The 57,671-nt window shown below is 71.7% G+C and carries 49 protein-coding genes, 1 tRNA gene and 2 pseudogenes (1 of these 52 running past the window's edge); 36 read left to right on the top strand and 16 right to left on the bottom strand.

Annotated features, from left to right (window positions below):
- Window positions 1–754: the 3' portion of an MBL fold metallo-hydrolase gene (locus A949_RS34805; protein ID WP_051019666.1), read on the top strand. The gene continues 281 nt to the left of window position 1, outside the view; the window shows 754 of its 1,035 coding nt (coding positions 282–1,035); its start codon lies off the left edge, out of view; the stop codon is at window positions 752–754.
- A gap of 51 nt (window positions 755–805) precedes the next feature.
- On the opposite strand, the gene A949_RS0127710 is transcribed toward A949_RS34805, so the two are convergent.
- Window positions 806–1,471 (bottom strand): DedA family protein, encoded by a 666-nt coding sequence (locus A949_RS0127710; RefSeq protein WP_019359314.1) that lies wholly within the window; start codon window positions 1,469–1,471, stop codon window positions 806–808.
- A complete protein-coding gene (locus tag A949_RS0127715) occupies window positions 1,468–2,244 on the bottom strand; it encodes an MBL fold metallo-hydrolase (protein ID WP_019359315.1) in 777 nt (258 codons plus the stop codon). The genes A949_RS0127710 and A949_RS0127715 overlap by 4 nt, the downstream gene beginning before the upstream one ends.
- Window positions 2,245–2,603: 359 nt before the next feature.
- Here A949_RS0127715 and A949_RS34810 point away from each other — a divergent pair, with 359 nt between their 5' ends.
- Window positions 2,604–4,769: a phage holin family protein gene (locus A949_RS34810; RefSeq protein ID WP_019359316.1), complete on the top strand. Its 2,166-nt coding sequence runs from the start codon at window positions 2,604–2,606 to the stop codon at window positions 4,767–4,769.
- Between the two features lie 4 nt (window positions 4,770–4,773).
- Here A949_RS34810 and A949_RS0127725 read toward each other — a convergent pair whose 3' ends face one another.
- Window positions 4,774–5,925 (bottom strand): fatty acid desaturase family protein, encoded by a 1,152-nt coding sequence (locus A949_RS0127725; protein WP_019359317.1) that lies wholly within the window; start codon window positions 5,923–5,925, stop codon window positions 4,774–4,776.
- Between the two features lie 398 nt (window positions 5,926–6,323).
- On the opposite strand from A949_RS0127725, the gene A949_RS0127730 reads away from it, so the two are divergent.
- A complete protein-coding gene (locus A949_RS0127730; protein WP_026005092.1) occupies window positions 6,324–6,692 on the top strand; it encodes a VOC family protein in 369 nt (122 codons plus the stop codon).
- Between the two features lie 158 nt (window positions 6,693–6,850).
- On the opposite strand, the gene A949_RS0127740 is transcribed toward A949_RS0127730, so the two are convergent.
- Window positions 6,851–7,159 carry a YrhK family protein gene (locus tag A949_RS0127740; protein ID WP_019359320.1) on the bottom strand — a complete coding sequence of 103 codons (309 nt, stop codon included), beginning with the start codon at window positions 7,157–7,159 and terminating at the stop codon, window positions 6,851–6,853.
- 21 nt (window positions 7,160–7,180) lie between these two features.
- A complete protein-coding gene (locus A949_RS0127745) occupies window positions 7,181–8,008 on the bottom strand; it encodes a helix-turn-helix domain-containing protein (RefSeq protein ID WP_019359321.1) in 828 nt (275 codons plus the stop codon).
- Between A949_RS0127745 and A949_RS0127750 the strand changes: the two genes are divergently transcribed.
- On the top strand, window positions 8,007–8,402 hold the full coding sequence (locus tag A949_RS0127750) for a 4a-hydroxytetrahydrobiopterin dehydratase (RefSeq protein ID WP_019359322.1): 396 nt from the start codon (window positions 8,007–8,009) through the stop codon (window positions 8,400–8,402). The two genes, A949_RS0127745 and A949_RS0127750, sit on opposite strands and share 2 nt — an antisense overlap.
- A gap of 33 nt (window positions 8,403–8,435) precedes the next feature.
- Here A949_RS0127750 and A949_RS0127755 read toward each other — a convergent pair whose 3' ends face one another.
- Both A949_RS0127755 and A949_RS0127760 read right to left on the bottom strand, forming a co-directional pair.
- Window positions 8,436–9,275 (bottom strand): aldo/keto reductase, encoded by an 840-nt coding sequence (locus tag A949_RS0127755; RefSeq protein WP_019359323.1) that lies wholly within the window; start codon window positions 9,273–9,275, stop codon window positions 8,436–8,438.
- Between the two features lie 136 nt (window positions 9,276–9,411).
- Entirely contained in the window at window positions 9,412–11,238 is a 1,827-nt protein-coding gene (locus tag A949_RS0127760; protein ID WP_019359324.1) for an AMP-dependent synthetase/ligase, read from the bottom strand.
- Window positions 11,239–11,606: 368 nt separating this feature from the next.
- Here A949_RS0127760 and A949_RS0127765 point away from each other — a divergent pair, with 368 nt between their 5' ends.
- A complete protein-coding gene (locus A949_RS0127765; RefSeq protein WP_026005094.1) occupies window positions 11,607–12,632 on the top strand; it encodes a bile acid:sodium symporter family protein in 1,026 nt (341 codons plus the stop codon).
- A 72-nt stretch (window positions 12,633–12,704) separates the two neighbouring features.
- Here A949_RS0127765 and fdhD read toward each other — a convergent pair whose 3' ends face one another.
- Window positions 12,705–13,592, bottom strand: coding sequence for a formate dehydrogenase accessory sulfurtransferase FdhD (gene fdhD, locus A949_RS0127770; RefSeq protein WP_019359326.1), 888 nt, complete (start codon window positions 13,590–13,592; stop codon window positions 12,705–12,707).
- Window positions 13,593–13,792: 200 nt separating this feature from the next.
- On the opposite strand from fdhD, the gene A949_RS0127775 reads away from it, so the two are divergent.
- The 23 genes and pseudogenes from A949_RS0127775 to A949_RS36855 all read left to right on the top strand — a co-directional run bounded on the left by A949_RS0127775 (window position 13,793) and on the right by A949_RS36855 (window position 42,186).
- Window positions 13,793–14,974, top strand: coding sequence for an ROK family transcriptional regulator (locus A949_RS0127775; protein ID WP_019359327.1), 1,182 nt, complete (start codon window positions 13,793–13,795; stop codon window positions 14,972–14,974).
- Window positions 14,975–15,139: 165 nt separating this feature from the next.
- A complete protein-coding gene (locus tag A949_RS0127780) occupies window positions 15,140–16,642 on the top strand; it encodes a sugar ABC transporter ATP-binding protein (protein WP_037707906.1) in 1,503 nt (500 codons plus the stop codon).
- A gap of 127 nt (window positions 16,643–16,769) precedes the next feature.
- Complete coding sequence (locus A949_RS0127785) at window positions 16,770–17,780, top strand: ABC transporter permease (RefSeq protein WP_026005095.1); 1,011 nt, start codon at window positions 16,770–16,772, stop codon at window positions 17,778–17,780.
- Window positions 17,777–18,862, top strand: coding sequence for a substrate-binding domain-containing protein (locus A949_RS0127790; RefSeq protein ID WP_051019661.1), 1,086 nt, complete (start codon window positions 17,777–17,779; stop codon window positions 18,860–18,862). The genes A949_RS0127785 and A949_RS0127790 overlap by 4 nt, the downstream gene beginning before the upstream one ends.
- A 124-nt stretch (window positions 18,863–18,986) precedes the next feature.
- Window positions 18,987–20,201: a Gfo/Idh/MocA family protein gene (locus A949_RS0127795; protein ID WP_019359331.1), complete on the top strand. Its 1,215-nt coding sequence runs from the start codon at window positions 18,987–18,989 to the stop codon at window positions 20,199–20,201.
- A gap of 9 nt (window positions 20,202–20,210) precedes the next feature.
- Entirely contained in the window at window positions 20,211–21,209 is a 999-nt protein-coding gene (locus A949_RS0127800) for a sugar phosphate isomerase/epimerase family protein (protein WP_019359332.1), read from the top strand.
- 285 nt (window positions 21,210–21,494) lie between these two features.
- Entirely contained in the window at window positions 21,495–23,957 is a 2,463-nt protein-coding gene (locus tag A949_RS0127805; protein ID WP_019359333.1) for a PQQ-dependent sugar dehydrogenase, read from the top strand.
- A 13-nt stretch (window positions 23,958–23,970) separates the two neighbouring features.
- Window positions 23,971–25,338, top strand: a complete 1,368-nt coding sequence (locus tag A949_RS0127810; RefSeq protein ID WP_019359334.1) for a ThuA domain-containing protein — start codon at window positions 23,971–23,973, stop codon at window positions 25,336–25,338.
- Window positions 25,339–25,527: 189 nt separating this feature from the next.
- Window positions 25,528–26,775: an inositol-3-phosphate synthase gene (locus A949_RS0127815; RefSeq protein WP_019359335.1), complete on the top strand. Its 1,248-nt coding sequence runs from the start codon at window positions 25,528–25,530 to the stop codon at window positions 26,773–26,775.
- Window positions 26,772–27,704, top strand: a complete 933-nt coding sequence (locus A949_RS0127820) for an SCO3242 family prenyltransferase (protein WP_019359336.1) — start codon at window positions 26,772–26,774, stop codon at window positions 27,702–27,704. The genes A949_RS0127815 and A949_RS0127820 overlap by 4 nt, the downstream gene beginning before the upstream one ends.
- Window positions 27,701–28,621, top strand: coding sequence for a sugar phosphate isomerase/epimerase family protein (locus tag A949_RS34815; protein ID WP_019359337.1), 921 nt, complete (start codon window positions 27,701–27,703; stop codon window positions 28,619–28,621). The genes A949_RS0127820 and A949_RS34815 overlap by 4 nt, the downstream gene beginning before the upstream one ends.
- Window positions 28,615–29,436 carry an EboA domain-containing protein gene (locus tag A949_RS34820; protein WP_019359338.1) on the top strand — a complete coding sequence of 274 codons (822 nt, stop codon included), beginning with the start codon at window positions 28,615–28,617 and terminating at the stop codon, window positions 29,434–29,436. Before A949_RS34815 ends, A949_RS34820 begins: the two co-directional genes overlap by 7 nt.
- Before the next feature lie 46 nt (window positions 29,437–29,482).
- Window positions 29,483–30,358, top strand: a complete 876-nt coding sequence (locus A949_RS0127835) for a TatD family hydrolase (RefSeq protein ID WP_019359339.1) — start codon at window positions 29,483–29,485, stop codon at window positions 30,356–30,358.
- Window positions 30,359–30,371: 13 nt separating this feature from the next.
- Complete coding sequence (gene eboE / locus A949_RS0127840) at window positions 30,372–31,553, top strand: metabolite traffic protein EboE (RefSeq protein WP_019359340.1); 1,182 nt, start codon at window positions 30,372–30,374, stop codon at window positions 31,551–31,553.
- The gene (locus A949_RS0127845) at window positions 31,550–32,953 is read left to right on the top strand and encodes a nucleotide pyrophosphatase/phosphodiesterase family protein (RefSeq protein WP_019359341.1); all 1,404 of its coding nucleotides are present in this window, start codon (window positions 31,550–31,552) and stop codon (window positions 32,951–32,953) included. Before eboE ends, A949_RS0127845 begins: the two co-directional genes overlap by 4 nt.
- Window positions 32,950–34,011 carry a sugar phosphate isomerase/epimerase family protein gene (locus A949_RS0127850; RefSeq protein WP_019359342.1) on the top strand — a complete coding sequence of 354 codons (1,062 nt, stop codon included), beginning with the start codon at window positions 32,950–32,952 and terminating at the stop codon, window positions 34,009–34,011. Before A949_RS0127845 ends, A949_RS0127850 begins: the two co-directional genes overlap by 4 nt.
- 147 nt (window positions 34,012–34,158) lie before the next feature.
- Window positions 34,159–34,243: transfer RNA gene (locus A949_RS0127855), tRNA-Leu, on the top strand.
- A gap of 1,015 nt (window positions 34,244–35,258) precedes the next feature.
- A complete protein-coding gene (locus tag A949_RS36850; RefSeq protein WP_019359344.1) occupies window positions 35,259–35,546 on the top strand; it encodes a hypothetical protein in 288 nt (95 codons plus the stop codon).
- A 32-nt stretch (window positions 35,547–35,578) separates the two neighbouring features.
- Window positions 35,579–36,247 (top strand): hypothetical protein, encoded by a 669-nt coding sequence (locus tag A949_RS35780; RefSeq protein ID WP_158687644.1) that lies wholly within the window; start codon window positions 35,579–35,581, stop codon window positions 36,245–36,247.
- Between the two features lie 69 nt (window positions 36,248–36,316).
- On the top strand, window positions 36,317–36,715 hold the full coding sequence (locus A949_RS0127875; RefSeq protein WP_019359346.1) for a hypothetical protein: 399 nt from the start codon (window positions 36,317–36,319) through the stop codon (window positions 36,713–36,715).
- Window positions 36,716–36,739: 24 nt separating this feature from the next.
- Entirely contained in the window at window positions 36,740–40,939 is a 4,200-nt protein-coding gene (locus A949_RS0127880; protein WP_019359347.1) for a DUF6531 domain-containing protein, read from the top strand.
- A 143-nt stretch (window positions 40,940–41,082) separates the two neighbouring features.
- Entirely contained in the window at window positions 41,083–41,304 is a 222-nt protein-coding gene (locus tag A949_RS38305) for a hypothetical protein (RefSeq protein ID WP_158687645.1), read from the top strand.
- Window positions 41,305–41,422: 118 nt separating this feature from the next.
- Window positions 41,423–42,186, top strand: a pseudogene (locus tag A949_RS36855) (transposase family protein).
- Window positions 42,187–42,803: 617 nt separating this feature from the next.
- On the opposite strand, the gene A949_RS0127895 reads toward A949_RS36855, so the two are convergent.
- Window positions 42,804–44,093 carry a PAS domain S-box protein gene (locus A949_RS0127895; protein WP_026005097.1) on the bottom strand — a complete coding sequence of 430 codons (1,290 nt, stop codon included), beginning with the start codon at window positions 44,091–44,093 and terminating at the stop codon, window positions 42,804–42,806.
- 479 nt (window positions 44,094–44,572) lie between these two features.
- Between A949_RS0127895 and A949_RS34835 the strand changes: the two genes are divergently transcribed.
- The 3 genes from A949_RS34835 to A949_RS34840 are packed head-to-tail and all read left to right on the top strand — an operon-like array spanning window position 44,573 to window position 49,406.
- Window positions 44,573–45,925: an ATP-grasp domain-containing protein gene (locus A949_RS34835; RefSeq protein WP_019359350.1), complete on the top strand. Its 1,353-nt coding sequence runs from the start codon at window positions 44,573–44,575 to the stop codon at window positions 45,923–45,925.
- Window positions 45,922–47,943 (top strand): PEP/pyruvate-binding domain-containing protein, encoded by a 2,022-nt coding sequence (locus A949_RS0127905; protein WP_019359351.1) that lies wholly within the window; start codon window positions 45,922–45,924, stop codon window positions 47,941–47,943. The genes A949_RS34835 and A949_RS0127905 overlap by 4 nt, the downstream gene beginning before the upstream one ends.
- Complete coding sequence (locus A949_RS34840; RefSeq protein ID WP_019359352.1) at window positions 47,940–49,406, top strand: MFS transporter; 1,467 nt, start codon at window positions 47,940–47,942, stop codon at window positions 49,404–49,406. The genes A949_RS0127905 and A949_RS34840 overlap by 4 nt, the downstream gene beginning before the upstream one ends.
- Window positions 49,407–49,492: 86 nt before the next feature.
- Here the strand turns inward: A949_RS34840 and A949_RS0127915 are convergent, their stop codons facing one another.
- Entirely contained in the window at window positions 49,493–50,125 is a 633-nt protein-coding gene (locus tag A949_RS0127915) for a hypothetical protein (RefSeq protein WP_019359353.1), read from the bottom strand.
- 163 nt (window positions 50,126–50,288) lie between these two features.
- On the opposite strand from A949_RS0127915, the pseudogene A949_RS39800 reads away from it, so the two are divergent.
- A pseudogene (locus tag A949_RS39800) lies at window positions 50,289–50,566 on the top strand (IS630 family transposase); the annotation flags it as partial.
- Between the two features lie 246 nt (window positions 50,567–50,812).
- On the opposite strand, the gene A949_RS0127925 reads toward A949_RS39800, so the two are convergent.
- The 3 genes from A949_RS0127925 to A949_RS0127935 all read right to left on the bottom strand — a co-directional run bounded on the left by A949_RS0127925 (window position 50,813) and on the right by A949_RS0127935 (window position 52,862).
- Window positions 50,813–51,229 carry a nuclear transport factor 2 family protein gene (locus A949_RS0127925; protein WP_026005098.1) on the bottom strand — a complete coding sequence of 139 codons (417 nt, stop codon included), beginning with the start codon at window positions 51,227–51,229 and terminating at the stop codon, window positions 50,813–50,815.
- A 219-nt stretch (window positions 51,230–51,448) separates the two neighbouring features.
- Window positions 51,449–51,880, bottom strand: coding sequence for an Rrf2 family transcriptional regulator (locus A949_RS0127930; RefSeq protein WP_019359356.1), 432 nt, complete (start codon window positions 51,878–51,880; stop codon window positions 51,449–51,451).
- A gap of 298 nt (window positions 51,881–52,178) precedes the next feature.
- Window positions 52,179–52,862, bottom strand: a complete 684-nt coding sequence (locus A949_RS0127935; protein WP_037707908.1) for a DUF5701 family protein — start codon at window positions 52,860–52,862, stop codon at window positions 52,179–52,181.
- A gap of 327 nt (window positions 52,863–53,189) precedes the next feature.
- Between A949_RS0127935 and A949_RS0127940 the strand changes: the two genes are divergently transcribed.
- On the top strand, window positions 53,190–53,843 hold the full coding sequence (locus A949_RS0127940; protein ID WP_019359358.1) for a TetR/AcrR family transcriptional regulator: 654 nt from the start codon (window positions 53,190–53,192) through the stop codon (window positions 53,841–53,843).
- 65 nt (window positions 53,844–53,908) lie between these two features.
- On the opposite strand, the gene A949_RS0127945 is transcribed toward A949_RS0127940, so the two are convergent.
- Window positions 53,909–54,847 (bottom strand): LysR family transcriptional regulator, encoded by a 939-nt coding sequence (locus tag A949_RS0127945; protein WP_051019663.1) that lies wholly within the window; start codon window positions 54,845–54,847, stop codon window positions 53,909–53,911.
- A gap of 110 nt (window positions 54,848–54,957) precedes the next feature.
- Between A949_RS0127945 and A949_RS38310 the strand changes: the two genes are divergently transcribed.
- Window positions 54,958–55,350 (top strand): hypothetical protein, encoded by a 393-nt coding sequence (locus A949_RS38310; protein WP_026005099.1) that lies wholly within the window; start codon window positions 54,958–54,960, stop codon window positions 55,348–55,350.
- Window positions 55,351–55,668: 318 nt separating this feature from the next.
- Here A949_RS38310 and A949_RS0127955 read toward each other — a convergent pair whose 3' ends face one another.
- Complete coding sequence (locus A949_RS0127955; RefSeq protein ID WP_019359361.1) at window positions 55,669–55,908, bottom strand: hypothetical protein; 240 nt, start codon at window positions 55,906–55,908, stop codon at window positions 55,669–55,671.
- The gene (locus A949_RS0127960) at window positions 55,909–56,151 is read right to left on the bottom strand and encodes a hypothetical protein (RefSeq protein ID WP_019359362.1); all 243 of its coding nucleotides are present in this window, start codon (window positions 56,149–56,151) and stop codon (window positions 55,909–55,911) included.
- 41 nt (window positions 56,152–56,192) lie between these two features.
- On the opposite strand from A949_RS0127960, the gene A949_RS0127965 reads away from it, so the two are divergent.
- Complete coding sequence (locus A949_RS0127965; protein ID WP_019359363.1) at window positions 56,193–56,618, top strand: MerR family transcriptional regulator; 426 nt, start codon at window positions 56,193–56,195, stop codon at window positions 56,616–56,618.
- Window positions 56,615–57,031 (top strand): carboxymuconolactone decarboxylase family protein, encoded by a 417-nt coding sequence (locus tag A949_RS0127970; protein WP_019359364.1) that lies wholly within the window; start codon window positions 56,615–56,617, stop codon window positions 57,029–57,031. Before A949_RS0127965 ends, A949_RS0127970 begins: the two co-directional genes overlap by 4 nt.
- Window positions 57,032–57,671: the final 640 nt, after the last annotated feature.

Here is a 57,671-nt window from a genome sequence, read left to right on the forward strand (position 1 = left end):
GGTGCTGACCGACCCGGTCTGGTCGCGGAAGATCCTCGGCACTCCCGCCCGCATCACCCCCGTCGGGGTGGCCTGGCAGGATCTGCCGACGATCGACGCCGTCGTCATCTCGCACAACCACTACGACCACCTCGACGCTCCCACCCTGCGCAGACTGCCGCGTTCCACTCCGCTGTTCGTCCCGGCCGGGCTCGGCGCCTGGTGCCGCAAGCGCGGTTTCACCACCGTCACCGAACTGGACTGGTGGGAGGGGGCCGAGCTGCCCGCACGGCGGGACGGTCCGGCGGCGGAGGGCAGCGGCAGGGCGCGGGTGCGCTTCGACTTCGTGCCCGCCCACCACTGGTCCAAGCGCACCCTCACCGACACCTGCCGCTCCCTGTGGGGCGGCTGGGTGCTGACCGATCCGCGGGGGCAGCGCGTGTACTTCGCGGGTGACACCGGATACGGGCACTGGTTCGCCGAGATCGGCCGCCGGTTCGCCGGCGTCGACCTGGCGCTGCTGCCCATCGGCGCCTACGACCCGCGCTGGATGCTGCGCCCCGTGCACACCGATCCGGAGGAGGCCGTGCGCGCCTGCCAGGACGTGGGCGCGCGCAGGATGGCCCCCATGCACTGGTCCACCTTCCTGCTCTCCGGAGAGCCCCCGCTGGAGCCGCTCACCCGGGTACGGAACGCCTGGACCGAGGCGGGGCGCCCGCGCGAGGACCTGTGGGACCTCCCGGTGGGGGCCTCCAGGGTCCTGGAGGCCGCGTAGCGTCCGCCGGGGAGCACACCGCCCCCGGCCGCCGGACGGTCCCGCGGCGTGCTACTCGGAGGTACGCGCCCCGCGGAACCGGCGCCACACCGCCGGAGCGGCACTCAGGAGCAGGGTCAGCGCGACAGCCGCGACGATCCCCTCCCAGGGCTGGGGGAAGAGGGAGCCGCCCGCGACGCCGACGAGCTGGTAGGCGGCTGCCCACGCCAGACAGGCCAGGACGTCCCCGCGGGCGAACTCCCGCATCCGCATCCGGGCCAGCAGACAGGCGAGCATCACCGGGATCCGTCCCGCGGGGATCAGCCGGGAGACGACGAGCACCGTCACCCCGTGCGTACGCAGCCGGGCGTCGGCCTGCGCCAGCCGTTCGGGGGCGGCCCGCTCGCGCAGCGCCGACAGCCAGCGGGAGCCGTTCCTGGAGCCGACCCCTCGGCTGCCCAGCCAGTACAGTCCCAGGTCGCCGAGGAAGGCGGCGAGCGAGGCGACGCCGAAGACGGCGAGCAGCGCGAGGACCGGCATGCTCTGGTGGAGCGCCACCACGGCGGCCCCGCTGACCAGCGCCCCCGTCGGGACGACCGGCACCAGCGAGCCGAGCACCACCAGCAGGAACAGCGAGGGGTAGCCCAGCGCCTGCTGGGTGGACTCGGGCGGGCGCACCACGGCCTCGGAGACGGTGTGGGCGACTGCGCCGAGGCCGTCCGGGAGCGCACCGGTCATCTGTCCGCCTCCAGTCGCACGCTCTCCCCGTGCCCCAGCAGGTGCACCGCGACCTCCGGTGCGGGCCGCGCCGCCAGCCGCTTGAACTCGGCGCCGGGGGAGTGGAACTCGTGCGGCCGGACCGCGTCCATGCCCACCGGCCAGTACGTGCCGAAGTGCACCGGCACCGCGCTGCGCGGGCGCAGCCGGGCCAGCGCCTCGGTGGCGCGGCCCGCGTCCAGATGGCCCTCGCCCAGGAAGGGTCCCCAGCCGCCGACCGGCAGCAGGGCCGTGTCCACGGCCCCGACCTCGTCCGCCATCCCGTCGAACAGTCCGGTGTCCCCCGCGAAGTAGGTGCGCTCCTCGCCCGTCACCACGAACCCCAGCGCGGGGGCCGTGTGCCGTCCCAGGGGCAGTCGCCGCCCGTCGTGTGCGGCGGGGACGGCCCGGACGGTCAGCGGGCCCGCCGCGACCTCGTCGCCCGGGCCGACCTCGACGAGCTCCAGCGCCGGCGCCAGCCGCCGCAGGCCCGGCACGGCCCGCGGCGCACCGCGTGGCACCAGCACCCGGGTGCCCGGCGCGAGCATGGCGAGGGAGCCGAGGTGCAGATGGTCGGCGTGCAGATGGGAGACGAGCACCAGGTCGGCCCGTGCCGCCTGGGGCGGCGGCAGCGCCCCGCGCCGACGGCGCAGGTGGGCGACCCGGCGTACCAGCAACGGGTCCGTCAGCACCGTGATCCCCGAATCCCGCACGGTGGCGGTGGCATGTCCCCACCAGGTGACCTCGACCGGCACGTGCGACTCCTCCCCGGGTCCTCGTCGGCTGCTGCGGCCCCTACGAGCCTAAGCGCGCACCGGGGCGACCGGACCGCCGCCTCCGCCCGCGTCCCGCCCCGGCCCGACGGTCCGCGGCCCGGTCCGACGGTCCGCGGACCGGCCGTCTCCCGTCCGGCCGCGTTCCCCGCGCCGCCCACTCCGGCCCTCCGCCGGGCCCGCGCGGCACTGTCACCTCCCCGCGCGGTCCGTCCGCCGCCCCGCGGACCCTGCGCTCTCAGTGAGCCTCGCGCACGCCTCGAGCGCCCTCCTGCCGCCGGACGAGACTGTGCAAAAGTGGAGGTTGTTCCGTCAACCGTGAGGGAGGTGACCTGACGGGCGTGCGCGTTCCCCGCATACCGTGGCGCAGGCTGGGCGCGGCCTCGCTCCGCGTCGGAGCCGTCTGGCTGGCCGGCACCCTCACGATGCTGGTGCTCGCCGGGGTGCTGCCGGATTTCCGGCTGCAGTCCGCAGGCGGCGACAGCGCCACCGTCATCGGCATCACGGCCGCAGTCGGCGCCGGAGTCTTCGGACTGCTGAGCGCCCTGGTGTGGCCGCTGCTGGTGCGCGCCTTCCTGCTGGTGCCGGCGCTGGTCCTCGGACTGCTCGTCTTCTTCCTCAACGGGTCGCTGCTGTGGCTCGCGCTGTCCCTGATCCCCTACGGCAGGGGCAGCGCGGATCCGTCCATGGCCGTCGTCGTCGCCGCCGCGATGTCCGCGGCCTCCTCCGCGACCAACGCGCTCCTCGCGGTCCGCGACGACCGGGGCTACCGGCACCGGCTGGCCCGGATCGCGGGCCGCAGAAGGCGGCGCGAGGGCCAGGGCGCGCCGCCCCGCACTCCCGGCACGGTCTTCCTGCAGCTCGACGGGCTCGGGCACGCGGTGCTCAGGGAGGCGCTGGAGGCGCCGGCCGGCGGCGAGCCGCTGATGCCCGCGGTCGCCGCGCTGTACGGGCGCACCCACCGGCTCACCCGCTGGCGCACCGACTGGTCCAGCCAGACCGGCGCCAGCCAGCTCGGCATCCTGCACGGCAGCAACGCCGACGTGCCCGCGTTCCGCTGGTACGAGAAGGAGACCGGCGAGGTCGTGGTCAGCAACCGGCCCACCAGCGCGGCCGAGCTCCAGCGCCGCGCCGTCGGGCGCACCGGTGACCCCGGGCTGCTCGCGCACGACGGTGCCAGCCGCGGCAACCTGTTCACCGGCGGCGCCCGGCAGGTCGCGCTGGTGCTGTCGGTCTCGGCCCGCCGCGGCAAGGAGACCCGCTCCCGCGCCGGGTACTTCGCCTACTTCTCCGACCCCGCCAACGCGACCCGCACCGCCGTGTCGTTCGTCGCCGAGGTGCTCCGCGAGATGGTCCAGTCCACCCACGCGCTGCTGCGCCGGGAGCGGCCGCGGGTGGGCCGCGGCGGGCTGTACCCGTTCGTCCGCGCCTTCGCCACGGTCGTCGAGCGGGACGTGGTGGTGGCCGCCGTGCTCGGGGACATGCTCCGCTGCCGGACGGCGGTCTACGCCGACCTGGTCGGCTACGACGAGGTGGCGCACCACTCGGGACCGCGCGGCAGGGACACCCGGCAGGTGCTGCGGCGGCTGGACCGTTCGGTGCGGCTGATCGCCAAGGTCGCCGAGCATGCGCCGCGCCCCTACCGGCTGGTGCTGCTCTCCGACCACGGGCAGAGCTTCGGAGAGACGTTCGAGCACGCCTACGGGCTGACCCTGGAGGACCTGGTACGGGCGGGCAGCGGGCTCCAGGTGCCGCGCCGCGCCGGGCGGACCGCCAGCGGCTCGGAGGCGCGGGCCGCGGCGCGCGCCGCTCTGCGCCGCCCCGAGGACTCCGGCCAGGAGGCGCCGCGCACCCCGCGGCGCGACACCGGACCGGTGGTGCTGGCCTCCGGCAACCTGGGGCTGATCTCCTTCCCCGAGCACCCCGGGCGGCTGACCCGCGAGCGCATCCAGGAACTGCGCCCGGCCCTGCTGCCCACGCTGGCCGAACACCCGGGCATCGGCTTCGTGGTGGTGCTGAGCGCCGAGCACGGACCGGTGGCGCTGGGCGCGGGCGGATGCGAGCACCGGCTGGAGACCGGCGAGGTGGTCGGCCTCCGCGACCCGCTGGCCCCGTTCGGCGCGGGCGCGCGCCAGGCGCTGCTGCGTACGGCGCGCTTCCCGCACGCCCCGGACATCATGGTCAACTCCGCGCTCGATCCGGCCACCGGCGCGGTGCACGCCTTCGAGGAGCAGATCGGCTCGCACGGCGGGCTCGGCGGTGAGCAGAGCGACGCGTTCCTGCTCTCCCCGCTGGAGCTGTCACCGCCGGTCGAGCCGGGGCAGTCGCTGGTGGGTGCGGAGGCCGTGCACCGGGTGCTGCGGCGCTGGCTGGCGGAGTCGGCCGAGCCGCGGCTGCTGCCGGGCGCCGACCATCTGGCTGCGGCCTCGGAAGCGGCCGGACCGGGTGACGGCACCGCCGGGTCGGCCGGCGCGCAGGAGCCGCTGCCCGCCGCGCCCGGCGGCTGACCGCTCATCCGGCTGCGGGCTTCCCGGCGTCCTCGGGTTTCCCGGCGTCCTCGGGCTGCCCGGTCGTCCCGGTGCCCTCCCGGATCGGGGTGCCCACGTCCCGCAGGTGGCGCATCGCCTCGCGCCAGGAGGCGACCAGCCCCGTCTCGTGGTACGGGACGCCCAGTTCCGCACAGTAGTCGCGGACGAGGGGGCGGGCCCTGCGCAGGTGCGGGGTCGGCATGCTGGGGAAGAGATGGTGCTCGATCTGGTAGTTGAGGCCGCCCAGCGCCAGGTCGGTGAGCGGTCCGCCGCGCACGTTGCGCGAGGTGAGCACCTGGCGGCGCAGGAAGTCCGGGCGCTCGTCGCCCTTGAGCGTGGGCATGCCCTTGTGGTTGGGCGCGAAGATGCTGCCCAGATAGACACCGAAGACGGCGTGGTGGACGAAGAGCACCGTGAGGGCCGTACCGACCGGCAGTGCCCAGAACAGTGCCCCCAGATAGCAGACGGTGTGCACCAGCAGCAGCCCGCCCTCCAGCCACTTGCGCTTGAGATGCGGTTGGCGCAGTGCCCGGAAGCTGGAGACGTGCAGATTGAAGCCCTCCAGCGTCAGCAGCGGGAAGAACAGCGCCGCCTGGTGCCGTCCCACGAACCGGGGCAGCCCCCGCGCCTCGGCCGCCTGCTCCCGCGACCAGACCAGGATGTCGGGCGCGACGTCCGGGTCGAGGTCCTCGTGGTTGGGGTTGGCGTGGTGCCGGGTGTGCTTGTTCATCCACCAGCCGTACGACATCCCGATGCACAGGTTGCCCACCGCGCGGCCGAACACCTCACTGGCCCGGCGGCCGCGGAACACCTGCCGGTGCGCCAGATCGTGGGCGACCAGCGCGAGCTGGCCGTAGACCACGCCCAGGTACGCGGCGACCGCCAGCTGCCACCAGGAGGCGCCCACGGCGAACACGGCCACCCACCCGGCGGCGAACGCCAGCCCGACGAGCGTGAGGCGTACGGCGTAGTAGAGCGGCCTGCGGTTCAGCAGCCCGGCGTCCGAGATCCGCGCCGAGAGCCGGGAGAAGTCGCTGCCCTGCCCTCCGCCGGAGCCTTTCCGTGCGGCCCGCGGAGCGGTGCTGCCGGGGCCCTGGGCGGCCCGCGGCTGCGGTGCGTCGATCGCTGTCGTCATACCTGCGAGCCTTCCGGCCGCGGGCCGCTGCCGACAGCCGTGCAGCATGCCTGCCGGGGCGGGGGCTGCCCTCCTCGCCGGGTGTACCTGGATACACCCCGCCTCGGGGACATCCCCGAGGCCGGCTCTCAGGGGCGGCCCCTCGGGGCGGCGGCCGCCGTGCTCGCCGAAGGCCCGGCTTCCGGCACATCCGCACGGAGCCGGTGCCCCCGGCGGTCCGTGCTGCTGCGCCACCCTGGAACAGCTGGTCAGGGAGGCGGCGCGGGCTGGTCTCGGGATGCTCGCGCCGGTGGTGGGCGGCCGCCTGCGCCGTCGTCCGTCCGGTGTCGGTCCCACCGATGAGTTCGCCGTCCCCGAACGGTCTGTCCAGTGACACGACCGTTCTCGACAGGAGTGCCATGTCCACCATTCAGCCAGTGATCCTGACCGCCGACCACGATGTTCTGCTCGGCTTCTACACGCAGTTGTTCGGTGCCGAGGAGATCTTCCGGGTGCCGGCGGCGGGCCCGGTCTTCCACCTCGGCTTGCGCATCGGCGACACCGACCTCGGGCTGGTGGCGAAGGCGGACCCGGGGTCCGGGGCAGCGCCGCGCATCCTGCTCAGCATCGGTGTCGACGACGTCGACGAGACGCTCGGCCGGGTGGCGGCGCTGGGCGGCTCGGTCCGCCGCGGCCCCGAGGACATGCCATGGGGGCAGCGCGTCGCCCACATCCTGGACCCCGACGGCAACGCGGTGAACCTCACTCAGCCGGTCCCGGCCCGGTGACCCTGTTCGGCGACGGCTGTGCCGGCCGTCCGCGGAGTCGTGCCGGCCGTGGCTTCGGGGGCCGTCGGTACGGGGCGGGCGCCGCGCATCCTCGGGAGCTGTCTCCTGCCGAGGGACGCCCTCGGCAGGAACCGCGCCGCGGAATCCGCGCGGGGACGTCAGTAGTCCTGGCCGGAGGCGGTCATCCCGCGGGTGCCGCCGCGCATCCTCTGGATGTGCAACTGCCGGGTGAGCCGGATGACCGGGCGGATCAGCAGCTCCACGCTGCCGAACACGAAGCACCAGGTTCCGGTGCGGGTCCACTCGGGTGAGAAGAACATGATGCTGCCGATGAGGAACCAGACCGCGATCAGTACGTCGTTGGCGATGCTGGCCGTCTCGTAGCGCTGCCGGACGACCAGCTCCTCCTTGCCGAGATGCAGGGTGAGGCTGCCGCTTCTGTGCTGGTGTGGGGGGTTCTGGGACACGGTCAGGAACGCTAGCGGATCTCACCCGGTGCCGTGCAGTGCCTTGGCCGTCGCCGGGTCGGCCGGGAGGAAGGTCTCCACGGCGAGTTCCGAGACGGTCACGTCCAGCGGGGTGTTGAAGGTGGCGATGGTGGACAGGAACGAGAGGGTCTGCCCCCCGTGCTCGATGACCAGGGGCAGCGCGAACTGCGGCTGGTCCCCGGGCACGGGAGCCGCCGCGTCGCCGGGGGCCGCGGCGTCCGCGCCCGGCACCGGGTAGGCGGCGACCTCGTCGTGCAGGGCCCGCAGCGCGGGGGAGCGGTGCAGGGCGAGTTGCCGGCTCATCTGGTCCAGCAGGTGGCCCCGCCACTCGGCGAGGTTGCGGATGCGGGGCGCGAGCCCTTCGGGGTGCAGGGTGATCCGCATGGCGTTCAGCGGGGGTTCCAGCAGGTGCGGGGCGACCCCCTCCAGCAGTGCGGCCAGACCGGTGTTGGCGGCCACCACCGTGTAGCAGCCGTCGAGCACCAGCGCGGGGTAGGGCTGGTAGGCGGCGACCATCCGCTCCAGCGCGCCGCGCACCTGCTGGAGGGCCGGGTCGTCCAGCGGGGTCGCGGCGAAGGCCGGTGCGAAGCCGGCGGACAGCAGCAGCGTGTTGCGTTCGCGTACCGGGACGTCCAGGGTGGCCGCCAGCTTGAGGACCATCTCGCGGCTGGGCGCGGTGCGCCCGGTCTCGATGAAGCTGATGTGGCGCGCGGAGGAGTCGGCGCGCAGTGCCAGTTCGAGCTGGCTGAGCGCCGCGCGTTCGCGCCACCCGCGCAGCAGCGTCCCGACGGAGGGCGCGTCGGGGTGCGTCCCGGACAGAAGCGTCATGGACCAGACGGTAACCGACGCCGCGTGGCAGGCTGGGGCCCCGGACCGCCGTCCGGCCGGCCCGCAGCCGATCGAGGAAGGGACCCTCATGGCGCCCCAGCCGCTGACCCCCGAGGAGACCGAGCAGGCGCTGGCCGGTCTTCCGCACTGGACGACCGACGGCGACAGCGTCTCGCGCAGCTACTCCCTGCCGGGGCACCTCCCCGCGGCGGCGATGGCGATGCACATCGCGGCGCTGCAGGAGGAGCTCGACCACCATTCGGAGCTGACGCTGGGCTACAACGCGCTCTCGGTCACCGTCAACACGCACAGTGCCGGCGGGCGGATCACCGAGCTGGACATCGCCCTGGCCCGGCGGATCGAGGGGATCGCGCCGGGCCACGGGGCGAGCTGAGGGCCGGCGCCGCGGCGCCGCCCCCGGTGGGTGTCAGTCGCCGGTCCAGTTCATGGTGTCCGGGTCGGGACCGATCCGGGTGTCGGTGTTGAGTTCCGCGATCCGGGCCATCTCCTCGCCGCTCAGCTCGAAGTCGAAGAGGTCGATGTTCTCCCGGACCCGGGACGGGGTGACCGACTTGGGGATCACCACGTTGCCGAGCTGGAGGTGCCAGCGCAGCACCACCTGCGCGACGGTCTTGCGGTGCCGCTCGGCGATCCCGCCCAGCGTCGGGTCGTCGAGCAGGTCACCGCCCTGGCCGAGCGGCGACCAGGCCTCGGTGACGATGTGGTGGTCGGCGTGGAAGGCCCGGGGCACCGACTGCTGCAGCCGGGGGTGCAGCTCGATCTGGTTGACGGCCGGGACGGTGCCGCCGAGCTGGAGGATCCGGTTGAGGTGGGCCGGCTGGAAGTTGGAGACGCCGATGGCGCGGGCGCGCCCGTCGGCGTGGATCTTCTCGAAGGCCCGCCAGGTCTCCTCGTACCTGTCGACCTCCGGCATCGGCCAGTGGATCAGGTACAGGTCGACGAAGTCCAGGCCGAGCTTGGCCAGGGAGGCGTCGAAGGCGCGCAGGGTCGTGTCGTACCCCTGGTCGGCGTTCCACAGCTTGGTGGTGACGAACACCTCGTCGCGGGGCAGGCCGGAGGCGGTCAGCGCGCGGCCGACTCCCTCCTCGTTCTCGTACGCTGCCGCGGTGTCGATGCTGCGGTAGCCGGACTCCAGCGCCGTGGTCACCGCCGTGGCCGCCTCGTCGGCGGGCACCTGCCAGACGCCGAAGCCGAGCTGCGGCATCGTGACGCCGTTGTTGAGCGTGATGGTGGGAACGTTGCTCACGCGTGGGTCCTTACGTTCAGTGTTGTGCGTGCGTTGCTTCGCTGTCGGCGTTTGTTCCGCCCCCGGGTTCAGCGAGCGACGCCGGACATCTATTCCGTGTCGAACACGCATTCGTCCATGTGCGGTACCGGGCCGGTCAGCCCCGGTACAGCGCCTCGATCTCCGCGGCGCAGGCCGCCTCGATCGCGGCGCGCCGCAGCTTCAGCGACGGGGTCAGCAGTCCGTCCTCCTCGGTGAAGGGCGCCGCGAGGATGCGGAACGTGCGGATCGACTCCGCCTGGGACACCTGGGTGTTCGCGGCGACCACCGCCCTGCGCATCTCCGTCTCCAAGTCCTCGTCCCGCAGCAGGTCCGCGGGGTCCGTCTCGGGCTTCTGGCGCATCGCGAGCCAGTGCTGCACCGCCTCCTCGTCGAGCGTGAGGAGCGCGGAGACGTACGGCCGGTCGTTCCCCAGCACGATGCACTGCCCGACGAGCGGATGCTCGCGGACGCGGTCCTCCAACGGGCCGGGTGAGACGCTCTTGCCGCTGGAGGTCACCAGGATCTCCTTCTTGCGGCCGGTGATCGTCAGATAGCCGTCCTCGTCCAGGAGGCCCAGATCGCCGGTGGCGAACCAGCCGCCGCGCAGGGTGCCCTGGGTGGCACGCGCGTTGTTCAGATAGCCGCCGAAGATCTGACCGCCACTGACCAGGATCTCACCGTCCTCGGCGATCCGCACGGTGGTGCCGGGCACCGGCTGCCCGACGGTGCCGAAGCGGGGGCGTTCGGGCGGGTTGGCGACGGCGGCGGCCGTCGTCTCGGTCAGCCCGTACCCCTCGAAGATCCGCATTCCGGCGCCGTCGAAGAACAGGCCCAGCCGCCGCTCCATGGCCGAGCCGCCCGACATGGCGTACCGGCAGCGGCCGCCCATGGCCTCCCGCAGCTTGGTGTAGACGAACTTGTCGTAGAACTGGTGCTGCATCCGCAGCGAGGCGCCGGGGCCGGGGCCGGTGCCGAACGCCTTGTGCTCGACGGCCTCGGCGTACCGGACGGCCACCTCCACGGCCTTCTCGAACGGGCCGAGCCGCCCCTCGGACTCGGCCTTGCGGCGCGCGCTCGCGAAGATCTTCTCGAACAGGTGGGGGACCGCCTGGATGAAGGTGGGGCGGAACGCCGCCAGGTCGGGCAGCAGCGCCCGCGCCGTCATCTCCGGCTGGTGCCCCACCTTGAGCCCGGCCCGCACCGCCGCGACCTCCACCATCCGGCCGAAGACGTGGGCCAGCGGCAGGAACAGCAGCAGGGAGCCCTGCTCCCCGGCTTTGGCGCTGAAGACCCGGTCGTACCGGGCGATGATGTTGTCGGTCTCGGCCATCAGGTTGGCATGCGTGATCACACAGCCTTTGGGGCGGCCGGTGGTCCCGGAGGTGTAGATGACGGTGGCGACCGTGTCCGGGGTGAGCGCGAGCCGGTGCCGGTGGACGACCTCGTCCTCGAGGTGCGCCCCCGCGGCGATCAGCTCCCGCACCGCTCCGGAGTCGAACTGCCACAGCTTCTTGAGCCGCGGCAGCCTGTCGACGACCGAACCGATGGTCATCGCGTGGTCCTCGTGCTCGACCACGGCGGCCGTCACCTCGGCGTCGTACAGCATCCAGGCGACCTGTTCGGCCGAGGAGGTCGGGTAGACGGGCACCGACTGGGCGCCGAGTGTCCACAGCGCGAAGTCCAGCAGCGTCCACTCGTAGCGCGTACGCGACATCAGCGCCACGCGGTCGCCGAACCGGACGCCCTGGGCCAGCAGACCCTTCGCGACCGCCATGACCTCGTCCCGGAACGCCGCCGCCGACACGTCCTGCCAGTCGCCGTCCCGGCCCTTGCGGGCGAGCAGCGGCAGGTGGGGGGTCCGCTCGGCGTGCGCGAAGACGGCATCGGCCACTCCGCCGACCTGGGGCGTGGTCGTCAGGGCCGGAACGGTGAACTCGCGCAAAGGCTCTGCTCCTCGACTGCGCGGTACCAGGTGGCACCGCGCCAGGACCGTATCCGATGGCGGGCCGTGATCGGCAGGGGTGTCGATGCAGGTCAGTCGGTCAATTGGGACAGTTCGACGACCTCCTCGCGGATGCCCGCGAGGCCGTTTCCCCGCCCGCCGGTTTTCTGCACCGAATATTCGCGAGCGAACCGGAGCGTTTGCGAAAGGTGCGGGTCACCGGGGGTTGGTGTGACGAGAGGGGAGCGGTGTCCCGAGCGGCCCGGAGGTGTGCTCGCAGGGCGCTCCCCCTCCGGGGCCGGCTGAGGGCCGCCGGACGCCCCGGGTACCGCGGAAGACCGATTCCGCAGATCGGTATGTTGGTCGGCATGCGCCGCATCGCCCGCTTCCTGGACCCCTTCGTCCTGCTGCTGGTGGCCACCGTGCTGGTCGCCGTCCTGCTGCCCGCGTCGGGCGGGGTCGCGCACGGGTTCAGCTGGGCCACCAAGGCAGCCGTCGGCCTGCTCTTCTTCCTCTACGGAGCGCGGCTGTCCACCCGCGAGGCGGTGGACGGGCTCCGCCACTGGCGGCTGCACCTGGCCGTCGTGGCGTGCACCTTCGTCGTCTTCCCGCTGCTGGGGCTCGCCTCCCGCGGGCTCGTCCCCTACCTGCTCACCCCGCAGCTCCAGGAGGGGCTGCTCTTCCTCTGCCTCGTCCCCTCCACCATCCAGTCCTCGATCGCCTTCACCGCGCTGGCCCGCGGCAACGTGCCGGCCGCCATCTGCGCGGGCACCTATTCCAGCCTGCTCGGCATGCTCGCCACCCCGCTGCTGGCCGCCTGGCTCATCGGCGGCCGGGCCGCGCTCTCCGCCGACGGCCTGCTCGGCATCGCCGCCCAACTGCTGGCGCCCTTCCTCGCGGGGCAACTGCTCCGCCGCCGCCTGGTCGGCTTCCTGACCCGGCACAAGCGCGCGCTGGGGTATGTGGACCGCTCCTCGGTGCTGCTCGTCGTCTACACCGCCTTCAGTCAGGGCATGACCGAGGGCGTGTGGAGCGCGGTCAGCCCCGCCCGGCTCCCGGCCCTGCTCGGCGTGGAAGCCGTACTGCTGGCCGCCATGCTGGGACTGACCTGGTTCGGCGCCCGGAGGCTGGGCTTCGAGCGGGCCGACCGCCTCACCATCTGCTTCGCGGGCTCCAAGAAGTCCCTGGCCGCCGGACTGCCCATGGCCAGCGTGCTCTTCGGCGCCGAGGCGAGCGTCGCGGTGCTGCCGCTGATGCTCTTCCATCAGATGCAACTGCTGGTCTGCGCCTACCTGGCGCGGCGGTGGGCCCGGGAGCCGTCCGCTCCGGACCCCGGTCCGGAACCGGAACCCGAGCAGGACGCCGCGCCCGGCCCGCGCGCGGTCCGCAGCTGAGCGGTCCGCAGCCGAAGGGCGGCCGCTCGCCCCGGGGACGGTTCCTCGCAGACGGAGAGACGGGCAGACGACTCAGTCGGCGCCCGCGGTCGGCTCGGCCGACGAGGCCGCCTCGGCCGACGCGGCCGGCAGTGCCAGCCGGTGCGACCCCGCGTAGATGTTCATCGAGGAGCCGCGCAGGAAACCGACCAGGGTCAGCCCCGCCTCCTCCGCCAGGTCGACGGCGAGGGACGACGGTGCCGAGACGGCCGCCAGCACCGGGATGCCCGCCATCACCGCCTTCTGTGCCAGTTCGAACGAGGCACGCCCGGAGACCATCAGCAGCGCGTCGCGCAGCGGGAGCGCGCCGTCCCGCGTCGCGCGGCCCACCACCTTGTCCACGGCGTTGTGCCGTCCCACGTCCTCGCGTACGTCGAGGAGTTCACCGGTGGCCGAGAACAGCGCCGCCGCGTGCAGCCCGCCTGTGCGGTCGAACACCCGCTGGGCGGCGCGCAGCCGGTCCGGGAGCCGGGCCAGCAGCCCGGTGCCGACGCCGTGCGGACGCTCGCGGTCCAGTTCCCAGCGCGCCGTGGTGCGGACCGCGTCCAGGCTGGCCTTGCCGCACAGTCCGCAGGAGGACGTGGTGTAGACGTTGCGCTCCAGCCCGGCGATGTCGGGTGCGGGGACGTGCGGGGCGAGGCGTACGTCGACCGTGTTGTAGGTGCGGGCGCCGTCCTCGTCGCGGGCTTCACCGCAGTAGGAGATCCCGGCGATGTCCCCGGCCGCGCCGACGACTCCCTCGCTGACCAGGAATCCGGTCGCCAGCGCGAAGTCGTCGCCGGGGGTGCGCATGGTGACCGCCAGTGGTCTGCCGCCGAGCCGGATCTCCAGCGGTTCCTCGGTGACGAGGGTGTCCGGACGTGTGCTGACCGCCCCCTCCCGGACGCGTACGACGGGGCGTCGTGCGGTGACCCTGCCCATGGTGTCCTCACCTCTCCTGGTCGCTCCGACCCTAAGGCAGCCGGCGGGCTGCCGCGGGGACGCTCTTTGTCCATTCCCGGGAAGAAGTCGCACTGGTTTGTGCAGAACTTCTTTCCAACTCCGGCTGCCGCTGCTACGTTCCCCGTACTTTCCCGGACACGACGCCGACACGTACGGCTGGAGGGGCAGCGGTGAGGCGCATGACTGCACGGCCCGCGAACGCGCACCAGGCGCGGCTGCTCCGCCTGCTGCGTGACGGCGGCCCGCGGTCCCGCGCCGAACTCGGGGACCGGGTCGACCTGTCCCGCTCCAAGCTGGCCGTCGAGGTCGACCGGCTGCTGGAGACGGGGCTGGTCGTCGCGGACGGCCTCGCCGCCTCCCGGGGCGGGCGCCGTTCGCACAACATCCGGCTGGCGCCCGGCCTCCGCTTTCTCGGGGTCGACATCGGCGCCACCTCCGTCGACGTCGCGGTCACCAACCCGGAACTGGAGGTCCTGGGTCACCTCAACCAGCCCATGGACGTCCGTGAAGGCCCGGTGGCGGTCTTCGACCAGGTGCTGGCGATGGTGGCCAAGCTGCGCGACAGCGGGGTCGCCGACGGGTTCGACGGCGCGGGCATCGGCGTTCCCGGGCCCGTACGGTTCCCGGAGGGCACCCCCGTCGCACCGCCGATCATGCCCGGGTGGGACGGCTTCCCGGTCCGGGAGGCGCTCAGTCAGGAACTGGGCTGCCCCGTGATGGTCGACAACGACGTGAACCTGATGGCGACCGGCGAGATGCAGGCGGGGGTCGCACGCTCGGTGCGGGACTTCTTCTGCGTCAAGATCGGCACCGGGATCGGCTGCGGAGTGGTCGTCGGAGGCGAGGTGCACCGCGGAACCACCGGCAGCGCGGGCGACATCGGGCACATCCAGGTCGAACCCGACGGCCGCCAGTGCGCCTGCGGCAACCGTGGCTGCCTGGAGGCGTACTTCGGCGGCGCCGCCCTCGCCCGGGACGCCGAGGAGGCGGCCCGGGAGGGCCGGTCGCCCGAACTGGCCCGGCTGCTGGCCGAGAAGGGCCGGCTCGACGCGTCCGACGTCGCCATCGCCGCCTCCGCGGGGGACGGCACCTCGCTCGATCTCATCCGGGACGGCGGCGCCCGGGTGGGCCAGGTCATCGCGAGCCTGGTCAGCTTCTTCAACCCCGGCCTGGTGGTCATCGGCGGCGGTGTCACCGGGCTCGGCCACACCCTGCTGGCCAGCATCCGCACCCAGGTCTACCGCCAGTCGCTGCCGCTGGCGACCGGCAACCTCCCGATCGTCCTGGGCGAGCTGGGACAGGTCGCGGGCGTCACCGGCGCCGCCCGGCTCACCAGCGACCACCTGTTCTCGCCCGCGTAACCCCTGGTCCCGGCCCCCCGACACCGCACGCACCGCCTCCCGGCCCCGGCCGCGAAGTCCCCCGGCCCGTACGACGCACAGCGCAGCGCACCGCACCGCAACCGATCGACGGCACCGCTCCTGCACCGCGAACTCCCGTACGACCCCCTGGGACGGAGGTCCTGCATGCCCCTGTTGACGATGTCCGGAATCACCAAATCGTTCCCCGGTGTCCGTGCGCTGGACGGTGTCGACCTCGATGTCGAGGAAGGCGAGGTGCACTGCCTGCTCGGCCAGAACGGGGCGGGCAAGTCCACCCTCATCAAGGTGCTCGCGGGCGCCCACCAGCCCGACGGCGGCGAGATCGCCTGGCGGGGCGAGCGGGTCCGGCTGCCCACCCCGGTCTCCGCCATGCGGCTGGGCATCGCCACCATCTACCAGGAACTCGACCTGGTGGAGCACGTGTCGGTGGCGGAGAACGTCTTCCTCGGCCACGAGATCGCCACCCACGGCCTGGTCCGCGCCCGCGCCGCGCGGGCGCGGACGGCGGAACTGCTGGCCCGGCTCGGGCACCCCGAGATCGACCCGGCCGCGCCCGTGGGCTCCCTCTCCGCCGCCGGAGCGCAGATCGTGTCCATGGCCCGTGCCCTCTCGCACGACGTGCGGCTGATCGTGATGGACGAGCCGTCGGCGGCGCTCGACCCCGACGAGGTCGACAACCTCTTCCGGATCGTCGGCGATCTGACGGCCGACGGCGTCGCCGTCGTCTACATCTCCCACCGGCTGGAGGAGATCCGCCGCATCGGGGACCGGGTCTCCGTCCTCAAGGACGGCCGCGTCGCCGCCCGCGACCTGCCGGCCCGCAGCACACCCACCGACGAACTGGTCGCCAGGATGACGGGCCGGGACGCACGACAGGTCTTCCCGCGGCGCTCGGCGCAGGACGCGCCCCGCGCCGAGCCGGTACTGGTCGCCGAAGGGCTGGCGCGGGCAGGCGAGTTCGAGCCGCTCGACCTGGAACTGCGGCCCGGCGAGATCGTCGGCCTGGCCGGGCTGGTGGGCTCGGGCCGCTCGGAGGTGCTGGAGACGCTCTACGGGGCGCGCCGCCCCACCGCGGGACGCGTCCTGGTGGACGGCAGGCCGCTGCGTCCGGGCAGCATCCCCGCCGCCGTGCGCGCCGGGCTGGGACTGGCGCCCGAGGAACGCAAGTCCCAGGCGCTGCTGATGCTGGAGTCGGTCACCCGCAACGTCTCCGTCTCCTCGCTGCGCCGCTTCTCCCGCGGCGGCTGGCTGGACCGGGCCCGGGAGGGTGCCGAGGCCCGCAGACGCACCCGTGAGCTGGCGCTCAGCCCGGACGACCCCGAACGGCCGGTACGCACCTTCTCCGGCGGCAACCAGCAGAAGGCGGTGCTGGCCCGCTGGCTGCTGCGCGGCTGCCGGGTGCTGCTGCTGGACGAGCCGACCCGCGGCGTCGACGTCGGTGCCCGCGCCGAGTTGTACGCCGTCATCCGGCGGCTCGCCGACTCCGGGGTGTGCGTACTGCTCGTCTCCAGCGAGCTGCCCGAGGTCCTCGGCCTCGCCGACCGGGTGCTGGTGCTGCGCGAGGGCCGGGTGGTGCATGCGGCCCCCTCGCACGAACTGGACGAGCACCGGGTGCTGGACCTCGTGATGGAAGGCACCCCGGAATGAGCGGCGCCCCCCGCACCTCCCGGCCGCTGCCGGGGTGCGGCCGCGGGCCGCGCGGCCGCACCCGCCCTCCGGCGGCGGCGCCCGTGCATCCACCCACCGGCCTCCGTCCCCTCAGAGGTGACCCGTCATGAACTCACCAGCAACCGCGACCAGTGAGCCCGATACGCCCGCACCCCCGGCGGACCGGCCACCTGCCGTCCGCCGCCTCCCGCTCGACGTGCGCCACCTCTCGCTCATCGGGGTGCTGGTCGCGCTCGCCGTCGTCGGGGCGATCACCAAACCCGACGAGTTCCTGGCGGCCGAGAACCTCCGCCTCGTCCTCACCCAGGCGTCCGTCATCGGCGTGGTCACCGTCGGCGTGACCTTCGTGATCATCGGCGGCGGCATCGACCTGTCGGTCGGCGCCATCGTCGCGCTCGCCTCGGTGTGGGCGACGACGCTGGCCACCCAGGACTTCGGCCTCGGCGGAATGCTGCTGTGCAGTGTGCTGGTCGGCGTCGGCTGCGGACTCGTCAACGGGTTGCTGGTCGCCTACGGGCCGATGGTGCCCTTCATCGCCACCCTCGCCATGCTCGCCTCGGCCCGGGGGCTGGCACTGCAGATCAGTGATGGCAGGACGCAGGTCGTCACCGTCGACGCCGTGCTCGACCTGGGCGTCAAGGACTCCTATGTGCTGGGCGTCCCGCCCATCGTCATGGTGTTCGCGCTCGTCTGCGTGCTCGGCTGGCTGCTGCTCAACCGCACCACCTTCGGGCGCCGCACGGTGGCCGTCGGCGGCAACCCGGAAGCCTCCCGGCTGGCCGGCATCGCCGTGCGACGGCAACGGCTGCTGCTCTATCTGCTCTCCGGACTGTGCTGCGGAATCGCCGCGTTCATGCTCGTCATCCTCACCGGCTCGGGCCAGAACACCAACGGCAACCTCTACGAACTCGACGCCATCGCAGCCGCGATCATCGGCGGCACGCTGCTCAGCGGCGGTCGCGGCACGATCCTCGGCTCGGTGCTCGGCGTCCTGGTCTTCACCACCATCACCAACCTGTTCGCCCTCAACAACCTCCAGACGGACATCCAGCAGATCGCCAAGGGCGCGATCATCGTCGCGGCCGTCCTGGTCCAGAAGGGTCGTTCCACGCCATGAACATCAGACCACGCACCCCTGACACGCCACCCGAGTCCCGCCTCCCGGCCACCAGCCGCCGCAGCATGCTCTTCGGCACCGCGGCGGCCGGAGCCGCGCTCCTCGCCACCGGCTGCACCAGCAACGAGAACAACGACGACGCGGACACGGACTCGGCGGGCGCCGAGGTCGCCGACGACAAGCCCGGCAAGAAGGTCACCATCGGGTTCGCCGGTCCGCAGGCCGACCACGGCTGGCTCAACGCCATCACCACCCAGGCGAAGAAGCGCGCCGGGAAGTACGAGGACGTCACCCTGGAGGCCACCGAGGGCTCCAACGACAACGCCACCCAGGTGGGTCAGGTCGAGACGCTCATCAACAAGAAGGTCGACGTGCTCGTCGTGCTGCCCGCCGACGGCAAGGCCCTCACCCAGGTCGGCCTCAAGGCCATGCGGGCCGGTATCCCCGTCGTCAATCTCGACCGCGTCTTCTCCTCGCAGCAGGCGTACCGCTGCTGGATCGGCGGCGACAACTACGGCATGGGCCTCAACGCCGGGCACTACATCGGCGAACAGCTCAAGGACAAGAAGAGCGCCAAGGTCGTGGAGCTGGCCGGGATCGACAACCTGGAGCTGACCCGGCAGCGCACCAAGGGGTTCGACGACGCGCTGGAGAACTACCCCAACATCAAGAAGGTCGCCCGGCAGGCCGCCGAGTTCACCGTCGAGTCCGGGCAGCAGAAGATGTCCGAACTCCTGCAGGCCCAGCAGAGCTTCGACGCGCTGTGGAACCACGACGACGACCAGGGCGTCGGCGCCGAACGCGCCATCAAGCAGGCCGGCCGGGACGAGTTCTTCATGGTCGGCGGCGCCGGGTCCAAGCGCGTGATGCAGGCCATCAAGGACGGTGACAGCGTCATCAGGGCCACCGTCCTCTACCCGCCCACCATGGCCGCCTCCGCCATCGACCTGGCCCGCGCCCTCGGCCAGGGCAAGGGCATCGCGGGCATGGCCGAATACGAGATCCCCGCCCAGGTCACCCTCTACTCCGCGGTGGTGACCGAGAAGAACGTCGAGGAGTACCTCCCGATCGGCTTCACCTGACAGCCCGGGCGGGCGGCCCCCTCCGGGGGGACCGCCCGCCGCACCGTCCGGAACGCTGACGCAGATCCGGGGGCACCTCCCGGCCCGGGGCCGGAGCAGGAGCCTCTCCAGAGGGAGGACCTCGATGCCGTACGACAGCACCGCGCCCGCCACCGCGCCGCCCCTGGGCGTGGGCATGGTCGGCTACGCCTTCATGGGCCAGGCGCACTCGCAGGGCTGGCGCACCGTGGGGCGGGTCTTCGACCTGCCGCTGCGGCCCGCGCTGGCCGCCGTGTGCGGCCGCGACCCGGCGGCCGTGCGCACCGCGGCCGAGCGGCTGGGCTGGGCCGCCGCCGAGACCGACTGGCGGGCGCTGATCGCCCGTCCGGACGTCCAGCTCGTCGACATCTGCACACCCGGCGACAGCCACGCCGAGATCGCCATCGCCGCGCTGGCGGCGGGCAAGCACGTGCTGTGCGAGAAGCCGCTGGCCAACACGGTCGAGGAGGCCGAGGCCATGGCCTCGGCGGCGCGCGCGGCCCGGGAGCGCGGCCAGGTCGCCATGGTCGGCTTCAACTACCGCCGCACGCCCGCGCTGGCGCTCGCGCGCCGCATGGTGGCGGACGGCAGACTGGGGGAGCTGCGGCACGTGCGGGTCTGCTACCTCCAGGACTGGCTGGTCGACCCCGCCTTCCCGTTGGCCTGGCGGCTGCGCCGGGAGGCGGCGGGTTCCGGGGCCCTCGGCGACCTGGGGGCGCACGCCGTCGACCTCGCCCAGCATCTGGCCGGCGCTCCGCTGGCCGGGGTCTCCGCGCAGACCGAGACGTTCGTCCGGGAGCGCCCGCTGCGGGAGGGCGAGCCGGACGGAGAGCGGGGCCCGGTCACCGTGGACGACGCCGCGGTCTTCACCGGCAGGCTCGGCTCCGGGGCGCTGGCCTCCTTCGAGGTCACCCGGGTCGCCGCGGGGCGCAAGAACGCGCTGCGCGTCGAGCTGAACGGCACCCTCGGTTCCCTCGCCTTCGACCTGGAGCGCCTCAACGAGCTGGAGTTCCACGACCACACCCAGCCCGCGGGGGAAGCCGGATTCCGCCGCATCCTGGTCACCGAGCAGGACCATCCCTACCTGGAGGCGTGGTGGCCGCCCGGCCACGGCCTCGGCTACGAGCACACCTTCACCCACCAGGCCCGCGATCTGGTGCACGCCATCGCGACGGGCACCCCGCCGGCCCCCTCCTTCGACGACGGGCTCCAGGTCCAGCGGGTGCTGGCCGCCGTCGAGGAGAGCGCCGGGCGGGACTGCGTCTACACACCGGTCCAGCACGAGGCATCCGCGGCCGGGGCGGCCGCGGCAACCGCCTAGGAGGTCACCGTGGCACGAAAGTTCACCCTCTTCACCGGGCAGTGGGCCGATCTGCCGCTGGAGGAGGTCTGCCGCCTCGCCCGCGACTTCGGCTACGACGGCCTGGAACTGGCCTGCTGGGGCGACCACTTCGAGGTCGACAAGGCGCTGCACGAGCCCGGATACGTGGACGGCAGGCGGCGCCTGCTGGACAAGTACGGCCTGGAGTGCTGGGCGGTCTCCAACCACCTCACCGGGCAGGCCGTCTGCGACCACCCCATCGACGAGCGCCACCGCGCCATCGTCGCCCCGCGCATCTGGGGCGACGGCGACCCCGAGGGGGTGCGCCGCAGGGCCGCCGAGGAGATGAAGGACACCGCGCGGGCCGCCGCGGCGCTCGGCGTGCGCACCGTCGTGGGCTTCACCGGCTCCTCCATCTGGCATCTGGTGGCCATGTTCCCGCCGACGCCCCCGGAGATGGTCGACCGCGGCTACGCGGACTTCGCCGAGCGGTGGAACCCGATCCTGGACGTCTTCGACGCCGAGGGCGTGCGGTTCGCGCACGAGGTGCACCCCAGCGAGATCGCCTACGACTACTGGACCACCCAGCGCGCCCTGGAGGCGGTCGAGCACCGGGCCGCCTTCGGACTGAACTTCGACCCCTCGCACTTCGTGTGGCAGGACCTGGATCCGGCCGGGTTCCTCTACGACTACCGGGACCGGATCTACCACGTCGACTGCAAGGAGGCCCGGCGCCGGCTGGACGGCCGCAACGGCCGGCTCGGCTCGCATCTGCCGTGGGGCGATCCACGCCGGGGCTGGGACTTCGTCTCGGCCGGGCACGGCGACGTCGCCTGGGAGGACGTCTTCCGGATGCTGCGCGCCATCGGCTACGAGGGGCCGGTGTCCGTCGAGTGGGAGGACGCCGGGATGGACCGGCTCGCAGGCGCTCCGGAGGCGCTGGCGCGGCTGCGGGCCTTCGACTACGAACCGCCGACTGCCTCGTTCGACTCGGCGTTCGGCAACTGACCGCCCGCTCGGCGCCGCTGCGGGGCCGCGGGCACCGTTCTCGGTGCCCCGGCTCCGCGCTGCGCGCTTCCGCCTCGGTGCGGTCGCGCGGGGTCCTCGCGTGCTCCCGGGTCTTTGTCCTGCGCGTGGACAAAACTACCGGGTATGCGTGTCAAAGGGGTTCCCGCTCCGGATAAACGCCGCTACCGTCCTTGAGGCGTACGGGACAACAGCGCGCCCCCTCCAGTGCAGCGCGGGCGCAGCGCACGGCACCAGTCAACCCACCCCCACCAGGGAGGATCCGCTGTGCACACTCGACCTCGCGGACAACGATGTCTCCGCACCCGCGTAGCCGCACTCGTCGGCGCCCTCCTGCTCACCGGCGCGACCGCCGTCGCCGCCCAGGCCGCCGACGCACCCGCCACCTCCGCCCCGGACAAGGCCGCCCAGCCCGCCGCCGGCGACTTCCAGCAGGTGACCCTCGCCAAAGGCGTGGCCGAGATGGGCGAGCCCATGACGATGGCCGTGCTGCCCGACCGCTCCGTACTGCACACCTCACGCGACGGCACCCTGCGGCTCACCGACGCGCAGGGCAACACGAAGACCGCCGGCCGTCTCGACGTCTACAACCACGACGAAGAGGGCCTCCAGGGCGTCGGAGTCGACCCGCGCTTCACCAAGAACCACTTCGTCTACCTCTACTACGCGCCGCCGCTCGACACCCCCGAGGGCGACGCCCCCGACACCGGCACCGCCGCCGACTTCGAGAAGTTCGCCGGCGTCAACCGGCTCTCCCGGTTCGTCCTGCGCCCCGACGGCACCCTGGACGAGTCCAGCGAGCGCAAGGTCCTCGACGTCCCCGCCGACCGGGGCACCTGCTGCCACGTGGGCGGCGACATCGCCTTCGACTCCAAGGGCAACCTGCTCCTGTCCACCGGCGACGACTCCAATCCCTTCCAGTCGGACGGCTACACCCCCATCGACGAGCGCGCCGACCGCAACCCCGCCTTCGACGCGCAGCGCTCCGCCGGCAACACCGACGACCTGCGCGGCAAGATCCTCCGCATCAAGGTCCGCAAGGACGGCTCCTACAAGATTCCCCGCGGCAACCTCTTCCGGCCGGGCACCGCGAAGACCCGGCCCGAGATCTATGCGATGGGCTTCCGCAACCCCTTCCGGATGACCGTCGACAAGAAGACCGACACCGTCTACGTCGGCGACTACGGACCGGACGCGGGCACCGCCGATCCGCAGCGCGGCCCCGCGGGCCAGGTCGAGTTCGCCCGCGTCACCGGCCCGGGCAACTACGGCTGGCCGTACTGCACCGGCAAGAACGACGCCTACACGGACTACGACTTCGCCACCGGCACCTCCGGCGAGAAATTCGACTGCGCCGCGCCGCGCAACACCTCGCCCCACAACACCGGACGCACCCGGCTCCCCGCGGCCCAGCCGGCGTGGATCCCCTACGACGGCGACTCCGTCCCCGAGTTCGGCGACGGCTCCGAGTCCCCGATGGGCGGCCCCGTCTACCGCTACGACCCCCACTCCGACTCCCCGGTGGCCTTCCCCCGCGAGTACGACGGCGACTTCTTCGCCGGCGAGTTCGGCCGCCGCTGGATCAAGCGCGTCGAGCAGGACCGCGACGGCGGCGACGTGCGGATCAACGACTTCCCGTGGTCCGGTACCCAGGTCATGGACATGGACTTCGGCCCCGACGGCGCGCTCTACGTCCTCGACTACGGCACCGGCTACTTCAACGGCGACGAGAACTCCGCCCTCTACCGCATCGAGAACGCCACCGACGGGCACAGCCCCGTCGTCGAGGCGAGCAGCGACATCAGCGACGGCCAGGCCCCGCTCACCGTCTCCTTCTCCGCCGAGGCCACCGACCAGGACGGTGACACGACCGAACTGAGCTGGGACTTCGGCGACGGCGCGACCTCCGACGAGGCCGAGCCGACCCACACCTACGAGACGAACGGCACCTACAGCGCGACCGTCACCGCCGAGGACCCCTCCGGCCGTACCGGCTCCGCCAGCGTGCACATCACCGTCGGCAACACCGCGCCCCAGGTCGAACTGAAGCTCCCCGCCGACGGGCAGCCCTTCTCCTTCGGCGACGAGATCCCCTTCGAGGTGCAGGTCACCGACCCCGAGGAGGAGCAGATCGACTGCTCCCGGGTCGAGGTCGCCTACATCCTCGGCCACGACAGCCACGGCCACCCCCTCACCTCCGCCAAGGGCTGCAAGGGCACCATCAAGACCCTCGCCGACGGGGAACACGACCCGAACGCCGACATCTTCGGCGTCTTCGACGCCTCCTACACCGACAACGGCGCCAACGGACAACCCCCGCTCACCAGCCACGGGCAGAGCATCCTGCAGCCCAAGCACCGCCAGGCCGAGCACTTCACCAGCGCGGCGGACGGCGTCAGCACCGGCGAGGCCGCCGGAGCCGAGGGCGGCAAGGCCGTCACCGGGGCGCGGGACGGCCAGTGGATCGCCTACGAGCCGTACGCGCCCGCCGACGTCACCCAGCTCACCGCGCGGGTGGCCGGCACCGCGGACGCGGCGCTCGAAGTCCGCGCCGACGGCCCCGACGGACCACTGCTGGGCACCGCGCAGGTCTCCGCCTCGGACGGCTGGACCGAGGTGAGCGCCGACCTCAGCGGCGTCCCCGAGGACGCGGGCGCGCTCTGCCTCGTCTTCACCGGAGGCGACGGGGCGCTCTACGACCTGGACAGCTTCACCGTCACCACCGGCTGAACGGAGGACGCGCATGAACCGGGCATCCACCCCTCGCGCCCGCCTCGCCCTGGCAGCCGGTGCGCTGATGGCCGGCGCGCTCGCCGCGCCGAGCCAGGCCGCGCAGCACCCCGGCGGGCACGAGCACGCGGCCGGCAGCGTGCTGGTCTTCTCCAAGACCGCCGGATACCGCCACGACTCCATCCCCGACGGCATCGCCGCCGTGCGGGAACTCGGCGCCGAGCACGGCTTCACCGTCGACGCCACCGAGAACGCCGCCGCCTTCACCCCGAGGAAGCTGGCCCGGTACGACGCCGTCGTCTTCCTCTCGACGACGGGCGACGTGCTCAACCCGCGCCAACAGGCGGCCTTCGAGGAGTACATCGGCGACGGCGGCGGCTACGTGGGCGTGCACGCCGCGGCCGACACCGAGTACGACTGGGAGTGGTACGGCGGGCTCGCGGGCGCCTACTTCGCGTCCCACCCGGCGATCCAGCCCGCCACGGTGCGGATCGAGGACCGCGCCCACCCCGCCACCGCGCACCTGGGCGCGGACTGGGAGCGCACCGACGAGTGGTACAACTACCGCTCCGATCCGCGCGAACACGCCCGCATCCTGGCGTCCCTGGACGAGGACTCCTACACCGGCGGCACGATGGGCGAGGAGCACCCGCTGGCCTGGTGTCAGGAGTACGCGGGCGGCCGCGCCTTCTACACCGGCGCCGGGCACACCCGGGAGTCCTATGCCGACCCCGCCTTCCGCGCGCACCTGCTGGGCGGCATCCGGTACGCCACCGGCGCGGTACGGGCCGACTGCCGTCCGGAGACCGGCTACACGGCACTGTACGAGGGAACCGGCGACGGTCCCGGAACCGAGGAGTGGCGGCAGGCCGGTCCCGGTTCGTTCGAGGAGAGCGCCGACGGCACCCTCACCACCCGCGGCGGGATGGGCCTGCTGTGGTACGCCGCCCGCTCCTACGGCTCCTACTCGCTCAAGCTCGACTGGCGGATGGCCAGTGCCGACGGGGACGACAACTCCGGTGTCTTCGTCGGCTTCCCCGCCTCCGACGACCCCTGGTCGGCCGTGGACCGCGGCTACGAGATCCAGATCGACGCCACCGACGCCGACGACCGGACCACCGGGGCGGTCTACGGCTTCCAGTCGGCCGACCTCGCGGCACGGGACGCCGCACTGAATCCGCCGGGGGAGTGGAACACCTACGAGATCCGGGTCGAGGGCGAGCGACTGCGCGTCCTCCTCAACGGTGTACTGATCAACGACTTCACCAACACCGACCCGGCCCGGAGCCTCACTGACGGATATGTGGGTCTGCAGAACCACGGGGAGGGGGACGAGGTCGCCTTCCGCGACGTGCGCATCCGCGCGTCGGCACCCCGCTGACCCCGCTGACCCCACCGGCCGCCCGGCCGTCCCGCCGCCCGGTCCCTCCGGACCCGGGCGGCGGGACGGCCCGGACCTCCACCCGGGCCCGTCCCGCCCGGCCCGGCCGCCGCCGGGCGGGGGCGTGGCCGGCCCCGCGTCCCCGCCCGCCCGCGGCCCTTCGTACGCAGCAGCATCAGGGAGGACACCGTGACCGACCGCACCGACAGCTCCGACGTCCGGCCGCCCCGCACCGGGGTGTGGCTCATCGGCGCCAGGGGCTCCGTGGCGACCACCGCGATCACCGGAGCCGCGGCGCTCGCGGCCCGGTTGCATCCACCCGTCGGGATGGTCACCGAGACCGACCCCTTCGCCGATGCCGCCCTGCCACCGTTGGACTCCCTCGTCTTCGGCGGACACGACACCGCCTCCTGCCCGCTCCCCAAGCGGGCCGAGGCGCTCGCCGACGCCGGCGTCCTCCCGCACGGGCTGCCCGCGGCGGTGCGTGCCGAACTCGCCGCCGCCGACGCCGCCCTCCGCCCCGGCGCCCCGGCGGCCGGACCCGCCGCGGAGGACGCCGGCGCCGAGGAGGAACTGATCGCCGGATACGCGGCCGACCTCACCGAGTTCACCCGCACCCACGGCCTGGCCCGCACCGTGGTGATCAATGTGGCCAGCACCGAGCCGCCCCCGCCCGACCCCGGGGAGACACCGGGCGGCGCGCACACCCCGCTGCCGCCCAGCTCCCGGTACGCGGCAGCGGCCCTGCGCGCCGGATGCCCCTACGTCAACTTCACCCCGTCCGCCGGCCTCCACCACCCCCGGCTGGCCGCAGCCGCCCGTACCGCCCGCCTCCCGTACGCGGGCCGGGACGGCAAGACCGGGCAGACCCTGCTCCGGTCGGTCCTGGCCCCGATGTTCGCGCAGCGCGCGCTGGCCGTACGGGCCTGGAGCGGCACCAACCTGCTCGGCGGCGGGGACGGCGCGGCACTCGCCGACCCCGCGGCCGCTGCCGCCAAGAACGCGGGCAAGGCGCGGGTCCTGGCCGACAACCTCGGCACCCTCCCGGAAGGAGAGGTGCACATCGACGACGTACCGGCGATGGGCGACTGGAAGACCGCCTGGGACCACATCGCCTTCGACGGCTTCCTCGGCTCCCGCATGACGCTGCAGACCACCTGGCAGGGCTGTGACTCGGCGCTCGCCGCCCCGCTCGTCCTCGACCTGGCCCGGCTGCTCGCCCGCGCCGACGAACGCGGCCTCACCGGCCCGGTGCCCGGACTGGGCTTCTACTTCAAGGACCCCGACAGCGGTCCGGCCGACCTGCCGGGCCAGTGGCGGGCCCTGCTCGACCTCGCCCGCGGCTTCCGGCGCGGGCCGGGGGACGCCGCCGGAGTGGACGAGCGTGCCGCGTCCGCCGACGGCGCGTCCGCCGACGGCGCCGGGTCCGCCCGGTGACCGGCCGAGCAGCCGCCTGGGCGCAACTCCTGCGGATCTCCGCGGTCTCGACCGTGCCCGGCGACGTGGTGGTCGGCGCCGTGGCGGTCGGCAGCGGCCCGGGCCGGGGGACAGCGCTGGCCGCAGGGGCCTCGCTGTGCCTGTACGAGGCGGGCATGGCGCTCAACGACTGGGCCGACCAGGAGGAGGACGCCCGCGAGCGACCGCAGCGGCCGCTGCCCTCCGGCCGCATCCGGCCGGGGGCTGCCCTCGCGGCCGCGACCGGACTGACCGCGGCCGGACTGGCGTCGGCCGCCCGCGCCGGGCGCCTCCCGCTCCTCACGGCCACCGCGCTGGCCACCACCGTGTGGGCGTACGACCTCCGCCTCAAGCACACCGCGGCCGGTCCCGCCGCCATGGCGGCGGCCCGCTCCCTGGACGTGCTCCTGGGCGCGGCGGCCATCGAGCGCCCCTCCGCACCCGGGACCGACGGCACACCCGCACCCCCGCCCAGGCCCGGCCCCGCACCGGTGCTGGGCGCGGCCGCCCTCATGGGGGCACACACCCTCGCGGTCACCTCCGTCTCCCGGCGCGAGGCGGAAGGCGGTGCCCCCGCGGTGCCGCTCGCGGCACTGGGCGCGGTGGCGGCGACCACCGCCGTGCTGGCCCGGCAGCGGGCACCGCTGACCCTCGCGGCGAGCGCCGCCTACGCGGCGGCAGCCGCCCGACCGCTGGCACACGCCGCGCTCAACCCCTCGCCGCCGCTGCTCCAGCGAGCGGTGGGCGCCGGGATCCGCGCCATGATCCCGCTCCAGGCCGCACTCACCGCACGTGCCTGCCGTCCCTCCACCCCGCCGCGGGTCAGGACCGGGGCTTCGCTCTCCGCCGCCGCACTGCTCGGCCTGCTGCCCGTCGCCCGCCGTCTCTCCCGGAAGGTCAGCCCCACATGACCCCGTCCAGGAACGCCCCCGCACTGCGCTACGCCTACGGCACCAACGGGCTGGCCGACCTGCGGCTCGAGGACGCCCTCGGACTGCTCGCCGACCTCGGATACGCGGGCGTCGGGCTGACGCTCGACCACATGCACCTCGACCCTCTCGCCCCCCGGCTCCCGGCCCGCACCGCCGAGGTGGGCCGCGCGCTGGCCCGCCACGGGCTGACGGCCACCGTCGAGACCGGCGCGCGCTATGTGCTCGACGCGCGCCGCAAACACCACCCCACGCTGCTCGACCCGGACGCGGATGCCCGCACCGCCCGCACCGACCTGCTGCTCAAGGCCGTACGCGTCGCCGCCGATCTCGGCGCCCACGCCGTGCACTGCTTCAGCGGCCCCCTGCCGACCGGCACGGACCCGGAGACCGGCTGGAAACGGCTGGCGGACGGCGTCGGCACGGTGCTGGACGCCGCGGGCGCGGCGGGCCTCCCGGTGGCCATCGAGCCGGAGCCCGGCCACCTGCTCGGGGACCTGGCCGGGTTCCACCGGCTGCGCACCGCACTCGGCAGCCCCGAACTCCTCGGCGTCACCCTCGACATCGGACACTGCCAGTGCCTGGAACCGCGCCCCCCGGCCGACTGTGTCCGGCAGGCGGCACCCTGGCTGCGGCATGTGCAGATCGAGGACATGCGGCGCGGCGACCACACGCACCTGCCGTTCGGCGACGGCGAGATCGACTTCCCGCCGGTGCTGGCGGCGCTGCGCGAGGCGGACTACGACGGCCTGGTCACCGTCGAACTGCCCCGCGACTCGCATGCCGGCCCCGCACGCGCCGCCGACTCGTTCGCGTTCCTGACCGCCGCCGAGGCCGAAGCCGGGACGGCGGCACCGGCACGGCACGGCACCCTGCCGCAGGAGGAGATCCCGTGCTGACCCCGCTCGCCTCCCTGCGCACCGCCCTGGAGCTGCGACTGGCCGCGGAGCCCCGTGCCTGGCTGCACCGGGCGCTGGCCGAAGCGGCGGACGACCGGCACCGCACGGACCCGGACACCCCGCCGGCCGGTGTCCGGCGGACCGCGAGCCCACCGTCCGGCACCCCGACCCCGGCGACCCGCACCCGCTCCGTGCCCCGCCTCCCGCGCTGGGAGCTGCACTTCGCCCGCGCCGGCCGCACCTGCCGCGGGGCGGCCGCGGACAGCACCGAGGTGCCGGACCCGGTCGACGTGGCCCGCGTCCTCATCCTGCACGCGGCCGCCCCCGGCATCCAGGAGCTGACCCGGCTCTACCGGCACGGCACCGGCGACGAGCGGCGGGCCGTCCTGCTGGCCCTGCCGCACCTGGACCCGCCGCCCGAACCGGCGGCGGCCCTCGAACTGGTCGAGGACGCGTTGCGGACCAACGACACCCGGCTGATCGCCGCGGCGCTCGGACCGTACGCCGCAGCACACCTGGACGCGCACCAGTGGCGGCACGGCGTGCTCAAGTGCCTGTTCACCGGCGTACCGCTGAGCGCGCTGGCCGGGCTGGCACACCGCGCCTCGGGGGACGAGGAACTCGCCCGGATGCTGGAGGACTACGCGCACGAGCGCACCGCGGCGGGCCGCTCCGTGCCCGAGGACCTCGACCGCGCGCTGCGGCTCGCCCGGCTCGCGGCGCCGGGGGAGACCGGCAGGACCACGTCCTCCCACCCGCCACGCCCGGCCCCCGCACCACCGCCGACCCCGCCCCGCCCGTCCCCCGAGCCGTAGCCAGCCGCGCGCCACAGCAGCGCCCGGAGCGAGGAGCGTGACGCCCATGACCAGGCCGACCCGCCGCATCTTCGACCCGCACATCCACATGACGTCCCGCACCACCGACGACTACGCCGCGATGTACGCCTCCGGGGTACGGGCCCTGGTCGAGCCCTCCTTCTGGCTCGGCCAGCCGCGCACCTCGCCCGCGACATTCCTCGACTATTTCGACGCGCTGCTCGGCTGGGAGCCCTACCGGGCCGCCCAGTACGGCATCGCCCACCACTGCACCCTCGCGCTCAACCCGAAGGAGGCCAACGATCCGCGCTGCCTCCCGGTACTGGACGAACTCCCGCGCTACCTCCTCAAGGACGGCGTGGTCGCCGTCGGCGAGATCGGCTACGACTCGATGACCCCGGCGGAGGACGACGCACTGGCCGCACAGCTCCAACTCGCCCACGACCACGAACTGCCGGCCCTCGTCCACACCCCGCACCGGGACAAGGCCGCCGGGCTGGCCCGCACCCTCGACGTGCTCCGGGAATCCCCGCTGGCTCCCGAGCGGGTGCTGCTCGACCACCTCAACGAGACGACGGTGGGCGACGCGGCGGACAGCGGCTGCTGGCTGGGCTTCTCCATCTACCCCGACACCAAGATGGACCCCGACCGGATGGTCCGCATCCTGCGGGTGCACGGCACCGAGCGCGTGCTGGTCAACTCCGCCGCCGACTGGGGGCACAGCGACCCGCTCAAGACCGGCCACGTCGCCGACGCCATGCTCGCCGCGGGCTTCGAGGACGACGACGTCGACCGAGTGCTGTGGCGCAACCCCGTCGCCTTCTACGGCCAGAGCGGACGCCTCGCCCTGGACGTCCCGCCGCCCGGCGCGCGCGAGCAGCACCTGTTCCAGGGCAACTCCATCCTGCGCGGCGGAGAGTGAGGAGAGCGCGGTTATGCGATTCCGGCACCCCGACGGCACCACGGTCCACCTCGCCTACTGCACCAACGTCCACGCGGCCGAACAGCTCGACGGCGTACTGGAGCAACTCACCGCATACGCCGAGCCCGTACGCCGCAGACTGCACCGGGACCGGCTCGGCATCGGCCTGTGGCTCGCCCGCGACGCGGCCCGCACCCTCACCGACGACCCGGCGGCCGTCCGGCGGCTGCGCTCCGGACTGGACCGGGCGGGACTGGAGGTCGTCACCCTCAACGGCTTCCCCTACCAGGGCTTCGGCAACGAACACGTCAAGTACCGCGTCTACCGGCCCGACTGGACCGACGACGCCCGCCTGGAGCACACCACCGACCTGGCCCGGCTGCTGGCCGCACTGCTCCCGGACGACGTCCGCGAAGGCAGCGTCTCCACCCTCCCGCTCGCCTGGCGCACCGGCTTCGACGCCGAGGCCCGGCACCGCGCACTGACCCGGCTGCACGCCCTCGCCGCCCGGCTGGACGCACTGGAGGAGCTGACCGGCCGCTCCATCCGGGTCGGACTGGAACCCGAGCCCGGCTGCACGGTCGAGACCACAGCCGACCTGGTCCAGGCACTCGCCCAGGAGGACGGCCCGCCCGCGCACCGGATCGGCGGCTGCCTGGACACCTGCCACCTGGCCACCGCCTTCGAGGACCCGGCCAAGGCGCTGGCCGCGCTCGCCGAGGCGGGGCTGCCCGTGGTCAAGTCCCAGCTCTCCGCCGCGCTGCACGCCGAGCACCCGGACCGGCCCGAGGTGCGCGCCGCACTCGCGGAGTTCGCCGAACCCCGCTTCCTGCACCAGACCCGCGCCCGCACCCCGGACGGAACCCTCCGCGCCACCGACGACCTCGACCGGGCCCTGGCCCCCGGAGCCCTGCCCACCGGCGGGCCCTGGCGCTCCCACTTCCACGTACCGCTGCACGCCCCCCTCGACCCCCCGCTGACCGCCACCACCGACGTGCTCGGCGAGACCCTCGGCCATCTGGTCGGCGGCCCCACCCCGCTGACCCGGCACCTGGAGGTGGAGACCTACACCTGGCAGGCCCTCCCGGCGGCACTGCGCCCCACCACCCGCGCGCAGCTCGCCGACGGCCTCGCCGCCGAACTGTCCACCGCACGCGACCTGCTGACCGGCCTCGGCCTCAAGGAGCTGCCGTGACCACCCCGCTGCTGGTCATCGACGTCGTCGGACTGACCCCCGCGCTGCTGACCCACATGCCCCACCTGCGCGCCCTGGCCCGGGACGGTGCACAGGCCCCCCTCGGCACCGTCCTGCCCGCCGTCACCTGCGCCGCCCAGTCCACCTTCCTCACCGGGGAACTCCCCGCCCGGCACGGCATCGTCGGCAACGGCTGGTACTTCCGCGAACTCGGTGACGTGCTGCTGTGGCGGCAGCACAACGCGCTGGTCGGCGGCGAGAAGCTCTGGCACGCGGCCCGCGCCCGGCAGCCCGGCTACACGGTGGCCAACATCTGCTGGTGGTACGCGATGGGCGCGGACACCGACTGGACCGTCACCCCCCGCCCCGTCTACTACGCCGACGGCCGCAAGGAGCCGGACTGCTACACCCGGCCCCCGGCCCTGCACGACGAACTGGTCGCCGAACTCGGCGACTTCCCGCTGTTCACCTTCTGGGGCCCGGGCGCGAACCTGACGTCCTCGCAGTGGATCATCGACGCCACCCGCCACATCCTGCGCACCCGGCACCCCGACCTCGCACTGTGCTACGTGCCCCACCTCGACTACGACCTCCAGCGCCACGGCCCCGACGACCCGCGCGCCCACCGCGCCGCCGCCGACGTGGACGCCGCCCTCGCCCCACTGCTCGCCGACGCGCGCGCCGAGGGCCGCACCGTCGTCGCCCTCTCCGAGTACGGCATCACCCGGGTGCGCCGGCACGTCGACATCAACCGCGCACTGCGCCGCGCCGGACTCCTGGAAGTGCACACCCAGGACGGCATGGAGTACCTGGACCCGTGGACCTCCCGCGCCTTCGCCGTCGCCGACCACCAGCTCGCCCACGTCTACGTCCGCGACCCCGCCGACCTGCCCGCCACCCGCGCGGCACTGGCCGGACTGCCGGGCCTCGAACAGCTCCTGGACGAGACCGGGAAGAAGGAGGCCGGCCTGGACCACCCCCGCTCCGGCGAACTCGTCGCCGTGGCCGAACCCGACGCCTGGTTCACCTACTACTACTGGCTGGACGACCGCCGCGCCCCCGACTTCGCGCAGCTCGTGGAGATCCACCGGAAGCCCGGCTACGACCCCGTCGAGCTGTTCATGGACCCGAACGACCCCTACGTCAAACTCCGCGCCGCCGCCGCACTGGCCCGCAAGAAGACCGGCATGCGCTACCGCATGGCCGTCGTCCCCCTCGACCCCGCTCCGATCCGGGGCAGCCACGGACGGCTCCCGGACCGGACCGAGGACGGCCCCGTACTCCTCTGCTCCCGCGCCGACGCGCTCGGCGACCGCGGGCGGAGCGGGCCGGCCCCCGCCTTCCCCGCCACCGAAGTGAAACGCCTGCTTCTCGACCTCGCACTGGGAGACGCCTCATGAGCAGCAGATCAGCCGACCCGCAGTACGCCGAACTCCACCGCAGGCTGCGCCGCCGCGGCTTCCTCGGCGTCGCCGCGGGCGCCACCGCCGCCACCCTGCTGGGAGCACGCCCCGCCGCCGCCGCACCGCAGTCTGCCGAGGCGGCGGACCACCGGGGCTGCCGCCCGATCGTCCCGCGCGGCAAGTTGGGCATTCAGCTCTACACCCTCCGCGACCAGGTCCAGCAGCTCGGCTTCGGCCCCGTCTTCCGGGAACTGGAGCGCTACGGCTACGACTCGGTCGAGTTCGCCGGCTACACGCAGGGCACCGGCGACCTCACCCTCCGGCAGCTCAAGCACCTCATGCGGGAGCACGGCCTGCGCGGCATCGGCAGCCACGTCGGCTACTACTCCGCCGACCCGGCCGCCTACACCTTCGCCACCCAACTGGAGAAGGTCGTCGACGACGCGGCAGCGCTCGGACTGCCCCATGTGGGCACGGCCGCCAGTCCGGACCGCTACGGCCGCACCGTGGACGGCTGGAAGCGCGCCGCTGAGGACTTCAACACCTACGGGGCGGCGGCACGCGCCCGCGGACTGACCTTCTACCAGCACAACCACCAGATGGAGTTCGGCTTCGCCGAGGACAAGCCCCACGTGCGCCTCTACGACGTGCTGCTCGCCGAGACCGACCCGGAACTGGTCCACCTGGAGATGGACATCTACTGGGCCTACGCCGGACAGCACCGCTTCAGCGTCCGCCCCGACGGCACCCCGGCCCCCTTCGACCCGCTCGACTACGTACTGGCGGCCCCGCACCGCTACCCGCTCTTCCACGTCAAGGACGGCGAGCACGACGAAGCGTCACCGGACGGCTACCACATGGTCGACGTCGGTGACGGCGACATCGACTACGAGCACTTCATCGGTACCGTCCTCAGACGCCACCGGGGCCGCCGCACGGACCACCACTGGCTGATGGAGCGCGACGACGCCGTCGACCCCGACGCCAACCCGGCCGGTTCCTTCAGCTCGGCCCGCCGCTCCGCCGCCTACCTGCGCGGCAGGCGCCACCGGTGACGCCCCTCGCCCAGGAGCCGTGAGGCTCATTCGCCAGTGTTTGGGGCAAAAGGTGCGAATCGCCAGGAAACCCAGGTGAGAAGCACTCCCAACCCTTGGTATCGTTACGGCCGTCGCCACGGCACCCAACCTCCGTGGCGCGGCCCGGTCCGGGTGGCGGAATGGTAGACGCGCTAGCTTGAGGTGCTAGTGCCCTTTATCGGGCGTGGGGGTTCGAGTCCCCCCTCGGACACTCACCATCTGCACGTCGTGTGCGGACGCATATGGGCCGTGACTCGACAGTCACGGCCCTTTTGCTGTGGTCGTAGGTGAGGGTGAGCCCGAAGGCCGCGTAGAGCGGGGCTTTGCGTTCGGGGGCGGCCTGCTGGAGCCGCACCCCCGGTGCTCCTCCCGGGCCGCACGCGTGTGCCGTAGCAGTCACCGCCAGTTCCGAGTGCGCCGACGCGCCGCCTGCGGATCTGCTGGGACATCCACGAAGCGTTCCTCGAACTGGCCTGCTGCGTGATATTACCTACCGACGCGTCGGCGCGTTGTGTTGGCTCCTCTTGCTGGGGTCGGGGTCTTAGCGCCGTCGACGACGAGCAGGTTGTCTTCGAAAATGAGGTCCTTGGCATCTCCCCGTCAACCGATCGGGCTTGTTGGCCCTGCTCGACTGCGCCGCCATGATCGCCCCGGAGTCCAATGAACACAGGCTCGATGAGCCAAGAGAGCTCCCTATCGCCTGCTATGCGGCGTTACGCGACCTGGGGCTAGCGTCCTCCCCTGCCGCCAGGGTCACCGAGTGATTACACTCAAGTGCTTTTCGGGTCGCGGGAGGATCGAGCGAGATTCAGGCCGACCGCACGGCGTCACCAGCCTGTCACTTTGGAGTTGAGCACGGTGAGCAAGCGAACCTTTCGTACAGCCACGTTCGTTGCGATGGCCGCCGCTGTCTCGCTCGGCCTGTCAGCCTGCGGAAGCGACGGCGACTCTGACGCGCAGAAGTCCGATGAGATCGCGGACAAGGACGAGGCCAAGCCCTCCTCCACCCCGTCACCTTCGAAGGCCCCAGCGTCTCGGGCTCCACGCTTCGAATTCCCCAAGGGGGTCGAAGTTCTCATCGACTCTGATGAGACCGGTGACAAACAGCAGGACGAGGTACTGCGCGAGCACGGCTACGCGGTCAAGGCGATCTACCTGGCGTTCGCCAAGGCGGATCCGGAGCTTGCGCTCATGCAACGGTATGTATGGGACCGTGCGGCTGAGGTATGGCGCGGAACATCGCCGATTACAAGAAGGACGGCAAGAGCATCACGGGGGCGATTCGCGTCTACGACCGTTCCATGCGGATGCAGACCAGGACCATGGCCACCGTCACCTACTGCACGAGCGATCGGGACGCTTACGCCAAGAAGATCTCCTCGGGCAAGATCCTGCGCACCCGGCCGAGCAAGGACGCCTTCTCCCAGTACACGGACGGGCTCGAGAAGAAGGACGGCATCTGGAGGATCCACAGGGCGACATCGCAGATGGGTGTCGCCGCATGCGCGCGTTGACAAGGGTACGAGTCGGTATCGTCACGAGCACAGTGACCGGAATCTTCACGTTCTTAGTCGCCCGCGCGGGGGCCGCTATAGGCGACGGCAAGCAGGTCGATCCGCCGGGGGATGTGGGAACCTCGGACCGCATTCAGAGCAGGGCAGAAATCACGACGCACAATTCGCCGAGGTCTGGTACCCCGATGGTGCCTGTCGGTGGAGCCGGCTGGGCCCCGCCGGGGTGTTGGTATGAGCCGCAGTTCACGACGAAAGAGTTTCAGAGGTTCGCCAAAGAGCAGGGCATGGGGCCTGATGGGTACGGGCGCCCCGCTGGACCGGTCTGGGTCACCGCCAGCATCGACTACCTCGGCCTGGATATCGCCGCAACGACCATTGCCACCCCCAAGTCCCTCAAGGCCGATGCCGGCACACACGAAGCGGCCCCGCATACCTGCACGCACGACCTGGAAGAGGTCAAGGGCGGCTATCAGGTCGATTCGAAGGGGGCCGACTGCAACATCAGCTACAAGCGGGCCTCCGGGGATGGCGGCCAGCACGGCACATACCCGTTCAAAGCCTCCCTGGTCTGGGACGTAGCCTGGACCGACTCCGCCAGCCCCGACGGCCCGCCAGTTGGCGACCCGCCCCTCCCGGACGGACAGTCCACCTACGAGCAGGACGTGACCGTCAGGGAAATCCAGTCCATCGTCCGCGATTGATCGCGCGGTCGGCTGTCTCGACCAGCTATGCAGGAGGTTGCCTTGTCGCACGGTGAAGAACCTGCGCGGATGCAGTTGAATCACGCCACCAGTTCGGACTACGGGGCGGGGGCCACCAAGGGCGGGGAGGTGCTGGGGATCGAAGTGCCGGAGTTGAAGCTGGCGGCTCCGGTCTTCGGCAAGCAGAGCAAGAAGCTGAGCCGGGCACTGACGACGCTGATCACCACGCTGGACGGTCTGGGCGAACCGTGGGGCGACGACCCTGTGGGTGAGAACTTCGCGAAGGATTACAAGCCGTACCAGCGGTCCCTCGAAGAGGCGGTGGGGGTGTTGGTGCTCGGGTTGGTGAGTATCCATGAGGCGCTTGACGACATGAAGGACGGGCATGTCGACAACGAGGACTTGATCAAGGGGATGTTCACCAAAGCTGCCCGTGACCGCGGTGACCGGGACGCGGACGGCAAGTAGCACCACACAGGGGGGCGACGGCGCGTGAGCGCTCTGGAGAAGGCGTGGGAGATCCTCGAGCGGATGGGCCTGATCTGGCCCGACGGGGACGAGGGCAAGCTGCGGGACGCGGCCAAGGCATGGCGCGCGTTCGCCAAGGACGCCGAGGAGGTGCAGGGGGACACCAACCACTCGGCGCAGCGGATCCTGGAGGTCAACAGCGGCGAAGCCGTCGACGCGTTCGAGACGTTCTGGTCCCGCTATGTCGGCAGGGGAGAGAAGGGCTGGCTGCGCAGCCTGCCCGAAGCGGCCCGGGACATGGCCAAGATGCTCGACGAACTCGCCGATGACATCGACGGCACGAAGAAGCAGATCCGCAGCGAGATCGTGGGCAGCGCGGCGGTGATCGCGGCCGGGATCGTGCTGACCGGCCCCACCCTCGGGGCCTCCGACGCGGCGGCGGCAGCAGCGGCGACCGGGATCGTCACCCTCAGCATCGAGAAGTCCACATCCCTGGCCACACGCGCCGCGGCGTTGGTCGCGCGTATCGCGCGGGGTGCGGTCTTCGCCGGGGTGAGCAGTGTCGCCATGGACCTGGCCGTGGCACAGCCGGCACGCATCCTGGCCGGACAGCAGGACGGGATCAGCCTGGAGGAGGTCAGCAACGCCGCGAAGTACGGCACCCTGACCGGCGCGGTCCTGGGCCCCTTCGCCCCCGGACCGGGGGCGAGACCACCGATGATGCGCCCGCCGGCCTCGCTGCGCGAGAAGCTGATCCCGGGCAAGTCCTCGCGGCCGACGGAGAAGGTGCCGGGCGCCGGTGAGCCGGTGGATGTCGCCACCGGGGCGATGTTCATGCAGCTGACCGACCTGTCCCTGCCGGCGTCGCTGCCGCTGGACTTCACCCGTACCCACGTCTCCTCCTACCGGGCCGGGGTGTGTTTCGGCCCGAGCTGGTCCTCCACCCTGGACGAACAGGTCCAACTCGACGCGCAAGGCGTCGTTTTCGCGGCCGCCGACGGCATGCGGCTGGTCTACCCCGTCCCCGAGCCGGGCGTACCCGTCCTGCCGGGGAAAGGCCCGCGCTGGCCCCTGGAATGGGACGGCAAGCCCGACGGCGTGCTGACGGTCACCGACCCCGACAGCGGCGTCACCCGCACTTTCGCCCACCCCGGCCCCACCCAGGAGGAGACAACACTGCGCCTGCCGGTGGAATCCTGGCAGGACCGCAACGGCGCCCGCATCGAGGTGGACCGCGACACGCAGGGGATACCCAGCGCGATGCGCCACTCCGGCGGCTACCACCTCGCCCTCGAGACCGAGGGACAGCGGATCACCGCCCTGCGGCTGCTGGAGGAGGCCCCCTCACCGTATGAGCGGGAGCAGGCGCCGGCACCGGGCACGCTGGTGATGCGCTACGGATACGACGAGGCCGGCAATCTGGCCGAGGTCATCAACTCCAGCGGCAAGGCGATGCGCTTCACCTACGACGGTGAAGGACGCATGCTCTCCTGGACCGACCGCAACGGGGTGTGGTGCCGCTTCACCTACGACGAAGCAGGCCGCACGGTCCGCACCGAGGGCACCGACGGCATCTACAACGACACCTTCACCTACGACGACGCCACCCGCACCACCACCTACACCGACTCGCACGGTCACAGCACCGTCTTCCGGTACAACGACGACGGCCAAGTCACCACCGAAACCGACCCACTGGGCAACACCACCCACACCGAATGGGACGCACGCGGCCACGACCGCCTCTCCCACACCGACGCACTCGGCCACACCACGCGTTACAGCTACGACGAGGCCGGCAACCTGGCCGAGGTACTGCTGCCGGACGGCTCCCGTATGTCCGCGACGTACAACCCACTGCGCCAGCCGACCGAAGTGACGGAACCAGGTGGCGCATGCTGGCAGCACACCTACGACGAACAGGGCAACCTCACGCGCTCGGTGGACCCGGCGGGAGCGGTCAGCCACTACGCATACGACGAGCGGTGCCACCTCACCGCAATCACCGACGCCCTCGGCCACACCCGCCGCATCACCCCGACCCCAGCAGGGCTCCCGGCCACGGTGACCGACGCGCTGGGCCACACCACCCGCATCAGCCGCGATACCTTCGGCCGCATCACCGAGATCACCGACCCTCTCGGACACGTCACGCGCATGGCCTGGACGGTCGAAGGCAAACCGCGCTGGCGCGAAGATGCTGCAGGGGGGCGGGAGAGCTGGGTCTGGGATGCGGAAGGCAACCTGCTCACCCACACCGATCCCGCTGGAAACAGCAGCAGGCACACCCCTGGACCATGGGACATGCCGGTGTCGCGTACGGACGCGGACGGCGCCACATACACTTTCACCTACGACACCACCCTCCGCCTCACCCGGGTGACCAACCCACAGGGCCTGCACTGGGAATACGAGTACGACGCGGCAGGACGCCTCACATCCGAGACGGACTTCAATGGCGCGCACCTGACGTACGAGCCCGACCCTGCAGGGCAGTTGACGGCCCGCACCAACGCGGTAGGCCAGACACTGCGCTATACCCGCGACGCGCTCGGCCGCGTGACCGAGCAGCACGACGAGGACGCGAACACCGTCACCACCTACACCTACAACGCAACGGGCGACCTGATCCGGGCCAGCAGCCCCGACGCCGAGGTTGTCATCGAACGCGATCTGCTGGGCCGCGTGCTGATCGAGACAACCAACGGCCGCACCCTCTCCTACACCTACAACCCGCTCGGCCTCCTGGTTCAGCGCACCACGTCCTCCGGCCTCACCTCCACCTGGACCTACGACGCCGACGGCCGAGCCGTGGAACTGGCCACCGATCACGGCACACTGACCTTTGCCTACGACGCGGCAGGCCGCGAGACCGAACGCCGAACCGGTGACATCTCCCTCATCCAGCAGTGGGACGCGGCCGACCGCCTCACCACGCAGACTGCGAGTTCAGGACCGGAGCTCCTCCAGCACCGCACCTACGCCTACCGCGCCGACGGCTACCTCACCGAGATCAGTGAACTCACTTCCGGCACCCGCCGCTTCGACCTCGACTCCGTCGGTCGGGTCACCGCCGTCAACGCCCACGGGTGGCGTGAGAGCTACGTCTACGACTCGGCGGGCAATCTCTCTACCACACAAGCCCCCGATCACCCTGCACCCGGTGAACGTGGCACCCAGGGCACCCTTCTGCGCCGCGCGGGCCGCACTGCCTACGAGCACGACGCCGCCGGCCGCCTCATCTCCAAGACCCGCTACCTCCTCAACGGCCAGAAGAAGACCTGGACCTACACCTGGAACGCGGAAGACCGCCTGATCGAAGCCGCAACGCCAGACGACGGGCAGTGGACGTATGCCTACGACCCACTGGGCCGTCGCGTCAGCAAGACCGGTCGGAACGGCCGCGCCCTGACCTTCACCTGGGACGGCACCCGCCTGGCAGAACAAACCACCAGCGACGGCCAGACGACCTCCTGGGACTACGCCCCAGCCACCCACCGCCTCCTCACGCAAACTGACCACACACCACTGACTCGCGGACCGGATGGTGGGTCCCTCCTCACGAAACTCGCCAAACCCACTGTCGGCAACCCTCGCTTCTACGCTGTCCTCACCGACCTCACAGGCGCACCCACCGATTTGGTCAGTCCAGACGGCAAGGTGGCATGGCAACACCGCACCACCCTGTGGGGCACCCCTCTCCCATCACCACCCTCCGACACGTCCCCAATCTGCCCCCTCCGCTTCCCCGGCCAATACGCGGACCCAGAAACGGGCCTCAACTACAACTACTTCCGCTACTACGACCCAGAAACCGCCTACTACCTCACCCCCGACCCCCTCGGCCTCGCCCCAGCCCCCAACCCGCACACCTACGTGCACAACCCTCACACCTGGACCGACCCCCTCGGGCTTGCCGGGTGCGGTCAGACGAAGTTGTCACGTGGGGAAAAGGTTGCTGCGGCCGAGGGGGTCGACGATCTCTCACCAGAAGTGCGTAAGAGCCTTACGAACTTCATGCGCAAGAGCCCTGGAGCCGCCGAAGTTCCGCAGATCATCCGGCTCCCTGAGGGTGCCGCTGAATTCAGCTACAAGGTCCCAGGGAGAGTTCCAGGCTCTTATGCTGTGTACCGGAAGAGGGTAGACGCCGAGGGGGCAACAGAGATGGCCTACAAGACCACATTCCTCCCTGACGGTAGTATCGCCCACATCAAATTCAAGTGAGGCCGGTTTCAATGCATTCGATCAATTGCAGGGACGTTCTTACCAGCCTGATCCGATGGGATGCTCCACTGCATGACCTGATCCATGGGGCCAATCAATGCGATGAACATCCGGGATCACCTGTCTACTTGGATCGTTCATATGTGAAGGACGTCCTGCGTCGATGTATCTCCGGAGAGTTGGATGTCGCGGAATTGCCGCAATGGGCTGGAGTTGTTCACATGATGGAGCGCATTGAGATCGATGAACCTGATGAGGCGGACTTTGACCTGCTGACTCAGTTTCTCTTCGAGGTGTCAAGCCCTGAACTATTTGAACCCGTTACTGTCTCCACATGTCAGCGCTGGCTGGATACTCTCGCGTGAGAGTGAGCCGTTTCCAACCTGACGGGTGGTTGGACGCGCGACCCCGGCGGTGGGCATGAAGAAAGCTCCAGGTAGACGGGTTCACGACCAAGATCACCAGTCTGCCAGGAGCTTTCGCGTGCTTGTCTACCCGTCCGGTATCGATCTGTCCAGCCGTGCCCTGCAGCATCTCTCCGGTCTCCTCGCAGGTCACCGACGTCAGATCGGCTCGCGGTGGCGTCGCCTGACTTGTGGCCGACAGGCTCTGCTCGTCCTGGCTCACCTTCGCTGCGGCGGCACGTACGCCCGCCTTGCAGCGGGTTTCCGCGTCGGAATCGCGACGGTCCACCGGTACATACGCGAGGCCGTCGATCTCCTGGCCGCACGCGCGCCCACGCTGGATCAGGCCATGATGGCCGTGCGGAAGAAGGCGTATGTGATCCTCGACGGCACCGTGCTGCCGATCGACCGCATCGCTGCCGGCCGGCCCTTCTACTCCGGGAAACACAGGAAGCACGGCATGAACGTCCAGGTCATCACCGACCCTGCAGGACGCCTGCTGTGGGCTTCGCCCGCTCTGCCCGGAGCCGTCCACGACGTCAGGGCCGCGCGAACCCACGGCATCATCGGCGCCCTGACCGAAGCGGGCGTACGGTGCTGGGCCGACAAGGCATACCGAGGCGTGGGCGGCACCACACGCGTGCCCTACTGGGGCCGACGCTGTCCGCAGGCCAGCAAGCCGTCAACCGCTCACATGCGAAAATCCGCGCACTCGTCGAACAGGCCATGGCCACCCTCAAGACCTGGCGACTCCTGCGCAAGCTGCGATGCTCCACCACCCGCATCACCGCCCTCGTCCAGGCCGTCCTCACCCTCCATCAGGCCAGCTCAGACGCAGGATGAAATAGCCTCAGTACCGGTCTTCCACCACTGACACGTACCCTGACGGCAGCCCGGGCGGTCTACGGCAGCACGAGCGTCCCACTGACCAGCGGCGCGACACCGTGCCCATGGCTCCACACCCCCTTCGGACACTCACCATCTGCACGTCGTGTGCGGACGCATATGGGCCCTGACTCGACAGTCACGGCCCTTTTGCTGTCGTAGGTGAGCGTGAGCCCGAAGGCCGCGTGGAGCGGGGCTTTGCGTTCGGGGGCGGCCTGCTGGAGCCCGTCGGTGAGGTCCCCGAGGTACTTGATGATCTGGGCGATCTGCTGCTCGGTGAGGGGGCGGGCGCCCTTCGGGTTGCGGGTGGCCCGGACGGCGGTGATCTTTCGTTGGGCGGTCCGCTCCGACCAGGAGCCGTCTGCCGTGAACAGTCAGCCGGGCATTATGGCTGGACACAAGCGCCCTTCGTGCGGTGCGGATCCGGCACCTCCACCACACCCCGAGGTCATTGCCCTGACCAAGACCGGCGAGTGTAGACAACGCTGGTACTCGATGCGCCTGGCTCGGTGGCTGTGGGGTCCGGTCGCAGGTCCTCCGGCACCGTGGGCAGTCCTCAGAAGCGGCCGCACGTCTCAGGTGAGGGGGTGGGCGGTCGTGGCAGAGCGCGGGGGCCAGGCGCGGGGGGAGAGGATGCCGAGGACGTAGGCACGGGCGACGAGGGCGGGTCTGGTCGCCGCCCCCAGCAGACCGCGGAGCCGACTGAGGTGGTAGTCGATCGCCTGCCGGGAGAGCCTCAGCGAGGTGGCGATCTCGCCGTTCGTGCTGCCCTCCGCGAGGAGGGAGAGGATGCGGATCTGTGCGGCGGTGAGCGGGGGGTGGGCCTCGTGGGCGAGGCTCTGGTGGGTGACGACGGCCCACACGTGCGCGGCGCGGCCGGCGGACCGGCTCACGGTGGCCAGGTGCAGCTGCGCACGGCGTTGGCGCCCCTGGGAATCGACGAGCACGGCGGAGGTTTCCACGCGTCTGATGCGGCGGGATATCAGCCCCTCCCATGCGAGGCGCAGTTCGCGGAGGTCGGGTGTGGTGGCGAGCAGGGTGTGCGCACGGCGGCCGACGAGGTCGGACAGGCTTGTCCGGAACAGTTCGGCGGTGGCCGTACCCGCCTGCTCGATACGGCCGTTGACCGAGAGCAGCGCGCAGGGCAGCCCGCTGTGGTCGCGCAGCGCCCGCAGGTTCTCCTCGGCCTCCCGGCGCTGGTTCGTGGCGCGGGCGTGCTCGGTGATGTCGACGTAGATCCCGGCGACACATGTCTGGCCGTTCTCCTGGGCGGGGAAGCGGTGGCCGGCCGCCTGCCCTGTGCTGCCGTCCGAGCGGTGATAGCTCAAGTTGTGGCGGACCGGCTTGCCACGGCTGAGGATCTCCTGATCAAGGGCGCGGAACTGCGCGGCGTCGGAGGGGGAGTCCAGGTCCTCGATGTGGCTGCCGACCACCTGTTCCGGTGTGGTGCCGTAGAGGTGCGCGTAGGAGTGGTTGGCCCATAGGTAGCACCCGGCGCGGTCGCGGATGAAGGCCGGTGCCGGGGCGAAGTCGGCGAACTCCGCGAAGGCGGCGTATTGGCGGCCGCCCGCGGGCTGTGCATCGGCCTCCACCGCGAGCCCGCGGGTGAAGTTCTGGCCCTGGCTCTCGGCCCGGGGCGATCTCACATCGAAGGTCCGGCCGCCGAACTGGATCCGACAACGGCCGTTTTCCAAGGAGCGGCGCGGCGAGGACATCTCCTGGCGCAGGTGGTCGAGGAAGCGCTGCGCGGTGAGCAGGTCCGCGAAGGCGCCGCCGCCCCTCTCCAGGATGTGCCACTGCTCGTCGACCTCCCACCAGAACACGGAGAGGCGCTCCAGCAGCGCTTTGAGACTGGAATCGTCCACGACGGCCTTCCCCTCCATGTTCCCACCGACCGGCTGGAGGCGACACCGCGATGTCTATCCCGTGCGGGTCCCGCCCATGCCCGGTTCTCGGCCATCCGCGAGTTGTGACCGCATCCCCGGTGAGGCGCGCCAGATGTGATCACGGATCTTCGTCTTCGCTCAACGATGTCTGCAACTTTGGCATTTGCCTGATCGCTGCCTGCCTCCTGCGGCACTTCTGGGTCCCACAGCCTGATTCCCTTGAGTGTGTTGCCAGTTACCCGTCGTGATCTACACGGGTTGCGTCACCCGCGTGTCCCGGTCGGAGACGGAGAGCGGGACAACGCAGGCGACCAGGCGGCGGGGCCGAGCCACCGCTCGACACCCCGGACAGGACAAGCGATGGGAGACGAACTTCAGTGAGCACAGTGCTGTTGGTGCATGCCAAGGGTGGTCCGCCGCTCGGTCACGTCCTGTCCCGGGCGGCCTCGAGAGCGCAAGTGCACTTGTTGGCGCTCAGTGCGATTCCCGCGACCGTCGCCGCTTCCGCCGAAAACCTGTGCACCTCGGTCGTGACGCCCGCCGACGCGGAGCGCTCGGACCTGGTCTCGCTGATCACCTCGCGGGCCGAGGCCGTGGGCGCGGACGCGGTGCTCACCTTCTCCGAGTATGCGGTCGTAGCGGTCGCCGAGGCATGCGAGGTGCTCGGCCTCGCTGGGGCCGGCGGCGCCGCAGCGTTGGCCCGCGACAAGCGGATGATGCGGCGCACCTGGCAGCGCAGTGGCTTGCCGCAGCCTGAGTTCCGCCCGGTCGCCACGCAGGCGGAACTTCGCGAGGCCGTCGCCGACCTGCCCGCCCCCATGCTGCTGAAGGCGGCCTGGAGTGCAGGCTCCACCGCCCACCAGATCATCGGCTCCCCGCAGGAGGCCGACGCGGCCTGGCGGCGCTCGCGCGAGGTGATGGCCGAATCCGCCCAATCGGGCTTCGCCGAACTCCATGTGGCCGAGGCAGAGGCGCATTTCGTGGTCGAGGAGATCGTGACGGGCGCCACGGCGCAGTGGTTCGACGAGCCCGGTTGGGGCGACTACGTCAGCGTCGAGGGGGTGGTGGCCGAGGGCGTCTTCCACCCGGTCTGTGTCAGCGGCCGGATGCCCACGGTGGAGCCGTTCACCGAGCGTGCCACTATCACTCCCGCGCTCCTTCCCGCAGACCTCCAGGACCGCGTGGTCGCCCTCGCCCGAAGGGCTGTCGACGCTCTCGGCCTGCGCGATTGCGGCACCCACACCGAGATCAAACTCGGGGCCGGCGGGCGCATGTGGCTGATCGAGACGGCCGCCCGGTTCGGCGGTGCGATGACTGTGCCGCAGATCGAGGAGGTCTTCCGGCTCGACCTCGTCGGCATGCTCGTGGACCACCTCCTGGGTCGCCCGGTCTCCTGGCCCGAGCAGGCCCTCGGCCCCGAGCAGGCGCGGGGCGCAGCAGGCTCCCTCGTCGTCCTCGCGGTGGACGGCCACGGTGCGGCCTGGCGGGACCGCAGGGTCTGGGACTTTCCCGCGGTGCAGCATGCCGTCGCACTGAGCGAGGGCAGCAAACTCTCGGTCGTCCCGGACAGTTCGCTGCCCGACGGCAGCATCGTGCCGGTCTACGATCCCGTCGGCGGAGCCAACACGATGGCGGCCCTGTGCCTGCTCTTTGCTGACGACGCGCGCACCGTGCTCCGCGATTTCACGGCCCTGGTGAACGCCCTGCCCGCCGTGCTGCCGCCGCCCGTCGTGCCCAGCGTGCCGCAGTCCGCGCCCGCCGCCGGCTCCCGGATCCGTCCGGCCGCGGAGCCCGAGGGGGTCCCCGCATGAGCGGCCGCGTTGCCGACCGGTTCGGAACCGGCGCACCGGAATCCTCGACCGACAGCACAGTTGTCGGCGAGAATCTTTCGCTGCCGCTGTTCCGCACGCTTTCCGGGGTCCTTTCCGGCCACCCGTACCTCAAGGTCGTCGTCGACCGGGCCGAGGGCACCTGGCATCTGCTCGACACGGCCGCGCATCCCTTCCACGTCAACTACATCGCGACCCAAGTGCTCGGCATGGATCTCGCCGAACTCGACGCCACACTCGACGAGTTCAACGCATCCGTCTACATGGACCCCGAGCGACGCTTCCTGCTCGGGGTGCTGTCCCTGCACACCGACGAGGACCCGGAGGGTCGTGAGCGCACCTTCCTCGTGCTGGAGACGACCGAGGCCGACACGATGCACGGGGGGTTGCTGGAGTTCTTCTTCACCTTCGTCCGTGAGCGCGTCGACGGCAGGCTGCCGCTCCTGCTCAAGCCCGCCAATCACGGCCAGGAGGAAGAGCTGGCCGCAGTCAGCGAGCAGCGGGTGCCGCGTATCCTCAGCCACGAACTCTTCGGCACCAGGACCCGGACCCCGCTCAACCCCGGTGAGGCGACTGGCAGGTTGCGCTGTTTCCGGAGCGTGGAGGAGTACGAGGCGGCGGTCGACGGGCTCGGCTGGTCGGACATCGTCGCCATGCCCTCCCTGCCGGACAACGTCGAGCGGGTGGCCGGGCTCATCAACACCGAGCCCATCACCCCGCTGTCCCACACCAACGTTCTCGCCTCCGGATGGGACATTCCCAACGCGATCCTCCGCGATCTGGAACAGCTCGTCGAGAAGGACGGCCTGGACGGCGCCTGGGTCCGCTACCGGGTTCGCGAGGACGAGATCACCCTTGAGCGGCTGGATCAGGCCCCAGAGCTGCGGGCCCCGGCCTGGCATCAGCAGCGCATCCGGCTGGAACCCCCGCTCCTCGAGGACGCGCCCGTGCTCTCCCTGTACCGGCTGCGCAGCGCTGACCGGGACCGCTACGGCACCAAGGCGGCCAACCTCGGAGAGCTGCATCAGGTACTCGACAGCCGCACGGCCGATCTCACCGGGTTCTACGGTCGCCCCCGCCCACCACGGGAGGACCTGTACGGGCACCTGGCGGCCAGGCTCGGCCTGCGCACGCCCTCCGCTGCGGAACTCCGCGCGGCTGCGGTGTCCTTCGTGGCCGACACGGTCGAGGCGCCCGAGGGCATCGCCTTGCCGTTCTCCCTCCAGCACCGCTTCCTCACCTCCTCTCCGGCGCTCCAACAAGGCATCGGCAAGCTGAAGATGGCGCTCGAACTCGATGCGACCGACGTGCTCGACTCGCTCTGCCTGCATGTCCAGCACCTGATCAGGCACACCCCGATACCCGAGTCCGTCGCCAGGGAGATCACCTGCGTCCTCCCCGCCCCGCTTGCCACGCGCGGCCGCCTCGTGGTGCGCTCCTCCTCCAACGCCGAGGACCTTCCGGGCTTCTCCGCGGCCGGCCTCTACGATTCCGTCACCACCGTCCGCGGCACCGACGAACTCCTCGACGCCGTGCGCCGCGTCTGGGCCTCCCTGCTCTCGCCGCGCAGCGTGCGGCTGCGCCACCAGGCGGGCATCTCCCTGGACGACACGTACATGGGCGTGATCATCCAGGTGTATGTCCCCGCTGCGCTCGGCGGTGTCCTGGTGACCTGCAACCCGACCCGACGCCAGGACTTTCGCAACGTCTATCTCAACTGCTCGCCGGGTTCGCCCGAACAGGTCGTGGAGGGAGCCGTCCTGCCGCAGCAGTACTGCTACAACACCGTCGAGGGGGGCGGCCGAACCGTCGACCTCGGTTCCTGGAGCGAGGGGCTGTCCGCCGGTACGCGCGCCCGACTTGCGGACCTGTCGTTGACCGGGCGGCTGCTGCAGTCCCACTTCAGTGCACCCGAGGTGGACGCCCCCCTGGACATCGAGTGGCTGCTGACCGACCAGCATGACTTCCGCCTGGTCCAGATCCGCCCCTACGCGCTGTGAGCGCCCGCCTCCAGCGCTCGCGCTCCGCCGCGCGGCCTGCGGCCACTCCTCTGACCGGCGCCGCCCGCCGCATCATCCGGCTCAACTACGGCTTCCAACTGCTGTTCAACCTGCTGTGGTGGATGCCGGTGTTCTACGCCTACCAGAAGGATGCCGGCCTCTCCGACGGGCAGATCTTCGGTATCCAGAGTATCTACTATGTGGCCTTCTGCCTCTTCGAGATCCCGACCGGGCTGATCGCCGATCGTGTCGGCGCCCGCAACTGCCTGCGGGCCGGCGCCATTGTGATGACGGCGGCGAATCTCGCTCCGGTGTTCAGCGCCTCGTACACCGGCTTCCTCGTCCACTTCCTCGCGATCGCCGCGGGCCGCTCCCTCACCTCGGGAGCGGCCAGCGCCTACCTGTACGACGGGCTGCGTGCCGAGCGATGCGACAAGCACTACCTGAAGGCGGAGGGCACGGCCCGAGCACTCGGACTCGCTGCGAAAGTTCTGTGCTGGCCACTGGTCGGGCCGCTGATGGCCCTCGCTCACCCTGCTCCGTACGTCCTGAGCGCCGTGAGCGCGGCGGGCTCCCTGGCCTGCGCCGTGGCCCTGCCCCGGTTGGCCGTCCCCGGCGGGGCGGGCGGCACGGCATCATCGGGCCGAACGAGGAAGGAGTCCGGGGCTTCGGGGGGTGGCCGCGGGCGCGGTATCTCGCTGGGCGACGCGAAGGCCGCACTGCGCTGCATCGCCTCGTCGCCATGGCTGGCACTGGTGATGGTGCAGGGCGTGGCCGTGTTCACACTGTCCCGGATCTGCCAGGTCAACCTCTTCCAGCCGATCCTGCTCGACCACGGCATCGGTGAGTCTTCACACGGTGGGGTGCTCGCTGCCATGACGGTGACGGAGGCCGTGGGCTCGGCGCGCCCCCAGTGGCTCGGTACCCGCCTGAGACCGGTGGCCTGGGTGTCCGTCCTCAGCCTCGCCCTCGCGGGCACCCTGGCGGGCATCACCCTCGGCGGACCCTGGACGGTCGTCGCCCTGCTCTGCTTGTTCGCCGCCGCCACCGGCTTCGCCTACCCGATCCAGCGCAAGCTGGTCAACGACGCCGTTCCCGCCCACGCCCCGCGGGCGACGCTCTTGTCGGCCGAGTCGATCGTGGACCGCGCAGTGTGCGCACTGGCGGCCGTCGCCGTGGGTGCCTACCTCTCCGCCGGACGCCTGGACGCCCTGCTCTGGCACAGCGCCCTGGCGACCGCTGTACTTCTCGGCGCCTTCCAACTCGTTCTGCGCAGCGGGGTGATGCGGCGCGTTCCCGACGGGACGGGCAACGGGAACGCCACCGAGGAGACGGCCGACCGCCCCCTCCCGGGCGCGGCGGCGGACACGGGTGCTCCGCCGGCGTCCGGCGCACCTGGGAGGCCAGGCGCGGGCGGGGCAGGACCCCCGACATCGGACGCACACCCCAAGGCCGGAGCGTAGGAAGCCACATGTCCACCCCCCTCCCGGGGGCGAATGGAGCCGCAGAGGCGCTTGCACGCGGCCCGCCGTGCCGCCGCTCTCGGGCGTCAGGAGCCGTGCGTCAGGCGTTCGATGACCCGGGCCGGGAGGTAGGTGGGACGGGAAGGCTGACCGACCTGGTAGGCCACGTAGCAGAGCGAGGCGGCGACAGCGGTCTCCTCGGCGGTCTCGGCCTCGTAGACGAGACGGCAGCCGTTCGCGTCGGCCCTGGCACGCTCCCAGAGAGCGGGTGCGGGCTTGCGCTCAGCCTCGGTGCGCGGAGTGAGGATCCGGTCGCCGAAGTCCTCCCAGGCGAAGGGGGCGGAGCCCTTCCAGGCCCTGTCGACCTCCTTCTTCAAGGCGGCAGCACGCTCGGCGTCCGTCTCACCCCAGGAGGACGGGACGTTGGTGATCAGCCCGACCTCGATGTTCCGCTTCCGCAACTCGCGCAGATAGGCGGCCGCGCCGGGCATATAGCTGATGCTGGAGTCCTCGGCCGTGTGCACCAGGGTCTCGCCCAAATCGAAGTAGACGATGACGCAGCCGCGTGCGGCGTCCGCCCGCGCCCCGGCCGGAGCGTCATGCGACACCTCCACGGGCACGGCCGCGTTCGCCGCAGTACCCGGCGCGGCCCACACCAGTACGGCACCTGAGAACGCGAGGCTCGTGCGGAAGAAGCCGCGGAATGCGGATCTTGTCATGGTGGTCGGCGCCCTTCTCCTCGACGCATCTCGTGGATGCACATGTCCGGTGCGTGACACGCGGCCGGTCCAACGTGGCCCTCGCATGCCCGGAAGAACGTTCCGTTCCCTCCCCGCCATACCCCTGAACAGCGCACACCACTCGGCCCCCGCCTGAGCTGTGGAAGAAGGAGGTGTGGCCGCAGGTAGAACAGCCGCGGCGGCGTCCGGGGCCCGGATCCCCTTCGCGGACGGGCCGGGCAGTCAGTCGATGACGCCGCCGCGCGCGAAGACCTGGGCCGGATCGGCCAGACGCTGGTGGTGCGGTTTCGTGGACGCTGCTCCGGCCGGCTCCCGATGGCGGGCATGACCTGCTACGAGACCGGCGAGCGTTCCCGGCTGATCCACGCGGTCCGCGAATACAACGGGCGTGAGAACCAGCCCAAGGGCTTCGGATCGCGCAAGCGCATCCAGTACCGGCCACACCTGATCGACTGCTGCCTCGCCGCCACCGGCCTCGTCATCGATGAATGACCGGCATCATGCATTCAAGTTCAGTGGCCACCGGGACTGGAGCCCAAACGGTGGGGCAGGTCAGAACGTCTCGGAGGTCTGTGCGGTGGCGTCGTCCACGGCCACTCCGCCCGGCGATGACCCCACTGCGTCCAACCCGGACGCTCCCGGCCACAGGGCCCGAGCATTCTCTGCTCAGTCGGCGTCGAACGCCTCGGCCACCGTCAGCGTGTCCTCGTGCAGCTGCAGGCGAACGATCCGCCCGTCCTCGACCACCAGGTGCACGGCCACCGGTGTGGTGAACTGCTTGCCGGTGGTCACGACGGTGTGGGTGAAGACCGCCAGCAGCACCACGTCACCACCGTCGACGATGACGCGCTCCAGTGTGACGCTGCTCCTGCCGTGCTCGAAGTGCGGCCACATCGTCGTGAAGTACGGCGCGACCTCCGCTCGGCGGGTGCGGCGTCCGGTCCAGGGCAGCGCGTCACTGCCCGGGACCTGCCAGTCGATCTCCGCGGCGAACAGGTCCTGGATGCCGTCGGGGTCCTGCCTGCCGAGGCGTTCCACGAACTTCTCGGCCACGGCCCGCGAGGTCTGAGCGTCTGTTGTCATCGTCCTTGTCCTTGTCGTTCGTCTCTTCGTCGGCTCGTCGAGGTGTCGGTCGGGCCCCGGGCCGGGCGCAGGGAGTGCTTGCCGCTCAGCGGCCCGTCGGGCTGCGCGAGCGCCCGGCCGGTACGCGATGGGCCGCTCTGATCGTTGATGTAATGATGTTTGTTACATTGAGGGCCGCAGGAGGCAATTCCCCTCGGTCCGGGGGAGGGTGGTCTGGGGTCAGGCGGCTCTCAGTACGTCCCGCAGTACGTCCTCCAGCGTGGTCTTGGCCAGCTCCGCACGCAGAGCGGCCTCCACCTCGTCGTACACGGCGGTCATCGCAGGTCCGATGCCGTGCCCCACGACGCACTCGGGGTCCGGTGGCGTCCGGTGCAGCGCGAAGACCGGACCTGGTTCGATCGCCTGGTGGACGTCGAGCAAGGTGATCGCCGCCAGTTCCCGCGCGAGCGTCCAGCCCGCCCCGGCCCCCCGCCGCGAGTGGGCCAGGCCTGCTTTGCGCAACTGGCCCAGCAGTCTGCGGATCACCACAGGGTTGGTGTTGACGCTCGTCGCGATCTGCTCGGAGGTGGCGACCTCATGGCCGCGCCGCTGGTAGAGCCCGATCCATGTCAGGGTGTGCGCCGCGATGGTCAGTCTGCTGTTGGCGCTCACGTCGGACTCGGCCCCCTCGTCTTCCTCGCTCCTGCGACTGGTCGTAACCGTAATAGTTACAAGAACGGACGGCAACTCCTGCGCTGCCGGATCGATCCCGTCGGGAGCCCCGGAAGGGGAGCCCGGATTCGCCCCCCGGCTCCCATCCGCGTGAACCGGCGTGCAGGGCGCGGCCCGTGGGAGGGCTGCCCCTGTCGGGACGTTGCGCTGTTCGGCAGCCGCCAAGCCCTCCAAGGCCGCGACAGCCCTCCAAGGCCGCCACGGCCGTCGACTTCCATGGGTCAGGGCGGGGCAGGTCCTAGGTTCTGCGGCCTTCCGCGGAGGCGAATCCGAGCCAGGTGTGCCGGTTGCGCCACCAGCACCAGCCGACCTTCGCGGCGCCGCGGCGCTCCCGCCCGTCCCGGCCGGTGCCGTTGCTGATCCACAGGGCCGGGGTGCGGGCGTCCAGGGCGCCGTTGGGCTTCCGCAGCCGGGAGCCGATGGTCATGAAGCATTGGTTGCGTTCCAGCGCTGCCGGCTGGTGGAGCACCCACTGGATGCCCTCGGTGAGCAGGAGCGGCGTACGGCCCTGCTCGGCAAGGGCGGGCAGGGCCTCCTCCGGACTCCAGTTGGCCATGTGGTCGCCGCGGTCGATGCCGGCGGCGAGGTAGAGGGGGGCGTCGGGCAGGTCGATGCCGCAGGGGGTGAAGCGGTCGACGTCGGTCATGTCGCTGACGACAAAGCCGGGCTTGTCACCGCGGCGGAGCAGCGGGGCGAGCGCGGAGGCCGGAACCCGGTCGGGGTGAACGGCGAGGAGGGCGCCCTCGTCGGTGGCGGATTCCGCGGCGAAGGCGCGGAGGGTGTGGGCGGGCAGTCGGGCCAGGTCGTGCACGCCGAGGGCGATCAGGTTTTCCGCCTGGGCGGTGAGCGTCGGGAGTGTGGGTATGGGGGCGGCGGACGTCGAGGTGGACAAGGCACTCCCTGAGGTGCGGGGAACGGGCATGGGTGAGTCGGCGGGGGCGGCCGGATCGGCCCTGGCGGGTCGGCGCCGATTCCCGGCGCCGATCGGCGTCGTGCGGGGCCGGGAATCGGCGCGCGGCGGCGGTGGATGCGAGAGCGGGCTTTCGGCGGCGTGGAGCAAACGTGCGGTACTGCCCATACGGGCGCAGGGGCGGTCAGGGTCCATCAGGAGCAGAGCAGAGCAGAGCGGGTGCGTGCGTGAGCCCGTCGTGGAGGATCCGCACCGTCGAAGAAGCTTGCTATCAGTATAAAAATACTCGCGGCGAAGAAGGGGGTCAACATAAAAATGCTATCGGTGTAAGATTTTTTCATGGCCGCCCGCACCGCACCGCCGACTCCGCAGCCCGGACTCCGTGAGACGAAGAAACAGGAGAGCCGTCGGCTGATCTCCGATTGCGCCACCCGGCTGTTCCTCGCCCAGGGCTTCGAACAGACCTCCATCACCGAGATCGCCGCCGCCGCGCGGGTGGCGAAGAAGACGGTCACCAACTACTTCCCGCGCAAGGAGGACCTGGCGCTGGACCGCCAGGACGCCTTCATCGCCTCGTTGGCCCGCACGGTCACCGGCCGCCGGCCGGGCGAGTCGGCGCTGGCCGCGCTGCGCCGCGCCTTCGGCGACGCGGTAGCCGCCGCCGACCCGGTCGCCGGGTTCTCGGGAGCCGGGTTCGCGCGCATGGTGGCCGACAGCCCCACCCTGACGACCCGGCTGCGCGAACTGCACGACCTGCGCGAAGCCGCCCTGGCCAGAGCGCTCACCGAGACCACCGGCGCGGAACCCGACGACGTGGGCGTACGCACCGCCGCCGGACTGCTCGGCGCGGTCCACCGCATCCTCTTCGACCGCATCCAGCGGCTCACCCTCGCCGGGGAGGATGAAGCTCGGATCCGCACCGAGATCACGGCAGCGGCCGAGGACGCCTTCGGGCTCGTCGAACCGGCCCTCGGCGGCTACGCCATCGCTTGATAGCTGGCCGCTGCCCGGCGCCCGGCGCCCCGTTCGCACTCCGGATCCCGTCCGGGCGGGAGCCGTCAGGTCTGCCGGCCGACCACCGCACGTGTCGCCTCCCGCACCAGGGCGACTGCCGGGTCGTCCCGGCGTGCCGTCTGCCAGACCAGGGCGGCGGTGGTCCGGGGGAGCCCGCGGACCCGCACGTAGGCGAGCCCCGGACGCCGGTAGAGCGTGGCGGCTGCCTCGGGGAGGAACAGCATGGCCCGCCCCTGGGCCACCGCGAGCAGTGCGGCCTCCAGGTCCCGGCAGACGGCCCCGAAGCGTACGGGTGTGCCGTCGGGGCGCGGGTTGGCGGTCCAGTAGTCCCACCACATCCGGGGGACTTCGGGCGGTACGTCCACCACGGTGTGCTCGCGGAGTTCCGCGAGGTCGACGCCGTCGCGCTCCGCGAGGGGGTCCGAGGCCGGCAGGCAGGCGACCCGCTGCTCGTGGGCCAGGGTCACCCCCTCCAGGTCGGGCGGCAGCGGCGGCCGCAGGAAGGCGGCGTCCACCGCCCCGCGGGCGAAGGCCTGTACCTGCTCGACGAAATCCACGTTGCGCATCTCCACCCGCACATCGGGATGGTGGCGTGCCAGATGGCCCAGCACCTCCCGGGCGTACGGCATGGCCGTCTCGGCCCCGATCGCCCCCAGCCGCACCGTGAGCCGGGAGGACGAGGCCAACTCCGCCATGCGGGCCCGCGCCTCCAGCGCCGTCCGCGCGTACCCGACCAGCTCCGTGCCTTCAGCGGTCAGCCGGCACGATCTGCCGTCGCGTTCCGCCAGCTCGACCCCGAGCCGGTGCTCGAGCGCGCGGAACTGCTTGCTGAACGCGGGTTGGGAGACGAACGCGCGGGCCGCGGCGCGTCCGAAGTGCCGCTCCTCGGCGAGCAACAGGAACAGCCGCAACTGGTGGAAGGTCGGATCCTGGTGAACGGTCGGACCGACGTTCCCTGCGGCTCCCGCTGGACCTGCAACCATGCCCGCCAGGCTATCGCCGAGCGCGACAAGTCATCACCGAATGCCTTCCATGGCCACCGAATCGCCCACCAGACTCGGTTGCGGTACCGCCGCCAACACCGAGGAGAACGATGAGACGCTCAGGATCGCCCGCCGGTGCATCGCGAAGGGCAGCCGCCGCAGTCGGGGCACTGGGGCTGGCCCTGGCGGGAACAGTCGTCGGCGCGACGCCGGGCAGCGCGGCCTCGCCTCCGTCCGCCGACGCGGTCGACTGCTCCTGGGCCCACTCCAACAAGGACGCTGGAGCGGGCGGGACGACCACCTCCACCCGGATGCAGGCCGGCCCCTACGGGGCGTGCGGCACCGTCGTGGTGGCCGGACCCGGGGTGAAGATGTACTACCACTGCTACGTCGTCAACAAGTACGGCAACAAGTGGTCCCACGTGCGGGCTGCGGGAACCTCGATCAACGGCTGGGTCTGGAACGAGCACCTGGACGACGGGGGCAGCACGAAACGGTGCTGATGCCGCGCCCGAGCAGCCTGCGGGGGGAGGCATCGAGGCGCTTGCCGGAAGCCTGACACCGGCTTCCGGCAAGCGCACTGGTGCCTGCACAGCTTCGGCCGGCGCCCGACAGCGAACTGCCCAGGAGCCTCCGGAACGACCATTCCGGTGCAGGCCCGGGCATCCCGACACCGGACGGGCTCTGCTCACCGGATCCCGGAAGGAGCACGCCCTGCCGGTCGGTCGATGGCGTCTCTCCCCACAGTCCCCGCGGGAGAGGCGCCATCGTTCACCTGCCGCGGTCCCGCCCGGCACGCCCGCCGCACCGATCTGTCGTGCTCAGGGAGCGACGGCGGCCTCGACGGGTTTCGCACGCAGCGCGACCGACGTGGGGAGCGGGACCGCCACGAACGTGAGCGCGGCCGAGGTCCCGACGATGGCCGGATGGAGCCACGCAGGTCCGCCGGTCAGCACCGACCCGTCCAGGGCCGGCCCGAGCGGGATGAGCGCCCCGGCGGCGACCCCGGTTCCGAGCACGATCCCCACCAGCGCCGTCAGCAAGGCCTCGACCGACATCATTCACCTCGCCTGGCCGCGGGTGGAGCCGATCAGCCGCTGCAGCGCGAACTCGTCGCGCCGGGCGTCGGTCGCCACGATCAGCGAGCTGACCAGTGCGATCACCGTATGGCCGACCACCACCGCGGCCATCAGCGAGTTCGCCACCCGGCCGGTGCTCTCGCTCCGGGTGTCCGCCGCGCCCGCTTCCGCGCGATCCGCGACGACGTCGGTCGGCAGCCCGCGGTGTCCGGCCCGCCCGGGCAAAGCTTGACTTGGAGCACACTCCAGGTTCTACGGTCTTCTTCATGACCGACGGAAGCACCCTCCCCGAGCGGAACCGGCAACCCGCCCTGACGATCGCGCAGGTCGCCGAGCGGACCGGCCTGTCGCCCGACACCCTGCGCTACTACGAGCGCGCCGGGCTGATCGAACGGGTCGGGCGCACCACCGGCAACCAGCGCCGCTATGCGGCGGCCGACCTGGCCTGGCTTCAGTTCCTGCTGCGGCTGCGCGAGACCGGCATGTCCATCAGCGACATGCAGCACTTCGCCCGGTTGCGGGCAGCCGGGACCTCCACCGTCCCCGACCGGCTGGCCATGCTGCGCGCACACCGCAGCGACCTCGCCGAACGCATCCGCAGCCTGCGCCGCAACGCCACCGCACTGGACGCCAAGATCGACCACTACGAGCAGCTGCTCACCGAGCAGCCGGAAACGGACACCCCCGCATGAGCGCCACCGCAGCCACCACCCGCCAGGACCGCTTCGCACACGGCCTGGAGATCCTCACCCAGGTCGACGGCGAGGGAGGACAGAAGGTCGTCGACTCGCTCGCCGACATCAGCCCCGAACTCGGCCACCAGGTCGTCGCCTGGGCCTTCGGCGAGATCTACGACCGACCCGCCCTGCCCCCGCGCGACCGCCAGTTGGTCACCCTCGGCATGCTCACCGCCCTCGGCGGCTGCGAGCCCCAGCTGGAGGTGCACATCAATGCGGCCCTCAACGTCGGGCTCTCCGCCGAGGAGATCGTCGAGGCTCTGCTGCACTCGGCCGTCTATTGCGGGATGCCCAAAGCCCTGAACGCCACCTTCGTCGCCAAGAAGGTCTTCGCCGAACGGGACCTGCTGCCCGTCAGGAACCAGTAGCCGCGACAACCGGGCCGGGCCCCGGACCACCCGCGAGGATCACGGTACGGAGAGCACCGCCGTCGCGGACGAGCTGTCCCCGCTGCCGCTGGAGCGGCTCCCCGGCGGGCCCCGAGAGGGGGCACACGGGCCGGGAAGAACCCGACCTCTGTCGGCGCCCGTTCCTGGGCTCCGGGGGAGCGGCAACCGGAGATCGGGTTGCCGCGGGCGGCAGGCGACAGGAGATCACGTGCGCATACGTGTCGGTGTGGTCGGGCTGCGGAGAGGGCTGTTCCTGGCGGGCCGGTGCCGGAGGATCGGCATGCGGGTGGTGGCGGCCTGCGATCGGGACGCCGGCCGGCGGGACGCGGCGGGGAAGGAACTGCCGGAGGTGCTGCTCACCGACCGGTGGGAGGACCTTCTGGACCTGCGCTTGGACGGGGTGGTCCTGGCCAACGACTCCGACGCACCCGCGCCGTTGGCGATCGCGTTTCTGGGGCGGGGCGTGCACGTGCTCTCCGAGCGCGCGGCCTGTACGAGCACGGCAGAGGGACGACTGCTGGTAGCGCGGCGGAACGGTCCACCGCCACCTACTCCTTCGCCGGGAACTTCGCTCCGGGGTGACAGGCGCGGGGCCGTCCCGGCCGGAGCTTCGGCACCC

Origin of the sequence: Streptomyces sp. AA1529 (assembly GCF_000280905.1) — a bacterium.
Taxonomy (GTDB): Bacteria; Actinomycetota; Actinomycetes; order Streptomycetales; family Streptomycetaceae; genus Streptomyces.

What these genes read in the sequence shown, in the direction of transcription:
- A949_RS0127710 (WP_019359314.1), bottom strand. Translation starts at nt 1,471, where the DNA reads ATGACCGGTGCGCTCCCGGACGGCCTCGGCGCAGTCGCCCACACCGTC.
- A949_RS0127725 (WP_019359317.1), bottom strand. Translation starts at nt 5,925, where the DNA reads ATGACGACAGCGATCGACGCACCGCAGCCGCGGGCCGCCCAGGGCCCC.
- A949_RS0127730 (WP_026005092.1), top strand. Translation starts at nt 6,324, where the DNA reads ATGTCCACCATTCAGCCAGTGATCCTGACCGCCGACCACGATGTTCTG.
- A949_RS0127750 (WP_019359322.1), top strand. Translation starts at nt 8,007, where the DNA reads ATGGACCAGACGGTAACCGACGCCGCGTGGCAGGCTGGGGCCCCGGAC.
- A949_RS0127745 (WP_019359321.1), bottom strand. Translation starts at nt 8,008, where the DNA reads ATGACGCTTCTGTCCGGGACGCACCCCGACGCGCCCTCCGTCGGGACG.
- A949_RS0127765 (WP_026005094.1), top strand. Translation starts at nt 11,607, where the DNA reads ATGCGCCGCATCGCCCGCTTCCTGGACCCCTTCGTCCTGCTGCTGGTG.
- fdhD (WP_019359326.1), bottom strand. Translation starts at nt 13,592, where the DNA reads ATGGGCAGGGTCACCGCACGACGCCCCGTCGTACGCGTCCGGGAGGGG.
- A949_RS0127775 (WP_019359327.1), top strand. Translation starts at nt 13,793, where the DNA reads ATGACTGCACGGCCCGCGAACGCGCACCAGGCGCGGCTGCTCCGCCTG.
- A949_RS0127780 (WP_037707906.1), top strand. Translation starts at nt 15,140, where the DNA reads ATGCCCCTGTTGACGATGTCCGGAATCACCAAATCGTTCCCCGGTGTC.
- A949_RS0127785 (WP_026005095.1), top strand. Translation starts at nt 16,770, where the DNA reads ATGAACTCACCAGCAACCGCGACCAGTGAGCCCGATACGCCCGCACCC.
- A949_RS0127790 (WP_051019661.1), top strand. Translation starts at nt 17,777, where the DNA reads ATGAACATCAGACCACGCACCCCTGACACGCCACCCGAGTCCCGCCTC.
- A949_RS0127795 (WP_019359331.1), top strand. Translation starts at nt 18,987, where the DNA reads ATGCCGTACGACAGCACCGCGCCCGCCACCGCGCCGCCCCTGGGCGTG.
- A949_RS0127810 (WP_019359334.1), top strand. Translation starts at nt 23,971, where the DNA reads ATGAACCGGGCATCCACCCCTCGCGCCCGCCTCGCCCTGGCAGCCGGT.
- A949_RS34815 (WP_019359337.1), top strand. Translation starts at nt 27,701, where the DNA reads ATGACCCCGTCCAGGAACGCCCCCGCACTGCGCTACGCCTACGGCACC.
- A949_RS0127835 (WP_019359339.1), top strand. Translation starts at nt 29,483, where the DNA reads ATGACCAGGCCGACCCGCCGCATCTTCGACCCGCACATCCACATGACG.
- eboE (WP_019359340.1), top strand. Translation starts at nt 30,372, where the DNA reads ATGCGATTCCGGCACCCCGACGGCACCACGGTCCACCTCGCCTACTGC.
- A949_RS0127850 (WP_019359342.1), top strand. Translation starts at nt 32,950, where the DNA reads ATGAGCAGCAGATCAGCCGACCCGCAGTACGCCGAACTCCACCGCAGG.
- A949_RS36850 (WP_019359344.1), top strand. Translation starts at nt 35,259, where the DNA reads ATGGCGCGGAACATCGCCGATTACAAGAAGGACGGCAAGAGCATCACG.
- A949_RS0127875 (WP_019359346.1), top strand. Translation starts at nt 36,317, where the DNA reads ATGCAGTTGAATCACGCCACCAGTTCGGACTACGGGGCGGGGGCCACC.
- A949_RS0127905 (WP_019359351.1), top strand. Translation starts at nt 45,922, where the DNA reads ATGAGCGGCCGCGTTGCCGACCGGTTCGGAACCGGCGCACCGGAATCC.
- A949_RS0127915 (WP_019359353.1), bottom strand. Translation starts at nt 50,125, where the DNA reads ATGACAAGATCCGCATTCCGCGGCTTCTTCCGCACGAGCCTCGCGTTC.
- A949_RS0127925 (WP_026005098.1), bottom strand. Translation starts at nt 51,229, where the DNA reads ATGACAACAGACGCTCAGACCTCGCGGGCCGTGGCCGAGAAGTTCGTG.
- A949_RS0127935 (WP_037707908.1), bottom strand. Translation starts at nt 52,862, where the DNA reads ATGCCCGTTCCCCGCACCTCAGGGAGTGCCTTGTCCACCTCGACGTCC.
- A949_RS0127940 (WP_019359358.1), top strand. Translation starts at nt 53,190, where the DNA reads ATGGCCGCCCGCACCGCACCGCCGACTCCGCAGCCCGGACTCCGTGAG.
- A949_RS0127945 (WP_051019663.1), bottom strand. Translation starts at nt 54,847, where the DNA reads ATGGTTGCAGGTCCAGCGGGAGCCGCAGGGAACGTCGGTCCGACCGTT.
- A949_RS38310 (WP_026005099.1), top strand. Translation starts at nt 54,958, where the DNA reads ATGAGACGCTCAGGATCGCCCGCCGGTGCATCGCGAAGGGCAGCCGCC.
- A949_RS0127955 (WP_019359361.1), bottom strand. Translation starts at nt 55,908, where the DNA reads ATGATGTCGGTCGAGGCCTTGCTGACGGCGCTGGTGGGGATCGTGCTC.
- A949_RS0127965 (WP_019359363.1), top strand. Translation starts at nt 56,193, where the DNA reads ATGACCGACGGAAGCACCCTCCCCGAGCGGAACCGGCAACCCGCCCTG.
- A949_RS0127970 (WP_019359364.1), top strand. Translation starts at nt 56,615, where the DNA reads ATGAGCGCCACCGCAGCCACCACCCGCCAGGACCGCTTCGCACACGGC.